Origin of the sequence: Kineococcus esterisolvens (assembly GCF_050871405.1) — a bacterium.
In the GTDB taxonomy this organism is placed as follows: domain Bacteria; phylum Actinomycetota; class Actinomycetes; order Actinomycetales; family Kineococcaceae; genus Kineococcus.
This window is the reverse complement of the sequence record NZ_JBJLRI010000018.1, coordinates 1-56,722: the sequence shown is the minus strand read 5'-3', so window position 1 is coordinate 56,722 and position 56,722 is coordinate 1. Positions and strand designations below refer to the sequence as shown.

Here is a 56,722-nt window from a genome sequence, read left to right as displayed (position 1 = left end):
CACCGAGGATGCTCTTGACGACCTCGCCGCCGGAGTAGACGTTCATCAGCGGGATGGACGTCACGCCGTACTTGGCGGCGGTGCGCGGGTTCTCGTCGGTGTTGAGCTTCACGATGGTGATCTTGTCGCCGTGCTCGGCGGCGATCTCCTCCAGCACGGGGGCGACGCGGCGGCACGGGCCGCACCACGGCGCCCAGAAGTCCACCAGGACGGGCTTGTCGGAGTTCAGGACCTCGGCCTCGAAGGTGTCGTCGGTGACGGCGGTGGTGGCGCTCACGGGCGGTCTCCTGCTTCTCGCGGGTTCTCGGGGACGGGGGGTGGTCAGCGCTGGCGCGGCTGCGGGCGCTCGACGGTGCCGGCGGACGCGGCCACCGGCACCTCGGTCTCCTCGCGGGGCGGGTCGACGTGCTGCTCGACGTCGCCGCGGGCGGCGAGGTACCGCTCGGCGTCCAGGGCGGCGGAGCAGCCCATGCCGGCGGCGGTGATGGCCTGCATGTACGTGTGGTCCACGACGTCGCCGGCGGCGAACACGCCCGGCACGTTCGTCCGGGTGCTGCGGCCCTCCACGAGCACGAAACCGTTCTCGTCGACGTCGACCTGGCCCTTGACCAGGGCCGTTCGCGGTTCGTGGCCGATGGCGATGAACAGGCCGGTGGCCGCCAGCTCGCGCTTCTCACCGGTGACGGTGTCGCGCAGCGTCAGGCCGCTGACCTTGTCCTCGCCGTGGATGCCGACGACCTCGGAGTTCCACGCGAAGCGGATCTTGGGGTCCTCGTGGGCGCGGCGGGCCATGATCTTCGAGGCGCGCAGCTCGTCGCGGCGGTGCACGATGGTCACGCTGCGCGCGAAGCGGGTGAGGAAGGTGGCCTCCTCCACGGCGGAGTCACCGCCGCCGACGACCGCGATGTCCTGGTCGCGGAAGAAGAAGCCGTCGCAGGTGGCGCACCAGCTCACGCCGCGCCCGGACAGGCGCTTCTCGTCGGGGAGGCCCAGCTCCCGGTACGCGGAACCCAGGGCGAGGACCACGGCGTGGGCGCGGAACGTCTGCCCGCCGCCGGTGACGACCTCCTTGACCTCACCGGACAGGCGCACGTCCACGACGTCGTCGGTGACGAGCTCGGCGCCGAAGCGCTCGGCCTGGGCGCGCATGTTGTCCATGAGGTCCGGACCCATGACCCCCTGCGGGAACCCGGGGAAGTTGTCGACCTCGGTGGTGTTCATGAGCGCGCCGCCGGCCGTGACGGACCCCTCGAACACGAGGGGCTTGAGCTCCGCGCGCGCCGCGTAGAGGGCCGCGGTGTACCCGGCAGGGCCGGAACCGATGACGATGACGTTGCGGACGTCGTCCACCGAGGGGCTCACCGAGGGGACCTGCTTCCTTGGATCCGGGGGCGCGACCGGGTCGCCGGTCGCGTGCTGGCTGCAACGGATCGTAGGGCGGGGCTGTTCCCCGGCGCCCGCACGGGCGCCGGGGGAGCAGCCGGACGGGTGGGCCGAGGGGTCAGGGCGTGCCGGGCACCGGCGACGCGGGGAGCTCCACCCGGTCGAGGGGCTCGTCGCCGGGGGTGCAGCCGAGGGCGACGACGACGACCTCGCCGGCGGCGCCGTCCGCGGGTGCCTGCACGACGAGGGCGGCCGGCTGCGAGCGCCAGGCGGCGATCTGCACGGCGGCGACGGAAGCGGCGTCCACGCCGGCGGCCCGGGCGCAGGCCAGGGCCCGCTCGGCGGTGGGGCGCTGGGACTCGTCGGGGGTGCCGGCGGACACCTCGGCGGAGGGGACGGCCGAGCTCTTGAGGTCCCGCTCGGCGTCCACGCCGGGCAGCGCGTCGGGGGCGGGCCGACCGCCCCCGGTCCCGCCGCCCCCGTCCGGGTCGCCGGTGGTTGCGGGGGCCTGCAGCAGGAGGGCCCCGGCGGCCGCGACGGCCGCGGTGTCGGCGTAGTCGGTGCCGCTGCGCAGCACGGGCGCCGCGAGGCCCGCGGCGCCCGCCGCCTCAGCGGCGGAGTCGCCCGCCCCGCCGGCGGTGCTGCCGCTGTCCGCGGCACCGCCGCCGAGCACGCCGTCGTCCACGAGGGCCCCCGCACCGGCCGCGACCACGCCGGCGGCGGCGACCGCGACGAGGGCGCTCCGCCAGCGCGCCGGGCGGGTGCGGCGGTGCTCCGCCAGCGAGGCGACGCGGGCGCCCGCCCCGGTGCTCGCGGGGGCGCCCCGCTCCGCGTCCCCCGCGTCCCCCGAGTGCTCCGAGTGCTCCGAGTGCTCCGAGTCCTCGGCGCGGGCGCGGGCCAGCGCGGCGTCCACGCGGGCGGCCACGTCGGCGGGCAGCGGGCCGACGGTGCCCGCGGCGGCACGCAGCAGCTCCCGGACGCGCGCCTCCTCGGGGGGCAGCACCTCGCCGCCCACCGGGTCCCCGGACCCCGTCACCCCGCACCTCCCGGCCGTCCCGGCCCGTCCACCGGGCCCCTGCTGTGACGCTCGGCGGCGCTCACCGGTTCCCCTCCGGCGCCTCGCCGCGCAGCAGCGCCGCCAGCGCGGTGCGCCCCCGCGAGCAGCGCGACTTCACCGTGCCGACGGCCACGTCGAGGATCTGCGCGGCCTCGGCCACGGGCACGTCGTACATGTCGACCAGCACCAGCGCCGCGCGCTGGGCCTCCGGCAGCAGCGCCAGGGCGCGCGTCACGTCGAGGCGGGCCTCCACGGCGGGGACCTCGTCGCGGGAGACGGCCGGGGCCGCGCCGGTGCGGGGGGCGTCGCCGTCGGGGCCGGTCCCCTCCTCCAGGGGCCGTGCGGGGCGGGCGGCACGGCGGCGGGCGCGGTCCAGGCAGGCGTTGACGACGATGCGGTGCAGCCACGTGGTGACGGCCGAGTCGCCGCGGAAGCGGCCGGCCGCGCGCAGCGCGGACACCAGCGCGTCCTGGAGGGCGTCGGCGGCCTCCTCCCGGTCGCCCGCGGTGCGCAGAGCCACCGCCCACAACCGGTCGCGGTGCCGGCGCACGACCTCACCGAACGCATCGGGGTCGCCGGCGGCGTGGGCGGCGAGCAGCTCGGCGTCCGTGCGCGGGTCGGGCAGCGCCTCGTTCACGGCGCCGCGGGCGTCCCCAGCACCTGGACGTCGCCGACGGAGACGCGGAACTCCCCGTCGGTGGTGGGTGCCTGCGTGAACCACAGCAGCAGCTGCCCGGTGCGCACCGGCTCGGGCGGGGTGAGGGTCTGCGCGCCGCCGGCGGGGGCCTGCGCGACGACGGCGGACCCGGTCAGGGGGTCCTCGCCGCCCGCGGTGGTGCGCAGCTCCACGGTGCCGCCCTCGCCGCCCGAGGTCAGCTGCACGGAGGTCACGTCCACCTCGGCGCCCAGGTCCAGCACGAGGCCCACGCCGTCCTTCAGGCCGCCGAAGGCCGCGGACTCGTAGCGCTCGCTGTCCCACGTGGTGGCGGGGTCGCCGTCGGTGACCCGCTCGGGGGCGGTGCCCTCCTCGCCGTCGCCCAGGGGGTCCACCGCGGTGACCGACGCCACCGGCAGGGGCGCCGGCGCGGGCGGCGGCGCGGGTGTGGGCGTCGGGGTGGGCACGGCGGCGGGTGCGCTCGCCGTGGCGGCGGGGGAGGTGGCCACCGGTCGGGTACCGGGGTCGTCGCCGTCCGGGCTCAGGCCCCGCAGCTGCCACAGCGCCAGGACGAGGCCGACGAGCACCACGGCACCCACGAGCGTGAGCACGAGGCGGGAGTCCTCCCGCTGGGGGCGCCCCGTGGAGCGGGGACGGGTGAACGGGACGGGCGGTTCCTCCTCGGGCACCACCTCGTCGCGGTTGCGCAGCCGGCTGCGGAACTCCGCCGTCGCCAGCTCCCCGCGCATCCGGCGCAGCGCGTCGCCGAGGTCGTCCAGCGACCACGGCGCCAGCTGCAGGGCCAGCTCGGCCGGCTCGCGCGGGCCGTCCTCGTGCGGGCCGAACGTCACCGAGCACAGGGTGTCGAGGTCGTTGGGCGCGTCGGGGCGCAGGTCCTTCAGGGGAACCGGCGGGTCCCAGCGGCCGCCCGTGGTGGGCGCCGCGGGCAGGCCGGGGGCGTCGGGCAGGTCGTCCACGCGCGGCCAGTGCCCGCTGAGCCCGGCGTAGGCGAGCGCGACGAGGCCCACGGCGTCGGCGCGGTTGGCGAGCGCTGCCGCGCGGGCGGGCGAGACCGCCGGCGGGTCCTCCTGCAGGGCGGCCTCCATCCCGATGCCCAGGACCCGCACCACCGCGTCCGGTCCCAGGACGACGGACTCGGGCGTCAGGCGGGTGTGGTGCAGGCCGCGGCGGGCCGCGGCGTCCAGGGCGCTGGCGGCCTCGCCGACGAGCCCGCGCACCGCGGCGGGCGTGAGGGTCCCCTCGCGCAGCAGGTCGCCCACGGACCAGCCCTGCACGGACTCCTCCACGACGAACGCCACGGCCCGCCGCTCGCCGGGCGCCGTCTCGTGCAGGTCGGTGCCGGCGTCCAGGACGCGGGGCACGCGCGGGTCGGTGAGGGTGGCGGCGCGCCGGCCGGCGTCGAGGAACTCCGCGGCGCGGGGGTCGGCGGCGTCGATCGTGCGCACCCGCACCCAGCGGTCGAGGGTGGTGTCCCAGCCGAGGTGGTCGGTGCTGGCGGAGGTGGGGGGCAGTTCGCGGTGCAGCACGTAGCGGTCCGCGATGGTGCTGCGGGCAGCCGCGTCCAGTGGTCCCTCCCCGTCCGGGGCGCACTGCGCGTGCGCCGGCGGGCCCGCGTCCGCGGGCCGGGGACCATGCTAGGGGGGCCCGGGCCGCGGGCGGGCGGACCGCGCCGTGGAAGCCGGTCACGGCGGTTCGGGCCCGTCCGTCCGCACCCGCCGCACCGGTGCCCGGGCGGCCGGACCACCCCGGACGGGTGGTGCGTCCCCGCCGGGCGCCCGCATCGGCGACCATCGGGGCGTGAGCACGACACGCCGCCCGGCGCCCGCCGCCCCCTCCGACCCCCCGGCGCACGACGCGTCGACGGAGTCGCTGGCCCGTTCCAGCGCCCTCATGGCGTCCGGGACGCTGGTGTCGCGGCTGCTGGGGTTCGTGCGCACCGCGGTGCAGGGCGCGGTCCTGGGCGTCAGCACGCAGGTCGGCGCGCAGACGTTCGACGTCGCCAACAAGGCGCCCAACGTCTTCTACATGCTGCTGGCCGGCGGGGTGCTCAACGCGGTGCTCGTGCCGCAGATCGTGCGGGCGCTCAAGCGCCCCGACGGCGGCGAGGACTACGTCAACCGGCTCGTCACCCTGGCCCTGGCCGTCATGGCGGGCGCCACGGTGCTGCTGACGCTCGCCGCGCCGCTGGTGGTGCGCCTCTACGCGCCGTCCTGGTCGGGGGGGTGGACGGCGCTGGCCACGCTCATGGCGTTCTGGTGCCTGCCGCAGGTCTTCTTCTACGGCCTGTACACGGTGCTGGGGCAGGTGCTCAACGCCAAGGGCAGCTTCGGGCCGTACATGTGGGCCCCGGTCGTCAACAACGTCGTCGCGATCGCCTCGCTGCTGGTGTTCGCGCTCGTCGCCCCGGGCGCGAAGGAGTGGTCCGCCGGGGACTTCGACGCCACCGCGATCGCGGTGCTCGCCGGCGGCGCCACCCTGGGCATCGTGGCGCAGGCGCTGGTGCTGCTGTGGCCGCTGCACCGCTCCGGGTTCCGGTACCGGCCCCGCTGGGGCCTGCGCGGCTCCGGGCTCGGGACCGCCGGCCGCGTCGCCGGCTGGACGTTCGCGGGCGTCGTGGTCGGCCAGCTGGTGTTCGTGCTCACCACGCAGATCGCGACGGACGCCGGCGAGTACCTGACGGTGAACGACCTGGAGGGCGCCACCAACGCCACCTACACGCCCGCCTACCTGCTGTTCATGCTGCCGCACTCGCTGGTGGCGGTCTCGCTCGTGACGGCGCTGTTCACCCGCATCAGCTCCGCCGCCGCGCACGGCGACACCGCCGCGGTGCGGCGCGACTTCTCCTCCGGCGCGCGCACCGTCCTGGTGGCGGGCGTGCTCGCCACCGCGGCGCTGGTCGCCCTGGGGCCGTGGATCGGCATCGCCCTGTTCGGCGACGACGGTTTCTTCGTCGGCCGGGTGGCCGCCGCGATGGCCCTCGGCCTCGTGCCCTTCAGCGCCACCTACCTGGTGCAGCGCGTGTTCTACGCGTACGAGGACGCCCGCACCCCGTTCACCGTCTCCGCCGTCGTCGCGGCCGTCATGGCCGCCGGGGACCTCGCCTGCTGGCTGCTGCTGCCGCCGCGGTGGACGGTCCTGGGCATCGCCCTGGCGATGAGCCTGTCGAACGTGGTCGGCGTCGTGCTGGGCCTGGCGCTGCTGCGCCGCCGGCTGCGCTCCCTGGACGGCGGCGGCATCGACGGCCACCTCGTGCTGCGCACCCTCGTGCGTGCGATGATCATCGGCGTGCTCTCCGGCGGCGCCGCGCACGGGCTGGCGCTCCTGATCGCGCGGCTGGGCGACTCGCGCGCCGTCGCCCTCGCGGTCGTCGTGGTGGGCGGGCTGGTCCTCCTGGGCCTGTTCGTCGCGCTGTGCCGGGCCATGCGGGTGCGCGAGCTGACCGACCTGGCCGCCCCGCTGCTGCGGCGGCTACCCCTGCCCGGTCGGCGCTGAGGAGCGCTGCCCGTCCTGCTCGGCGGGGGGCTCGCCGTCGACGTCGGCGTGCGGGGCGGCGTCCACCCGCCGGCGCCCGCGCCGCACCGCGCGCGCCAGGCCCACCACGAGCAGCGCCCCGGCGCCGCCGCCCACGAGGCCGGTCAGCCAGCCCTCGAGGTCGGCGCGCACGTTGACGTCCAGCCCCACCGGTTCACCCAGCAGCAGCCCCGAGGGGGTGCGCAGCTGCGCCTCCACCACGACGCTGCCGTTGGCCAGCGCCCGCACGGGCACCCCGACGCGCAGCTGCCCGCGGGCCGGCACGGTCTGCACGGGCACCGCCTCCAGCTGCACGCGGGGGCTGCGGGGGCGCAGCACCAGCTCCACCTGCACCGGCACCGACAGCTCGTTGACGACGGTGACGGGCAGCTCGGTTCGGGTCGCGGCGAGGTTCAGGACGCTGCCGGGCAGCACGTGCACCGCGCGCAGCAGCGCGGCGACGTCCTCCTCCAGGCCCCTCCGGCTCGCGCGCGCCTCGGGCAGGTGCCCGCGCCAGGACGTGGCCAGCAGCATCAGCGCCGAGCGCTGCGCGGCGCCGGTGGCGGACGCGGTGCCGCCCAGGGCCTCGCGCAGCTCCGCGAGGGTGGCCAGGGCGGCGTCGACGGCGGCGACGTGCACGGCGGGCAGCGCGGCCCGCGCCGACGCGGCCTCCTGCACGGGCACCTCGTCGCGCTCGACGTCGGGCACGGGCGTGGCCAGCAGGTCGGTCAGCGGCTGCCAGGCCCCCCACCCGGAGCCCTCCACGGCCGCGAGGAGGCCCTGCAGGACGGTGGGGCGCGGGTCCAGGGTGCGCGGCGCGACCAGGAGCAGGCTGCGGGGGTCGCTGGGCCGCTGCAGGGTGATGGTGGCGATCTCGGCGAGGACCCGCTGCACGAGCGCGGCGGGGCTGTCGCCCCCCTCCCCGGAGGTCCCCCCGCCCGTCGCGTCGTCCCCGCCGGCGGCTCGCACCAGCAGCGCGGACAGGGTGGTGTCGGCGACGAGCGCGCTGAGGCTCGTGCCCGCGCCGGTGCGCACGAGCGCGCGGCCGGTGGGCGTGTACGTGAGGTCGTCGCCGGTGGCGAGGGTCTCGTCGTCCAGGACGACGGCGGTGGCGCCGGCGGCGGCGGCCAGGGACAGCGCCCGCCGGTCGGCGGTCTCGTCGGCGGGCCAGGCCACGCTCGTCAGGACGGTCGCCGCCCCGTCCAGGGCGGCGCCCACGTCGGCACCCGCCGAGCCGGCCGCCGTCAGCAGCTCCGCGCCGGCGGGGGCGCCGGTCAGCGAGGCCAGGTCGGGGTCGCCGTGCGGCAGGGCCACGACGCAGCGGCCGGCCGCGGCGGCGGACAGCCGCTCGCGCCAGGCCTGCAGGGCGTCGGCGACCGGCGCCGGGTCGTCCGTCCCGGCCGGCAGCGACGCCGGCGACGCGTCCTCGGCCGGGTCGGCGGGCGGGTCGGCGGGCGCCTCCACCGCCCCCTCCGTCGGGGTGGCGGTGCCGTCACCCGTGTCCACCGGGCCGGTGGTGAGCGCGGTGGCCAGCACCGCGGGGTCCACGGCCCAGGAGGTGCGGGGGTCGCTGGACGCCTCCACCAGCCGCCCCAGGCGCCCGGCGACCTCCCCGGCGAGGCCGGCCGCCTCGCGGGTGCGGCCCGCCACCAGCGGTAGCAGCAGCGAGAGCAGGGTGGTGCGCACCCCCTCGGGGGCGCTGGAGACGAGGAAGGTGCGGGCCAGCCCGGCGCGCTCGCCGTCGGCGTCGACGACCTCCACGGCGGCCGGGTGCGCCCCCGGCCCGTCGCCCAGCTCCGCGGCCGGCAGGGTGAGGACGACCTCGGTGCCCTCACCGGGGGCCAGGGACCCGCCGGCGACGTCGGCGGTCCCGGAGGCGGCGGTGCCGCGGCCCAGGGAGGCGTCGGTGTCGGCGGACTCCCAGCGCTCCAGGGAGTAGCGCCCCACGACGGGGGAGCGCTGCGCGACCAGCCGCGCCGCCGCGCCCCGCAGCGCCTCGTCGCCGTCGTTGACCACGCGGGCCCGCACCGTGACCAGGGAGCGCGCCGGGTCGTCCGCGGCGTACGTGGTGGGGGTGACCTCCAGCACGGTGACCCGCAGCGGCAGGGCGTCGTCCGGGGCCGAGGCGGTGGGGGAGCTCGTGGCCGCGCGCGCCGGGGCCGCACCCGTCAGGGCCGCCGCCCCGGCCAGCCCGGCGAGCACGTCGCGGCGGCGGGGGCGGGGCGGCGCGGGGGGAGCGTCGGGGCGCTTCACGCGAGTTCGCCGAGCCGCAGCACGGCCGCCTCCACGGCCCTGCGCTCGTTGGGGAACGCCAGCCGCTCGTCCAGCTCCCGGAACGGCACCCACGCCACGTCCACGGCCTCGGCGTCCGGGTCGTTCTCGACGGTGAGGTGCCCGCCGACGGCCTTGAGCAGGAACAGGTGCACGACCTTGTGGATGCGCCGCCCGTCGGCGGAGAACCAGTAGTCGATGCTGCCCAGGCCCTCCACGACGACGCCGCGGATTCCGGTCTCCTCCTCGATCTCGCGCACCGCGGCCTGCTCGAGCGTCTCGGTGCCCTCCGGGTGGCCCTTGGGCAGGCACCACTCCAGGCGACCGGCCCGGTTGAGGCGGCAGATCACCGCGGCGCGCGGCTCACCGGTGCTGACGTCGACGACGAGCCCGCCGGAGGAGGTCTCCTGCACGGTGGGCAGCCGGCGGCGCGGCTCCCGGGCAGGTCTGACCATCGGCTCACTGTAGCCAGGGCGGCCGCTCACCTCTGGCACCCTTGGACCCCGTGCAGCAGCCCCAGGCGAACGACGGAGCGGACGAGGCGCTGGAGCGCGCGCTGGAGCAGGCGCGGGCCCGCGCGGTGCGGGCCCTGGAGCCGGTGATGCCGGTGCTGGTGGACCTCGGCCGCCGCTTCGAGCAGGCCGGTCACGAGCTGTCCCTGGTGGGCGGGCCGGTGCGCGACGCGTTCCTGGGCCGGCGCTCGGCGGACCTGGACTTCACCACCGGCGCCCGCCCGGACGACACGGTCGCGATCCTCAAGCGCTGGGGCGACGCGTTCTGGGAGGTGGGCCGCGAGTTCGGCACGATCGGTGCGCGCAAGCGCTCCGGCGGCGTGGACGTCGTGGTGGAGGTGACGACGTACCGCTCGGAGAGCTACGACCCCGACTCCCGCAAGCCCGAGGTGTCCTACGGCGACGACCTGGTGGGTGACCTGTCGCGTCGCGACTTCACGGTCAACGCGATGGCGCTGCGGCTGCCGTCGCTGGACTTCGCCGACCCGCACGACGGGCTGACGGACCTGGCGGCGGGGGTGCTGCGCACGCCGGTGACGGCGGAGCAGTCGTTCTCCGACGACCCGCTGAGGATGATGCGGGCGGCCCGCTTCGCCGCGCAGCTGCGGCTGCGGGTGGCGCCGGACGTGCTGGCGGCGATGACGGCGATGTCGGGGCGCATCGGCATCGTGTCGGCGGAGCGGGTGCGCACGGAGCTGGAGAAGCTGCTGCTGGCGGCCGACCCGGTGGCGGGGCTGCGGCTGCTGGTGGACACCGGCCTGGCCGACCACGTGCTGCCGGAGCTGCCGGCGCTGCGCCTGGAGATCGACGAGCACCACCGCCACAAGGACGTCTACGAGCACTCCCTCACCGTGCTGCAGCAGGCCGTCGACCGCGAGGACGGCCCGGACGGGGAGGTGCCGGGCCCGGACCTGCTGCTGCGCCTGTCGGCGCTGCTGCACGACGTGGGCAAGCCCCGCACCCGCCGGTTCGAGGAGGGCGGCGGCGTGAGCTTCCACCACCACGAGGTCGTGGGGGCGAAGATGGTCGCCAAGCGGCTGAAGGCGCTGCGCTTCGACAACGACACGGTCAAGGCGGTGGCGCGGCTGACGGAGCTGCACCTGCGCTTCCACGGCTACGGCGACGGGGAGTGGACGGACTCGGCGGTGCGCCGCTACGTCACCGACGCCGGCCCGCTGCTGCCGCGCCTGCACAAGCTGACCCGCAGCGACTGCACGACCCGCAACCAGCGCAAGGCGAACCGGCTCGCGGCGGCCTACGACGACCTGGAGGCGCGCATCGCGCGCTTGCGCGAGCAGGAGGAGCTGGACTCGATCCGGCCGGACCTGGACGGCACGGCGATCATGGAGGTCCTGGGCATCGGGCCCTCGCGCACGGTGGGGCGGGCCTACCAGCACCTGCTGGCGCTGCGCATGGAGCGCGGCCCGCTGGGCGAGGAGGCGGCCCGCGCTGAGCTGCTGGCCTGGTGGGCCCAGCAGCCCGAGTCCCAGCAGCCGGGTTCCTGACCCCCACCCCCACCCGCGGTGGTCCAGGAAGCCGCCTCCCCCTCGATCACCGCGGGGGAGGGGGAGCGGGGTCCGGGTCAGGGGGTGAAGACGCGCACCCGGTTCTTGCCGGCGGCCTTCGCCGCGTACATGGCCACGTCGGCGTGCTGCACGACCTGCTCGGCGTCCTCACCGGGGCCGCGGTGGGCCACACCCACGCTGGCACCCACCCGCACCGGCCCGCCCGGCACCGGGACCGGCTCGCACAGCGCCTCCACGAGCCGCCCGGCCAGGTCGGTGACGGCGGCGCCGGCCAGGCCGCGCACCAGCACCGCGAACTCGTCGCCGCCCAGGCGCGCGCACAGGTCCCCCTCCCGCACGGCCAGGCGCAGGCGCTGCGCGACGCACCGCAGCAGCTCGTCGCCGGCGGCGTGCCCGTGACCGTCGTTGACGACCTTGAAGTCGTCCAGGTCCACGAACGCGACGCTGAAGCGGGCCGCCGGGTCGGCGGCCGCGCGCTCGAGCGCCTCGGTGAAGGCGGCGCGGTTGGCGAGACCGGTGAGGTCGTCGGTGCGGGCCCGTTCGGCGAGGGCGCGGTGGGCGTCGAGGTTGCGCAGCGCCAGCGAGGACTGCGTGAGGACCGAGTGCAGCGCGGGGACGCCCTCGGCGGCCACGCGGTCCGGCGCTCCCACCAGGAGCCAGCCGTGCTCGAGCGCGGGGTGCGTGACGGCGACCCACTCGCCGGGGCGGTCGGCCAGGGCGTCCAGCGGCCCGCCGTCCACCCGCACCGGTCGGTCGTCCACGGCCCCCCGCACCGGCAGGTGCACCCCGGTCAGCACCTCCGGCAGCGGCCCCCGCCAGGCCCCGGCGGTGTGCAGGGTCCGGGCGCCGCCGGGTTCGGCCACCACCAGCACGCTCGCCAGCCCGGGGGTGGCCCCGCACACGGCGACCGCCGCTCGCAGGGCCCGCTCGACGACCTCCTCGCGGTCCGCGGCGCTCAGCAGCCCCCGCCCCAGCTCGGTCAGCGCGGTGCTGCGCAGCTGCCCCTGCTCACGGGCGAGGAGGGCGCTCGCCAGGTGGCGCGCGCCGGCCATCGTCACGAACAGCAGCGGCACGCACCCCAGCAGCTCGGTGCCCCGGCTGGAGCCGTCGTGACCGGGGACGAGGTGCCACAGCGACAGCCCGCCCACCATGCCGGCGACCACGAGCGTGCAGTGCAGCAGCGCCCGGCGGGAGGTGCCGTAGACGGCGCGGAACCACAGCCCGGGGAAGGCGAGGCCGAGCACCATCGTGGGCGGTGCGGTCAGGGCGACCGCCGCGCCCACGAGCGCCGCCTCGGCGAGGTCCGCGGCGAGCACGGCGCGGCGGGTGACGTAGCGGTGCACCCACACGAGCAACAGGAGGGCGGTGGCCGCCGTGGCCAGCAGCGCGGTGACCGGCTCGGCGCCGCGCACGGCGGTGGGGACCAGCAGGGCCGCCGACAGCAGCGCGATCAGGCAGAACAGCCACCGCGTCCGCTCCACGAGCTCCACGGGGCGTGCCCACCGGCGCAGCCGGTCCGCTCCAGCCGCCATCGACCTCACCACCTCCGCGGCGGGCCCGGTCGGGTGCCGTCGCTCACGGGGCACCGGCCGCGCCGGTGGACGTCCCCGTGCTGTGTTGTCGGCCGGTCGCGGCGCCCGGAGCAGCGCCCGTCAGGGTGAGGGTTCAACCGGGGCCGGGCGGCCGCTCCGGTCCGCTGGTGCCGGTCCGCCCCCGGCGGGTACGGGACCGGCACGGCGACCACCGACGAAGTGCTGCACGTCGTCCGCGACGCCGACCGCCCGGCGGGCGGGGACCACCCGATCGCCGCCGAGCAGGCCCGGCTGAACTCCACCTCCTGAACTCCACCTCGCGCATCGCCGCCGGTGAGCGCGAGGTGCCGCCGGACCCGGGGGCCGCGGGTCAGCGCGCCGGCGCTCCCCCGGTCCGCAGGATCCGCTGCACCGCGTCCGGGTCGAGGACGAACAGCTCCTCGCCGTCACCGGGGGCCGCGACCGACAGCACCGTCACCCGCACCCCGGCCTCGTCGACGTCCACCAGGCACGCGCCGGAGCCGCGCAGCACCCGCTCGGACCCGTGCTCCACGAGCACGTCGGTGCGGTTGGCCACCCCCGGCGCCACGACCGCCGTCAGCCCGCCGGGCAGCGTCGCCACGTAGGGGTGGTGGTAGTGCCCGCTGAGCACGGCGCGCGCGTCCGTGCCGGCCAGGGCGTCCAGCAGCCGCTGCGGCTCCTGCAGCTTCAGCCCCTCGTGCAGCACCGTCGGCGCCGGCAGCGGGGAGTGGTGCACCACGACGAGCGAACCCAGCGGAGCAGGCTCGGCGAGCACCTCGCGCAGCCGGTCCAGCTGCTCGTCGCCCAGCACCCCGTGGCCGTGCCGGGGCACGGAGCTGTCCAGCACGACCAGCCGCAGGCCGCGCGCGTCGTGCACGGAGCGCACCGGGCCGAGGACCTGCGTGAACGGGCCGGGCAGGTCGTGGTTGCCCATCGCGTACGCGACGGCGGCGGCGCCGTGCTCGCGGGCGAAGCCGCCGACGAGTTCGCGCACCGTCTCGTAGGAGTGCACGGACCCGTCGTCGGAGACGTCGCCGGAGACGACCACGGCGTCGAGCGGGCCGAGGCCCTCCAGGGACGCCAGCACGTGCCGGAGCACGGCGGTGGTGTCGACCTTCCCGCCGCCGTGCAGCCCACCGGGGGCCATCAGGTGCGTGTCGGACAGGTGCAGCACCCGGCTCACCGCTCGTCCTCCTCGACCGGGGTGCCGGCGGCGGTGTCCTCCGCCTCGTCGCCGTCGCCGTCGCCGTCCCCGTCGCCGTCGCCGTTGCCGCCGCCGTTGCCGCCGCGGGTGGCGGCGCTGGACGGGTTGGCCGTGGAGCTGGAGCCCGGGCTGGCCGTGGCCGACGGCGAGCGCGTCCCGGTGGACGTCGACGTGGGCGTCGGCGTGGGCGTGGGCGTGGCGACCTGCTCGGGTGCCAGGACCAGGTCGACGGAGGTGTTCACGTCCACCGTGGACTCCGGCGTCGGGCTCTGGGAGACCACGGTGCCGGGCTCGCCCTCCGCGTCGGGGTCGGTGGAGGTGTTGACGTTGAGGTTCAACCCGTCGAGCTGGTCCTGCGCCTCCTCCAGGGTCAGCCCCGTCAGGTCCGGCACGGTGACCTGCCCGCTGGCGACGTACAGCGTCACCCGGGTGTCCGGCGCGACGCTGGCGCCCGCCGCCGGGTCGGTGCGCACCACGGTGCCGGGCTCCGCGGACGGGTCCTCGTCGGTGGGCTGCGCCGAGCCGGGGTTCAGCCCCGCGTCGCTCAGCTCGTCGCGGGCGTCGTCCTGGCTGGAGCCGGTCACGTCGGGCACCCTCACGGCCGCGGGGCCGGTGGACACCGTCAGCGTCACGGTGGAGCCGATGACCGCGGAGGTCCCGGGCGCCGGGTCGCTGCTGATGACGTCCCCCGCGTCCACGGTGTCGCTCGCCTCCTCCACGACGGCCGGCTCCAGCTGCGCCCCGGTCAGCAGGTCCTCCGCGTCCTCCTGCGGCAGGCCCACGACCTCCGGCACGTCCACGGCCGTCGGCGAGGACGTCGCCGACGGGTCGGTGCCGCCGCCGTCGCCGAGGTTCAGCAGCGCGTACCCGACCCCGCCGATGCCGCCCAGCAGCACCAGCACCAGGAGCACCCACGGCCAGCGCCGGCCGCGCCGCTCCTGCGGCGGCTGCCCGTCGCCCACCTGCGGCAGGGTGCCCGTGGACGTCCCCGTGGACGTGCCCGGCGGTGCGCCCGGCACGGCGGGCGCGACGCGGGTGGCCGCGGTGGGCGGGCCCGTCGGCGGCAGCGCCGTGGTGGTGGCCGCCGGCACCGCGGTCGTCGGCGCGAAGCTCGCCCCCCGCAGCGGGCGGCCCTCCACCGCGCGGCGCAGGTCGTCGGCGAAGTCGCCGGCGCTCTGGTAGCGGTGCTCGCGGTCCTTGCTCAGCGCCATGAGCACGACCTGGTCCAGGGCGGGCGGGATGCTCGGCGACAGGGTGCTCGGCGGCTTCGGCTGCTCCGAGACGTGCTGGTAGGCCACCGCGACGGGCGCGTCGCCGGTGAACGGGGGCCGGCCGGTGAGGATCTCGTACAGCAGGCAGCCGGTGGAGTACAGGTCGCTGCGCGTGTCGACGGTCTCCCCGCGCGCCTGCTCCGGCGACAGGTACTGCGCGGTGCCCATGACGGCCGACGTCTGGGTGAGGGTGGCGGAGGAGTCGCTGACGGCGCGGGCGATGCCGAAGTCCATCACCTTCACCTCGCCCGCCGGCGTGATCATCACGTTGGCGGGCTTGATGTCGCGGTGCACGATGCCCATGCGGTGGCTGTACTCCAGCGCCCCCAGCACGCCCTCGGTGATGGACAGCGCCTCGGTGGTGGACAGCGGGTGGTCCGTGCGCAGCATGTCGCGCAGCGTCCGGCCCTCGACGTACTCCATGACGATCCACGGCAGGTCCACGTGCGCGCCGCCGTGCTCGGTGACCCGGTCGGCGCCCGTGTCGTACACGGCGACGATCGAGGGGTGGTTCAGCCCCGCCGCGGCCTGCGCCTCGCGGCGGAACCGCGTCTGGAAGGACGGGTCGCGCGCCAGGTCCGAGCGCAGCAGCTTCACCGCCACCATCCGCCCGAGCCGGGTGTCGCGGGCGACGTGGACCTCCGCCATGCCGCCGCGGCCGAGCAGGGCGCCGACCTCGTAGCGCCCGCCGAGCAGGCGCGGCGATGCCTGCCCGCCGCTGCTGGTCGATGCGTCCGTCACTGCGTTCCCCGTCCCCGTCGTCCCCGTCGTCCCTCGTCCACGCCCGCGGCGCGCCCGTCACCCATCGAGCGCCGCCCGCATGACCTGCTGCGCCACCGGTGCCGACAGCCGGCCGCCGTAGGCGCTGTCCACCGAGCCGCCGTCCTCGATGACCACGGCGACGGCCACCTCCCGGTTCTCGCCCTCGTCGTCCTGCGCCCACGAGGTGAACCAGGCGTAGGGGACCTGCCCCGCACCGCGCTGCGCGGTGCCGGTCTTGCCGCCCACGACGGCGCCGTCGATCTGCGCGCGCGTGCCCGTGCCGGACTCCACGACGGCGCGCATCATCTCCTGCAGCGCGGCGGCGGTGTCCTCGCTCACCGCACGGCCGAGCTCCTTCGGGGCGGGCTCGGAGATGACGTCGAGGGAGTCCGCCTCCCGCACGGTCCGGACGAGGTTCGGCTCCATGACGACGCCGTCGTTCGCGATGGCCGCGGAGACCATCGCCACCTGCAGCGGGGTCACCCGCACGTCGCCCTGCCCGATGCCGGCGTACGCCAGCAGCGGCCCGGACGCGTCCTCGGGGAACTGGCTCCGCGTCACCGACATCGGGATCGACAGGGGTTGCTCGAAGCCGAACGCCTCCGCCTGCGCGTCGAGGGCCTCGGCGCCGAGGTCCAGGCCGAGCTGGCCGAAGGCCGTGTTGCAGGAGATGCGCAGCGCGTCGAGCAGGCTGACCTGGTCGTTCGGCCCGCAGGCGGTGCCCTCGTCGTTGCTCAGCGTGTTGTCGGTCTGCGGCAGGTCCAGCTCCCGCGGGCCGGCCACGAGGCTGTCGGTGGTGTACTCACCGCTCTCCAGCGCCGCCGCGGCGGTGACCAGCTTGAACGTGGACCCCGGCGGGTAGAGCGCGCCGATCGGCCGGTTCGTCAGCGGGTCGTCCTCGTCGGCGAGCAGCGACTGCCACGCCTGCTCGGCGGCCTGGCCGTCGTGGGTGGCCAGCACGTCGGGGTCGTAGCTGGGGCTGGAGACCATGGCCAGCACGTCACCGGTGGACGGGTCGAGGGCGACGACGGCGCCCTTGCGCCCGTCGAGGGCGTCCCACGCGGCCTGCTGCACCTCGGGGTCCAGGGTGAGGGTGACCGATGCCCCGGCCGGGTCCTCCCCGGTGAGCAGGTCCGCGAGCCGCCGGTAGAACAGCTCGTCGGCGGTGCCGGAGAGCACGTCGTTCATGGCGCGCTCGATCCCGGAGGCGCCGTAGCGGATGGAGTAGTAGCCGGTGACCGGGGCGTACAGCTCACCGGCGGCGTACTGGCGCAGGAACTCGTACGGGTCCTCCACCTCCACGCTGGTCGCGACGGCCTGGCCGGCGCCCACGAGGATCGCGCCGCGCTCGCGGCCGAACTCGGCGTACAGCTGACGGCTGTTGCCGGGCATCGCGTTGAGGTCGCCGGCGCGCACGAACTGGATCCACGTCGTGGAGGCGAACAGCGCGAAGAAGAGGAAGGCGACGACGGCCGACAGCCTGCGCAGGGGACGGTTCACGGGATCCGCACCGCCTGCGTCACGCCGGTGTCGCCACCGGGCTCGGGACCGTTGCGCACCTCCACCGCGGGGCGGCGGGCCAGGTCGGAGATCCGCAGCAGCAGTCCCACCACGATCCAGTTCGACACCAGCGACGAGCCGCCCGCGGCGAGGAAGGGCGTGGTCAGGCCGGTCAGCGGGATGACGCGGGTGACGCCGCCGACGACGACGAACACCTGCAGCGCCACGGAGAACGCCAGGCCCGCGGCCAGCAGCTTGCCGAAGCCGTCGCGCACCCCGATGGCGGTGCGCAGGCCCCGCTCCACGAGCACGCCGTACAGCAGCAGCAGGGCGAACAGCCCCACCAGGCCCAGCTCCTCGCCGAACGAGGCGTAGATGAAGTCGGAGTTGGCGTACGGGACGATGTCGGGCCGGCCCCGGTCCAGGCCGGTGCCCAGCAGCCCGCCGTTGGCCATGCCGTACAGGCCCTGCAGCAGCTGGTAGGCGCTGTCGGCGTTGTCCGCCTCGAAGGGGTGCAGCCAGATGTCCACGCGGCTGCGCACGTGGGACATCGTCGTGGCGGCGAACACGGCCCCGGCGGCGAACAGGCCCAGGCCGAGCAGGATCCAGCTGACCCGCTCGGTGGACACGTACAGCACGGCCACGAACAGCCCGAAGAACAGCAGCGAGGTGCCCAGGTCGCGCTGCAGCACCAGCACGCCGACGCTGACGGCCCACGCGAGGAGGATGGGCCCGAGGTCGCGGGCGCGCGGCAGGCGCAGGAACAGCACCTTGGGCCCGGTCAGGGACAGCGCGTCGCGGTGCACGACGAGGTAGCCGGCGAAGAACACCGCCAGCGCGATCTTGGCGATCTCGCCGGGCTGGAACGACAGCGGGCCGATCCCGATCCAGATGCGCGCGCCGTTGACGGTGCGGCCCAGGCCGGGCACCAGCGGCAGCAGCAGCAGCACGAGGCCGGCGACCATCGCGGTGAACGTGTAGCGGCGCAGGATGCGGTGGTCGCGCAGCACCACGACGACCGCCCCGGCGGCGGCGACACCCAGCGCGGACCACACGAACTGCCGGGACGCCGAGCCGGTGCCCTCGGCCAGGTCGAGGCGGTGGATCATCACCAGGCCCAGGCCGTTGAGCAGCGTCGTCACCGGCAGCAGGACGGGGTCGGCGTGCGGGGCGCGCCAGCGCAGCAGCAGGTGCAGGACCACGGCGAGCGCGCCCAGGCCCCCGCCGTGCACGAGCAGCCCGGCGGGCAGCGCCCCCTCGCCGGTGAGGCCCAGCACGGCCCAGGCGCCGCACGCGATGAGCACGGCCGCCACGACGAGCACGAGCTCGACGTTGCGGCGCGTGGTCGGGTAGACGGGCAGGACGGTGGCCATCAGCCGACCCCTCCGCAGTCCTCGGCGGGCGCGTCGCCCGGTGTGCCGGTGGTCGTGGGCGTCCCCGGTGCGCTCGCCGTCGCCTCCGCCGCCGTCAGCGCCGCCGCGGGGGCGGCGGTGGGCGAGGTCGTGGGCGAGGTCGTGGGCGAGGTCGTGGGCGAGTCGGTGGACGCAGCGGTGGGCGAGGGGTCCTGCGCCGCCGCCCGGCAGTCCGCCGCGAGCTCCTCGAGGTTCTCGATGGTCTGCCGCGCCTCGCTGAGCCCGGACGCGCTGATGCGGTCGGTGACCCGCGCGGCGTACGTGCTGGGCAGGTCGCTGAGGGCGATGCCGGTGCGCTCCACCACGCGCGAGGTGCTCAGCGGGCCGATGTCCTGCGTCAGGCCCTGGAACAGGGCCACGCGGGAGTCGTCGACCCCCACGAAGTACTGGTGCTGGCTCCACCGCCACCCGCCCCACGCTCCGGCGGCCAGCAGCACCAGCAGCAGCAGGGGGCCGGCGATCCAGCGGCGGCGCGCCCGCTGCCGGCGCGTGCGCTCCGTCCGGTCGCGGGGGCCGGGATCGTCGTCCTCCTGGTCGTCGTCGCCCTCGCGGGGCGCGCGCAGCGCCGCGGCCCGCGCCGCGGGGGTGCCGGCGGCGCTGGAGCGGCGGGGCCGGTGGAACGCGGCCGCGCCCACGACCTGGGGGGTCGTGGACGGCGGGGGCCCGCCGCCGAGCTCCACCACGTCGGCGACCACGCAGGAGACGTTGTCGGGGCCGCCGCCGCGCAGCGCCAGCTCCACGAGCCGCTCGCAGGTGGCGTCGGGCGCCTCGCCGGCGGCGAGGGTCTCGGCGAGGGTCTCGGCGCTGACCACGCCGGACAGGCCGTCCGAGCACAGCAGGTAGCGGTCGCCGGGGCGGGCCTCGCGCACCGACACGTCGGCGGTGTCGTCGTCGCGGCCCGTGAGCACCCGCATGATCACCGAGCGCTGGGGGTGCCGCTCGGCCTCCTCGGCGCTGATGCGGCCCTCGTCGATGAGCGACTGCACGTAGCTGTGGTCGCGGGTGAGCTGGGTCAGGACGCCGTCGCGCAGCAGGTAGCCGCGGGAGTCGCCGATGTGCGCCAGGACGAGGCGCGAGCCGGCGCGCAGCACCGCGGTGACGGTGGTGCCCATCCCCGCCAGCTCGGGCTCGTCGGCCACCCGGCGGCGCAGCTGGTCGTTGGCGGCCTCCAGGGCGTGGTGCAGGTGCTCGGCGGCGTCGTCGCTGCCGTGGGACTCGCCGTCCAGGCCGGCGAGCTCCCCGACGGCCAGGGAGGAGGCGACGTCGCCGCCGGCGTGCCCGCCCATGCCGTCGGCGACGACGAGCAGGTGGGGGCCGGCGTAGCCGGAGTCCTGGTTGGTGGAGCGCACCAGCCCGACGTCGGAGCGGGCGGCGTAGCGCAGGGCGATGGCCACGGTCCGCTCACCTCCGCAGTTCGAGGACGGTCCGCCCGATGCGCAGCGGCGTGCCGGGCTCGAAGGGCACCGGGGTGCTCAGGCGGTCGCGGCCCAGGTAGCTGCCGTTGGTGGACTGCAGGTCCTCCACGAGCCAGCCGGTGCCGCCCTCGGCGGGGGTGATGCGCACGTGGCGGGTGGAGGCGTACTCGTCGTCCAGGACCAGGGTGCAGTCGGCGCCGCGGCCGATGAGGACGGGTGCCGACCCCAGCGCGAGGGTGGTGCCGCGCAGCGACCCCTCCACGACCACCAGGGTGGCGCGCTCGCGCCGCGGGGCCTCGGGGGGCGCCTCGGTGCGGCGGCCGCGGCCGCGGTCGCGCTCGGTGCGCCGCGCGGTGACGCGGGTCCCGAGCAGGTCGGTGCGCAGCACGCCGACGACGGCGAGCACGAACAGCCACAGCAGGGCCAGCAGGCCGAGCCGCAGCGCGGTCAGGGTGAGCTCGCTCACGGGCTCCTCAGGTCCAGGCCTCGTCGCGGCGCGGTGCGCGGTAGACCGCGCGGGTGCGTCCGAGGGTGATGGTCGCGCCGTCGAACAGGTCCGTGGAGGACACCCGCTCGCCGTCGACGAACGTGCCGTTGGTGGAGCCGAGGTCGACCAGGCGCGCACCGGCGGGGCCGACGCGGACCTCGGCGTGCCGGCGGGAGACGCCGGGGTCGTCGACGACGACGTCGGCCTCGGAGCCGCGGCCGAGGACCGTGACGGCCTCGGTGAGCACGTACCCGCGCCCGTCGACCTCCAGCTGGGGCCTGCCGGCGGTGGAGGTGCGGGCGGTGGCGGGCGCCACCCGCCCCTTCACCGTGGAGCTGAGGACGCGGAAGACGCCGGTCTCCAGGTCGTCGGACTCGTGGAAGTCCACCCGCACGGGGCCGACGAAGGAGTAGCGCTGCTTCTCGGCGTGCTGGGTGACGGCCGCGACGAGCTCGTCGGCCAGCGTGTCCTGCCAGGAGGCGATCTTGTCGTGGTCGGCGCGACCGAGCTCCACGATGAAGCTGTTGGGCACGAGGGTGCGCCCGCGCGCCAGGACGGCGGCGCGGTCGTCGAGCTCGCGGCGCAGGGCGCTGGCGACCTCCACGGGCTGTACCTCGCTGCGGAAGGCGCGGGCGAAGACGCCGTTGACGGCTCGTTCGACCCCGCGCTCGAACCGGTCGAGCACTCCCACGCTCCGCCCCCCTCCTCGAGAACCCCGCTGCTCCGGCTCCCGCATCGTAGCCGCGGGAGCCCTGCCGGCCCCGTCGGGAGAGCGGGGGCGTCCGTGGAGGCCTCGTGGACCTGCTAAGGTCTTCATGTCTGCGCGAGTGGCGGAATAGGCAGACGCGCACGGTTCAGGTCCGTGTGCCCGAAAGGGCGTGGGGGTTCAACTCCCCCCTCGCGCACAGGGTGAAGGCCCCGGTCGATCTCGACCGGGGCCTTCGTCGTCCCCGGAGTGCTCCCCGGCGCGAGTCGCGCCAGGCTGGGCCCCGTGGGACTCATCGGGGTGACGGGTGCGACCGGGCACGTCGGCGGGCGCGTGGCGCGCGCCCTGGCGGCGGCGGCCGTGCCGCAGCGGCTGGTGGTCCGGAACCCCTCCCGGGCCCCCGACCTCGTCGGCGCCGACGTGCGGGCGGCCGCCTACGACGACGGCGAGGCGCTGCGCCACGCGCTCGACGGGGTGGACGTGCTGCTGCTGGTGTCCGCCTCGGAGGCCGCCGGCCGCGTGGCGCAGCACCGCGCGGCCGTGGAGGCCGCCGCCGCGGCGGGGGTGCGGCGCGTCGTCTACACCTCGTTCCTGGGGGCGGCGCCGGACTGCACCTTCACCTTCGGCCGCGACCACGCCGCCACCGAGGACCTGCTCGCCGCGGCCCGCCTGGAGACCACGGTGCTGCGCAACTCCTTCTACCTCGACGTGCTGCCGGAGTTCGTCACCGACGGGGCGCTGCGCGGCCCGGCGGGCGAGGGGCGGCTGGGGGCCGTGGCGCGCGCCGACGTCGCCGAGGTCGCCGTGGCCGCGCTGCTGGACGAGTCGCACGCCGGGCGCACCTACGACGTGACCGGGCCGCAGGCGCTGAGCATGGCGGAGGTCGCGCGGACGATCACCCGCGTCACCGGGGAACCGGTGCGCTACGTGCAGGAGACCGTGGAGGAGGCGTACGCCTCCCGCGCCGGGTTCGGGGCGCCGCGCTGGGAGGTGGACGGCTGGGTCAGCACGTACACCGCCGTCGCCGCGGGTGAGCTGGACGTCGTCAGCGACGTCGTGCAGCGCCTCACCGGCCACCCCGCCCGGACCCTGGAGGACGTCCTGCGCACCCGCTGACCCCTGGTGCGGGGACGTCCGCGCGCCTAGCGTCGCGCCGTGAGCACCGACCGCGAGCAGCAGTTGCTGGACCTCGTCGCCGCCACCCGCAACGGCGTCCTGGTGACGCTGAAGCGGGACGGGCGCCCGCAGCTGTCCAACGTCACCCACCACTACGACCCCGCCCGCCGGCTGGTGCGGGTGTCGATCACCGCCGGGCGCGCCAAGTCGCGCAACCTCGAGCGGGACCCGCGCGCCTCGCTGCACGTCAGCGCCGACGACTTCGGGTCCTGGACGGTCGTGGAGGGCGACGCGGAGCTGACCCCCGTCGCGCAGCGCGAGGACGACGCGACGGTGGGGGAGCTGGTGGACCTGTACCGGTCGCTGGCCGGTGAGCACCCCGACTGGGACGACTACCGGGCGGCGATGGTGCGCGACGGCCGCCGCGTGGTGCGGCTGCCCGTCGGGCGGGTGTACGGGCAGCTGCCCGGCTGAGCCCGGCCCGGCGACACCTCCCCGCTGGCACGGGCCGCGCCGCCGTGGTGGCGTGGGGCGTCGACGCGGACGAACCCAGGGAGGACCCCGATGCTCTCCGAACGGTCCCGACCGGTGCTGGAGGCGACCCTGCCCGTGGTCGCCGACAACGTGCAGCTGATCGCGAAGCGCTTCTACGGGCACATGTTCGCCGCCCACCCCGAGCTGTTCGACGGCACCTTCAACCGCGGCAACCAGGCCCGGGGCGGCCAGCAGGTGGCGCTGGCCGGGTCGGTGGCCGTCTTCGCCAGCGCCCTGCTCAAGACCCCCGAGCAGCTGCCCGAGCAGCTGCTGTCGCGCATCGCGCACAAGCACGCCTCGCTGGGCATCCGGCCCGAGCAGTACGACGTCGTGCACGAGCACCTCTTCTGGGCCGTCGGCGACGTCCTCGGCGACGCGGTCACGCCGGAGGTGGCCGCCGCGTGGGACGAGGTGTACTGGCTGATGGCGTACGCGCTGATCCACCAGGAGAGGGGCCTGTACAGCGCCCGCGGGGTGCGCCCGGACACGGTGTGGCGCCCGTGGCGGGTCGCGCGGAAGGTCCGCGAGACCGACGACGTGGTGACGTTCGTGGTGGAGCGCACCGACGACCGCCTGGTGAAGACGTCCCTGCCCGGGCAGTACGTCACCGTGCAGGTGCCGCTGCCGGACGGCGTGCGACAGCCGCGCCAGTACAGCCTGACCCGCGCCGACGACGGCCGGCACCGGCAGTTCTCCGTCAAGCGCGTGCACGGCGGCGGGGAGCCGGACGGCGAGGTGTCCACGGCCCTGTGCGAGTCGGTGGGGGTGGGCGACGAGCTGACGCTGTCGCTGCCCTTCGGCGACGTGGTCCTGGACGACTCCGGCCGCCCGGTGGTGTTCGCCAGCGCCGGCATCGGCGTCGCGCCGATGGCGGGGATGCTCTCGCACCTGGCCGCCGCCGGTTCGGGCCTGCGGGTGCTGCTGCTGCACGCCGACGCGCGGGAGGACTCCTTCGCGCTGCGCGAGCAGGTGCTCGCCGACGTGGCGGCCCTGCCGAACGCCTCCGCGCACGTGTGGCTGGAGCGGGGCGGCGGCGAGGGCCTGCCGGTCGGCGGGGTGTCCCGCGGGTTCATGGACCTCGCGGACGTGGACCTGCCCGAGGACGCCCTGTACTACCTGTGCGGGCCGATCCCCTTCATGCGGGCGGTGCGCACCGCGCTGCTGGACCGGGGGGTCTCGCCGCGCGACGTGCAGTACGAGGTGTTCGGCCCGGACCTGTGGGCGGCGGACCTGGCCGCCGAGCCGGCCCCCGGCGCGCTCGCCGCCGGGTAGGCCGCCGCTCGTAGGGTCGCGGTGTGCCCCGACCTCGCGACCACGCCCCCTCCCGCGACCGCGACCGCGAGCACGCCGGCGCCGACCTGGCGGGTGCGCTGCACCGGCTGCACGACGGCCCGTACGCGCGCTACCGCTCGCTGACGGGCCGGCGCTGGCCGCTGCTGCCGGGGGCGACGTTCTCCCTCGTGCGCGGGCAGGCCGACCCGTTCGCCCCGCCGAGCCGGTGCGAGGTGCGGGTGGACGCGGCCACCGCGGGGTTCGCGCCGCTGGGGCTGGACGCCCCGGCGCGCCGCCGCGCGCTCGCCGGGTACCTGGCCCGCCGGGCCCGCGCCGCGGCCGGCGGCACGTTCCGCGTGGACGCGGGCGGGCAGGAGGTGCTGCAGCGCAGCAGCTGCGAGGTCGGTGCGGACGGGTCGGTGGTGCTGCGGTTCGGCTACCACCTGCCCGGCCCGCGCCGGCGGATCGACGGCCGCACCGCGGCGCGGGACCTCACCGGGGCGTTGCCGGAGCTGGTGCGCTCGGCGCTGCTGGCGCCCGCGCTGGACGCGGCCGAGGTGCGCGCCTTCGTCGACGCGGTGGAGGACGCCGCGGTGCTGCGGTCCCGGCTGCCGGAGCTCGGCCTGGTGGCCTTCGTCGCCGACGGCGCGGTGCTGCCGCGGCGCAGCGGCGTGGACCCGCGCCCGGCGCTGGACGCGGTGCCGTTCACGAGCCCGCCGTCGCTGCGCGTGGAGGTGGACCTGCCGCACCGCGGCCGGGTGAGCGGGATGGGGGTGCACGAGGGCGTCACGGTCGTCGTGGGCGGCGGTTTCCACGGCAAGTCGACGCTGCTGGCCGCGCTGCGGGCGGGCGTGCACGACCACGTGCCCGGTGACGGGCGCGAGCTGGTCGTCGCGGTCGCGGACGCGGCGGCGATCCGCGCCGAGGACGGGCGGGCGGTGACGCGGGTGGACGTCGGCGCGTTCGTCACCGGCCTGCCCGGCGGGCTGGACCCGCGCGACTTCAGCACCGCCGACGCCTCCGGCTCCACGTCGCAGGCCGCCGCGGTCGTGGAGGCGCTGGAGGCGGGCAGCCGCCTGCTGCTGGTGGACGAGGACACGGCGGCGACGAACCTCATGGTGCGCGACGCGCGCATGCAGGCGCTGGTGGCGAAGGGCGCCGAGCCGCTGAACCCGTTCGTGGACCTGGTGCGCTCCCTGCACACCGACCACGGGGTCTCGACGGTGCTGGTGGTGGGCGCCTCCGGCGACTTCCTCGACGTGGCCGACCGGGTGCTGCTGATGCGGGAGTTCCGCTGCGAGGACGTCACCGAGCGCGCCCGCGAGGTGGCGGCGACCCCGACGGGCCGGGCGGTGGAGGTGGAGGGCTTCCCGCCGGTGCGGCACCGGGTGGTGGACCCGCGCTCGCTGGACCCGCGGGTGCGCGATCGGCGCAAGGTGTCCGCGCGCGGCACCGACGCGCTGCTGTTCGGTGAGCACGACGTGGACGTGCGGGCGGTTCGGCAGTTCACCGACCCCTCGCAGGTCGCCGGTGCGGGGTACGCGCTGGACCACCTCGTCGCGGCCGGTCACCTGGACGGGCGGCGCGCGCTGGCGGCGGCGCTGGAGCTGCTGGTGGCGGACCTGGCCGGGCCGGTGGACGGGTGGACGGGCGGGGCGAGCGCCGACGTGGCGGTGCCGCGCCCGCACGAGGTGGCGGCGGCCCTGAACCGCCTGCGCGGTCTGCGCGTCCTCGGGCTGCGCGACACCCCCGGGGGCTGAGCCGTCCGCCGGGGTTCCGGTGGCGGGGGAGGGGCGGCGCCGTCAGGGTGGTGAGCCGTGAGCACTCCCAGCGACGAGACCGGCAAGAGCACCCGGCCGACCGACCGGGTCGACCCCACGGACAACGCCGAGGTGCGCGCCGTGGAGGAGGGTGGCAGCCGTCAGGTGGCCCGCGGGTCGGACGGCGGCATCCAGCCCTCGCCCGCGCGCAGCCCCGAGGACCCGCTCGGCACCGAGGAGGGGATCCCGGCGGGCACCGGTGCGGGCGACCCGCTGGCCGGCGTCCTCATCGACGAGCGCGACGCCGAGCAGGCGGTCTCCGGGGACACCGGCCCGGAGAGCTCCTCCGGGCGCTAGGCCCCGGCCCGGGGGCCGCGGTCCCCGGCGGGGGTACCGCCCTGCTGCTGCGCGAGGAGGTCGCGGATCTCCGTGAGCAGCCGGACGTCCTCGCTGGGGGCCGCCGGCTCGGGCGCCTGGTTCTCCTTGCGCAGGGCCAGCAGGCGGTTCAGCGGCGTGACGACGAGGAAGTACACGACGGCCGCGACGATGAGGAAGTTCAGCACCGCGCCGACGACCGTGCCGAACTGCAGCCCCACCTCCTGCGCCTCCCCGTCGACGGTGATCGTGCGCAGGGGCACCACCCACGTCCCGGCCAGGTCCGGGCCGCCGCCGATCGCGGCGACGAGCGGGTTGATGAGCCCCTGGACGACGGACGTCACCACGGCCGTGAAGGCGGTGCCGATGACCACGGCCACCGCCAGGTCGATGACGTTCCCGCGCAGGACGAAGTCGCGGAAACCGGTGACGAGTTTCACGGGTGCCTCCCGGGGCGGCGGTGTTCGGGCACTGGGACCCTAGGGGCGTGGACGGTCCGGGGGCGAGCGGTGCGGGTGGTGCCCCGGCGGGGGTCGTCGTGGTGGGTCTGGGGGCGGCGGGCGCGAGCCTGGCGTGGCGGCTGGCGGGTTCCGGGGTACCGCTGCGGGTCGTGGAGGCGCCGGTGTCCTCGGGCCGTCGGACCCGGTCGCGGACCTGGTGCACGTGGGGACCGGCCGGGCCGGGGCCGTTCGGCCACCTGGTGTCGGCGTCGTGGCCGAGGGTCCGGCTCGTGCCGGTCGCCGGCGACGACGTCGTCGCGCACCTGGGCGGCTGGCGCTACCGGATGCTGCGCTCGCAGGACCTGGACGCCGCGGTGCGCGAGCGCCTGGCCGGTGCGGGCGTGGAGGTGGAGGAGTTCGCCGTCGACGACGTGGCGGAACTGCGGGAACCCGGGTGGACGGTGGTGGACACCCGCCCGGTCCCGGTGCCCCGCACGGGGCGGACCCTGCTGCTGCAGCACTTCCTCGGCCGGCGGGTGCGCGCCGAGCGCCCGGTGTTCGACCCCTCGACGGTGACGCTGATGGACTTCCGCCTCCCGCAGCCTGCCGGTGGGGTGGCGTTCGGGTACGTGCTCCCGACGTCGCCGCACGAGGCGCTGGTGGAGTACACGGAGTTCTCGGGCGGCGTCCTGGACGCCGAGCGGTACGAGGAGCTCCTGGCGGAGTACCTGCTGCGCAGCGGGATCGGCGAGGTGGAGGTGCTGGGCACCGAGCGCGGCGTCATCCCGATGACGGACGCGGACTTCGCGCCGTCCGGTGTTCCCGGGGTGCTGCGCTGGGGGGCGGCGTCGGGGTCGGTGCGCCCCTCGACGGGCTACGCGTTCAGCGCGCTGCAGCGCCAGGCGGACGTCCTGGCGGCGCGGGCGCGGGAGGGTTCACCGCTGGTGCTGCCGCCGGCGCACCGGCGCCGGCACCTGCTCATGGACTCGCTGGTGCTGGAGGCGCTGGCGTCCGGCCGCGTGGACGGGGCGGGGTTCTTCACGGGCCTGTTCGCGCGGAACCCGGTGCACCGTGTGCTGGGTTTCCTGGACGGCGGCACCGGCCCCGCGGACGACCTGCGCCTGATGGCGTCGTCGCCGCGGGGGCCGATGCTGCGGACCGTCCTGGGGAGGGTGGTCCCGAGGGTTCCCCTCAGGCGTTGAGCACGGCCTCGACGTCGAGCTCGAGGTCCACCTTGTCGGCGACGACGAGGCCGCCGTTGTCGAGCTTGGCGTCGAAGGAGATGCCGAACTCGCGGCGGTCGATGCGGCCCTTGGCGGAGAAACCGGCGCGGGTGCCGCCGTAGGCGTCGGGCCCGAACCCGGAGACCTCCATCGTCAGGGTGACGGGGCGGGTGACGCCCTTGAGGGTGAGGTCGCCGGTGAGCAGGAAGTCGTCGCCGTCGTGGGTGAGGGCGGTGGAGACGAACGTCGCCGACGGGTGGGTGGCGACGTCGAAGAAGTCGCCGCTGTGGACGTGGGCGTCGCGCTGCTCGTTGAAGGTGGTGAGCGAGGTGACGTCGACGGTGGCGTGGACCGAGGAGCCGGTGAGGTCGTCGGTGGTGACGATCTCGCCGGACACGGCGCCGAGCCGGCCGCGGACCTTGCTGACGGCCATGTGCCGCACGGTGAAGGACACCTCGGAGTGCGAGGCGTCGATGGTCCACGTGCCGGGCAGGTAGCCGGGCACCTGCGGCGGGGCCGCGGGGGCGGGCAGCGTCGCGGTGGCGGTGCCGTTCGCGGTGGTGCTCGCCGCGCTCTTCTCGTCGTTCTTCTTGCCGAACCAGCCCATCGTGGTCTCCCCAGGTCGTTGAGTCTTCAACTTCTGGGTCGACAGTAACCCCTTCTCCCTTGAAAGTGCAACTACTTCCCCGGCTCCCCACCGCGGGGTGGGGAGCCGGGGAGGGGGGCGGGTCAGACGACCGTGCCGCGCTCGAAGAACCAGGCCACCGTCAGCGCCACCGGGTCCACGGACCCCTCGTGCACGGTGCCGCGGGCCCCGTCCGCAGCCGCTCGGTACGCGGCCGTCAGCGCCGTCACCGCCGGGACCCCCGCCGCGTCGGCGCCCGCCAGGGCCCGCGCCGCCGGAGCCATCGCCCGCAGCACGGGCTCCCCGCCGTCCTCGCCCGCGACGCCGACGTGCCCGGCGGCCAGCGCCAGCTCGTGCGTGCCCACGTCCCCGCTGCACACCCGCGCCAGGTCCTCGAACCAGGCGCTCAGCGGCTGCAGCGGCCCCCGGGTGCGCGAGACGCCGCGCGCCACCGCCTCGAACACCTGGGCGGGGGAGGCGCCCGGCGGCTGCCCGGCCACCTCGGCGTCGGCCGCCAGCACCGTCTCCACGAGGGCGCCCGCCACCCCGTCGAGCTCCACCCGTCTGGCCAGCACCTGGTCGCGGAACCCCGTCCACCAGGCCAGCACCCGTCGTCCGTCCAGGTCGGCCGAGCGGTTCCCCCGCACCGGCCGCACCGGCCGTCCCTCGTGCAGGACCTGCAGCAGGTCCTGCGCCGTCGTCGCCCGAGCGTCCACGTCGTCCTCCTCCTCGAGGTGGCTCGAGCGTCGCACCGGGGGCGGCGGGTCGCCACTCGGCGGGACGGCCGTGCCGGGCACACCCGGGTGGTGACGCACCGTAGTCAGATTTTCCGGAAGTGCGTCCTCAAGCGTGCGGGGAGGGGGACCGATGGCACTGGTGTCGGTGACGCTCAGTCCCGATCACGACTGGAGGAGAGTCACCGTGTCCGCTTCCCGCGCCTTCGCCGCCCTGCTCGTCGCCGGCTCCGTGCTCGCCGGTTCCGCCGCCCTGGCCCCCGCCGCCACGGCCGCGCCGAAGAGCACCGTGAAGGTCTCCGTCGCCAAGGACTCCGGGAAGACCGGCCACCTGCGCGACGCCTCCACCGGCCACCTGCGCAGCGTCGTCACCGGCCACCTGCGCTGACGCCCCCGGCGCCCCCGCCGCTGCGTCGCGGTGGGCGCGCTCAGGACGCCGGCACCTGCCGGTCGGGACCGACCAGGGCCGCGTAGTCCCCGGCGGTGACGGGACCGGCGGTCCGCTCCCCACCGGGCAGCGGGACCTCCAGGACCTCCCCGTCGCGCAGCAGCAGCACGCTCAGCACGCCCGGCGCCGTGGTGGCGGTCAGGACCACCTGCCCCACCGCCAGCGGCAGGCGGTCGGCGGCGATGTTCTGCGCCAGACCCTCCACCGACACCCGCGCCGTGCCGTCGGCGACGTCCACCGCGCTCAGCCGCACGTCCGGGCCGAGGGCGCTGCTGAGCCCGTCGGCGCGCTCCTGCTGCCCCGGCCCGGCCGACAGCCGGTCCAGCAGGTCCCCGAGCCGCGCGGGCGTGCCGGTCCCGGCCGTGCCGCCGCGGCCCAGCGGCACCGCCAGCAGCCGGTCGTCCTGGAGGAAGTACACCCGCGGCCCGTCGCTCGGGGCTGCGGTGGTGGAGCTGTCCGCCGACGGCACGGGCGCCGGCTCCATGAGCCCGTACGGCACGTCGGTCGGGCCGATCTCGCGCACCTGCCCGTCGGACGGCGCGCCGCAGGCGGCCAGCACCGCCGCCGCGGCCAGCGCCACCAGCGGCCCGCGGGCCCTCATGCCCGCTCCCCGGAGACGCGCGCCGCCGGAGCCGCCGTCCCCGCCGCCCCGGCGGGAGCGGGCGCCACCGGCAGTTCCACGACGAAGCGGGCCCCGCCGAGGGGGGACGCCGCGCAGCGCACCGTGCCGCCGTGGGCGCGCACCGTCTCCGCGACCAGGCTCAGCCCCAGACCCGAACCCGGCAGGGACCCGCGCGAACCGGCGCGCGCGAACCGCTCGAACACCCGCTGCCGCTCCCCGGGCGGCACGCCCGGGCCCGCGTCGTCTACGAGGAACCGCACCCGGTCCCCGGTGCACTGCACCCCGACCTCCACCAGCCCCTCGCCGTGCCGGTCGGCGTTGTCGAACAGGTTCACCAGCGCCCGGGCGAGCTGCTGGGTGTCCACGTCCACCAGCGCGCCGGGGCCGTCGGCGCGCACCGGGACGTCCGGGCGGCCGCTGGCGTCCAGCGCCTGCCGGGCCAGGCTCGTGGCACCCGTGCGCACGCGGGGGCGCCCGGCCGCGCCGGACTCCAGGCGCGCCAGCTCCAGCAGGTCGTCCAGGGTCTGCTGGAAGCGGTCCAGCTCGCGCGCCACCAGGTCCAGGGCCTGCTGCGAGCGCGGCGGCAGCTCGTCGCGGCGGCGCTGCAGCAGCGCGACGCTGGTCACGAGGGTGGTCAGCGGTGAGCGCAGCTCGTGGCTGACGTCGGCGCTGAAGCGCACCTCCCGCTGGATCTGCTCCTCCAGCGCGTCGACCATGCTGTTGAAGGAGCCGACGATCGTGGCCAGGTCCGGGTCCGAGGTGGGCGGCAGGCGGATCCCCAGCTCCCCGCCGGCGATGCTGGCCGCGGTGCGGGCCACCGCGTGCAGCGGCGCGACCGCCCGCCGCGAGGCCCACACCCCCAGCAGGGCGCCGCCGACGGCGGTGGACAGCGCGAACGCCGCCAGGGCGTTGCGCACGGCGACGAGGGTGCGCTCCAGCTCCGTCGTGACGGCGACCTCGTAGAACTCCGCGCCCACCCCGGGCAGCGGCACGCCCACCGCGAGCGCGGCCTGCCCGTCCACGCGCGTCCACGTCACCCCGGCCGTGCCGGAGGCCACCGCGTCCCCCAGGGCGGCGGGCACGTCGTCGCCGCCGACCTGCAGGGACCCGGAGTACCAGCGCCCGTCGCGGCGCACCAGCAGCTCCGAGCCGCTGGGCGGCGCCACCGCCCCCAGGACGTCGGTGACGCTGACCCCGGAGGTGCGCAGCCCGTCGCGCACGGAGGAGGCGTCGACGAACGCCTGCCGCACGGCGGTGTCCTCCCGCTGGGTCAGCAGGTACTCGCGGGTCACCGCGTGGGTGCCGATCGCCGCGAGCGTGGCCAGGACGGTGGCGCCCAGGGTGAAGGAGACGGTGATGCCGGCGCGCAGGCCCGGCGACCGCGGTCGCCTCACCGGCGGTCCAGCCGGTACCCCAGGCCGCGCACCGTGGTCACCAGCCGCGGGGCGGACGGGTCGGGCTCGATCTTGGTGCGCAGCCTGCGCACGTGGACGTCGACGATCCGCTCGTCGCCGAAGAAGCCCCGGTCCCACACCCGCTCCAGCAGCGTGCGCCGGCTGAGCACCCGCCCCGGCGCCTCGGCCAGCTCCCGCAGCAGCCGGAACTCGGTGACGGTCAGGTGGACCTGCTCGCCGCCGCGGCGCACGGTGCCGGCGGCGGCGTCGAGCACGAGCGGGCCGTCCACGGAGTCCAGGACCAGCGCCTCCTCCGCGGCAGCGGCCCCCTCGGCGCGCCGGCGCAGCGCCCGCAGCCGCGCGAACAGCTCCCCGAGGTCGAACGGCTTGGTGACGTAGTCGTCGGCGCCGGCCTCCAGGGCGGCGACGATGTCGCTCTTGTCGTGCCGGGCGGACAGGACGATCACCGGCGACTCGCACACCGGCCGCACCCGCCGGATGAACGTGAACCCGTCGATGCCGCCGAGCATGAGGTCGACCACCAGGACGTCGGGCTGCGGGCCCCGCACGACGGCGGCCAGGGCGTCCTCGGCGGCGCCGCAGGCGGTGACCAGGTAGCCCTCGTCCTCCAGCGCCAGCGCCAGGGACGTCCTGATCCCGTCGTCGTCGTCGAGGACCAGGACGTGCGTGGACACGTCGGCATGCTGCCAGCGCCGCACCGCCCCGCGCCGACCGGGGGGTGGCCCGATCACGGATCGTCACGCAACCGCAAAGGAGACGACCGGGGAAACGCAACACGCCTCGGTCAGAGTTCTGCTCACGCCCCGCACGGCAGCGGCGGGGCGGCCAACGTCCCGCACCTCCCGGTGCGGGCCGCACCGGGAGGGAGCGTGGGCGTGGTGCAGGTCCTCGACCGCGACAGGACCGCCGGGGCGACGACGGCGGCGACCGAGGAGGGCGTCACCGTGGTGGCGCTCCACGAGGGCTGCCTGCGCCAGGGCGTCGGCGCTCTCCGCCGCAGCCTGGGCGAGGCGCTGGACTCCGGGACCTCCACCCTCGTGGTGGACGTCTCCGGCGTGGAGCACCTGTCCTCGGTGGTCGTGGCCCTGCTGCTGCGCGCCAAGCGGTGCTGCCGCGTGCGGGGCGGCCGGGTCGTCCTGCGCGGGCTGGGCCGCGACGACCTGGACGTGCTGCACCGCACCGGCCTGGCGCCCCTGTTCGACATCGAGCCGGCCACCCGATGACCCGCACCGACGGAGCGACCCGAGGAGCCACCGTGACCCCCACCATCCCGACCTTCACCGCCGAGCTCACCGCCCAGGTGGAGCTGGCCCTGTCCGAGCAGCGCGCGGCCGAGGTCCGCGGCGACACCGAGGCCGCCGAGGTCGCGGCCGGGCGCGTCGCCGACCTGCGGGAGCTGCACGCGCGCTCCGCCGAACCCCTCGTCGCGCCGGTCTGAGCACCGGTGCGGTGAGGCCCCGGTCGGGGGGTCGACCGGGAGCACCGGGACGGGAGCGGGTCGACGGAGCCCCGCCCCCGCCCCGGTGACGACCCCGCGCGCCACCGGCCGCGGGCGCCCCCGCCCGGACGTGCCGACGGCAGCCCGGATGGACAGCCCGCCGCGGCGCCGTTAGCAAGGCTGCCGTGAGCACAGCGACCACCGATCCGCGCGACGCCCGGGCCGACGCCCGGTACCGCGCCTACGCGCACCGCAGCGAACGGCTGGCGACGGTCGTGGCCGTGCTGTGGCTGGTGGCGTACTCGCTGCCGATCCTGCAGCCCGCGCTGCCGGAGCAGGTGCGGACCGCGTGCCACGTCGTGCGGACCCTCACGTGGGCGGCGTTCGGCGTGGACTACCTGCTCCGGCTGGCCCTGAGCCGGAACCGCGCGCGCTTCGTCGCGACCCACCCGCTGGACCTGCTGCTGCTGGTGCTGCCGATGCTGCAGCCGTTGCGTCTGCTGCGCCTGGTGACGGTGCTGCGCCTGCTGAACCAGCGCGCCGGCACGCGGCTGCGCGGCCGCGTCGGCCTGTTCGTGACCTCCGCGACGATCCTCATCGGTTTCAGCGCCGCCTGCGCGGTCCTGGACGCCGAGCGGGACGCCCCGGGGGCGACCATCACGACCTTCGGCGAGGCCGTGTGGTGGGTGGCGACCACCATCACCACGGTCGGGTACGGCGACTACTCCCCGGTCACCGCGACCGGCCGCGCCGTCGCGGTGGGGCTGATGCTCTCGGGCATCGCCCTGGTCGGCGTGGTCACCGGGTCGCTGGCGTCGTGGTTCCTCGACGAGGTCCGCGACACCTCCGGGGCCGACGCCGAGGCCACCCGGGCCGACGTGCAGCGGCTCGCCGAGGAGGTCGGCCGGCTGCGGGAGGAGCTCGCCGCCCGTCCCCGCCCCGGCACCCCCTGAGCCCCGGCGCCCGGGGGCACCGGGGCTCAGGCGGCGGGCAGCGGCTCCGGCAGGCGGCGCAGCAGCTCGGCGGTCGCCGCGGCCGGGTCGTCGGCGCCGGTGATCGCCCGCACGACCACGACCCGGCGCGCACCCGCCGCCACGACCTCCTCCACCGTGGAGAGGTCGATCCCGCCGATCGCGAACCACGGCGTCCCGGCCGCGCTCACCGCGGCGTGCCGCACGAGGTCCAGGCCGGTCGCGGCGCGTCCCGGTTTCGTGGGCGTCGCCCACGTCGGGCCCACGCACGCGTAGTCCACCTCGGGGTCGGCGACCGCCGCGTCGAACTGCTCGGGGGAGTGGGTGGAGCGGCCGACCAGGGTGCCGGCGCCCACGAGCCGGCGGGCCGCCGCGGGCGGCAGGTCCCGCTGCCCCAGGTGCAGGACGTGCGAACCGGCGACGGCCGCGACGTCCGCGCGGTCGTTGACGGCCAGCAGGCGGCCGTGCCGGCGGGCCGCGTCCGCGAACACCTCCAGCAGCTCCAGCTCCTCGGCGGCCTCCAGGCCCTTCTCGCGCAGCTGCACGACGTCCACCCCGGCGCCCAGCGCGGCGTCGAGGAACTGCTCCAGGTCGCCCTCGCGCCGGCGGGAGCCGGTGCACAGGTACAGGCGGGCGGCGCGCAGCGCCTCGCGCGGGTTCAGGGGTTCTCGCGTCTGCTGGGGTTCCCCGGTGTTCGGCACCTGGACGAGTGTGCCAGCGGCGGGGGTATGGTGACCGCACCACGGGAGCCCGGGATCGCGGGCTGAGAGGGCGAGCGCACTCGCCGACCGTCGAACCTGCTCCGGGTAGTGCCGGCGAAGGGAGAGTGCTGGTGGTTCCCCCCTGGGGTTCCCCGGCCGCGCACGGCGCGGTCCCGGGCCGCGTCGTCGTGCTCGGCGGCGGGGTGGTGGGGGCCGCGTGCGCGTGGCGCCTGGCCGGGCGCGGCCACCGGGTCGTGCTGGTCGACCCCGTGCCCGGCGGCGGCGCCTCGCGCGCGGCGGCCGGGATGCTCGCCCCCGTCAGCGAACTGCACCACGGCGAGCGGGAACTGCTGGAACTGGGCCTGCTCGCAGCGGCGGGTTTCCCCCGGTACGTCGCGGACGTGGAGCGCGCCGCCGGCGGTGCACCCACCGGGTACCGGGCCTGCGGGACGCTGGTGGTCGCGCTGGACGCCGGTGACCGCGCCCGCCTCGCCGACGTGCGCCGCGCCCAGGAGCGCCTCGGCCTGGACGTCCGCGCCCTCACCGGCCGGGAGTGCCGGCGCCTGGAACCCCTGCTCGACCCCGGGGTCAGCGGCGGAACCCTGGTGCGCGGCGACCACCAGGTCGACCCCCGGGAACTGCTGCGGGCGCTGCGCGCGGCAGCCCGGGACCGCGGCGTCGAGCACGTCGCCGAGACCGGTGAGGTCCTCGTCGAGGACGGGCGCGCCTCGGGGGTCCGGCTCGCCGGCGGTGCGGTGCTGCGCGCGGACCTGGTCGTCCTGGCGACCGGTGCGCGCGCCCACCCGCACGCCCCGGTGCGCCCGGTGAAGGGGCAGGTGCTGCGCCTGCGGATGCCCCCCGCCGGCCACCTGCTGACGCGCACCGTCCGCGGCGTGGTGCGCGACCGCGACGTGTACCTGGTGCCCCGCCGCAGCGGGGAGCTCGTCGTCGGGGCCACCACGGAGGAACGGGGTTTCGACGAGGCGGTGACCGCCGGCGCGGTGCACGACCTGCTGCGCGACGCGCAGGCGCTCGTGCCGGGCGTGGCGGAACTGGAACTCGTGGAGGTCCTGGCGCGCTCGCGGCCGGGTTCCCCCGACAACCTGCCGCTCATCGGGTTCGGCGAGGTGCCCGGCCTGCTGCTGGCGACCGGGCACCACCGCAACGGAGTGCTGCTGTCGGGGATCACGGCCGACGCCGTGGCGGCGCTGGCCGCCGGCGAGGACGTCCCGCCCGAGGTCGCGGCCTGCGACCCGGGGAGGTTCGGGTCGCGCACCGCGGCCCGCGAGGAGGTGAGGGCCCGGTGACCGGGAGTTCGAGCGGGGAGGTCGAGGTGCTCGTCAACGGGGAACCGCTGCGCGTGCCGGAGGGGTCCAGCGTGGCGGAGGTGGTGGCGCGGTTCGCCCCGTCGCTGGAACCCGGCCGCGGCGTCGCGGTCGCGCTGTCGGAGGAGGTCGTGCCCTCGGGCCGCTGGGCACGCACGCCCGTCGCCGCGGGAGACCGCCTCGAGGTGCTCCAGGCGGTGGCGGGAGGGTGAGCGCGCCGACGACGGAGGGCACCGGGACGCTGCACGACGACCCGTTCGTGCTCGCCGGCCGGGAGTTCCGCTCCCGCCTCGTCACCGGGACGGGCGGGGCGGCGAACCACGACGTGCTGGAACGCGCCCTGCGCGCGTCCGGCACGGAACTGACGACGGTGGCGCTGCGGCGCGTCGACCCGGCCGCCCGCGGTTCCCTGCTGGACGTTCTCGAGCGCGCCGGCGTCCAGGTGCTGCCGAACACCGCCGGCTGCCGCACCGCGCGCGAGGCGCTGCTGACGGCGCGACTGGGCCGCGAGGCGCTCGGCACGGACTGGGTGAAGCTGGAGGTCGTCGCCGACGAGGACACCCTGCTGCCGGACGCCGTGGAACTCCTCGACGCCGCCGAGCAGCTCGTCGACGACGGTTTCACCGTGCTGGCCTACACCAACGACGACCCGGCGCTGGCGCTGCGGCTGGAACGCGCGGGGTGCGCCGCCGTGATGCCGCTGGGCGCGCCGATCGGCACGGGGCTGGGGATCCTCAACCCCCACAACATCGCCCTCATCGCCGAGCGCGCCGGGGTCCCCGTCGTCCTGGACGCCGGCATCGGCACCGCGTCCGACGCGGCGCGGGCGATGGAGCTGGGCTGCGACGCGGTGCTGCTGGCCACGGCCGTCACGCGCGCGCAGGACCCCGAGCTGATGGGGTCGGCGATGCGGCACGCCGTGCTGGCCGGCCGCGCCGCGCGGCTGGCCGGCCGCATCCCGCGGCGCTCCCTCGCGCTGGCGTCCTCCCCGTGGGAGGGCCTGGCGGACCTGGAGCCGAACCCGTGAGCGCCCGGCTGCCGCCGCTGGTGCGGCCGGCGCCGGACCTGACGGACCAGGAGCGCCGCCGCTACGCGCGCCAGCTCCTGCTGCCGCAGATCGGCGAGGAGGGCCAGCGCCGGCTGAAGGCGGCCCGCGTCCTCGTCGTCGGCGCCGGTGGGCTCGGTTCCCCGGCGCTGCTGTACCTGGCGGCCGCGGGCGTCGGCACGATCGGCGTCGTCGACGACGACGTGGTGGACGAGTCGAACCTGCAGCGGCAGGTGCTGCACGGCACCGACGACGTGGGCCGCCCCAAGGTGGACAGCGCCGCCGACGCGGTGGCCCGCGCGAACCCGCTCGTGCGGGTGGTCCGCCACCGCGAGCGGCTGACCGCGGGCAACGCGCTGGACGTCGTGTCCGGGTACGACCTCGTGCTCGACGGCTCCGACAACTTCGCCACCCGGTACCTCGTCAACGACGCGTGCGTCCTGGCGGGCAGGCCCTGGGTGTGGGGGGCGGTGCTGCGGTTCGACGGGCAGGTCGCGGTGTTCTGGCAGGGGCGCGGGCCGACCTACCGCGACCTGTTCCCCGAGCCCCCCGCGCCGGGGACGGTGCCCTCGTGCGGGGAAGCCGGTGTCGTGGGCGGGGTGTGCGCGGCGGTGGGGTCGACGATGGTCACCGAGGCCGTCAAGCTCATCACCGGTGCCGGTTCGAGCCTGCTGGGGCGCGTGCTGGTGCACGACGCGCTCGCGATGACGTGGCGGACCCTGCGCCTGGCCCCCGACCCGCGCCGCGCCCCCGTCACGCGGGTCGCCCCCGTGGACGAGGTGTGCGCGGTGGACGACGCGGACGTGCCCGGGCTGGACGCGGCGGAACTGGCGCGGCGCCTGCGCGAGCGGGACGCGGGCCGCGACCGGTTCGTCCTCGTGGACGTGCGCGAACCCGCCGAGCACGCCGCGCACGCCGTCCCCGGGTCCGTCCTCGTCCCGCTGGCGGACCTGCTCGCCGACCCCGGCGCCGTCGCACCCGGTGAACCGCTGGTGCTGCACTGCGCCGGGGGGACCCGCTCGGCGCAGGCCCTGCGCGCGCTGCGCGAGCACGGCCGGGCCGACGTCGTGCACCTGCGCGGCGGCATCGCCGCCTGGGACGCCCTCGGCGCCTGACCCCACCCGCTACAGGAGGTTCCCCGTGAAGGCCGCTCGTTTCACCGGACCCGGTCGCCCGATCGAGGTGCAGGAGGTCCCGCGCCCCGAACCCGGCCCCGGTGAGGTCCTCGTCCGCGTGCGCGCCGCTGGCGTGTGCGCCACCGAGCTGCACTTCACCGAGGGCCTGCTGACCCCCGCCCGCACGCCGATCACCCTGGGGCACGAGGTCGCCGGGACCGTCGAGGGGGCCGGCGCCGGCGTCACCGGGTGGGCCCCGGGCGACCGGGTCGCCGTGCACTACCTGCACTCCTGCGGCGACTGCCGGCAGTGCCGGCGCGGCCGGGAGAACCTGTGCGCGTCCCCGCGCGGGATGCTCGCGTTCGCCTCCGACGGGGGTTTCGCGGAGTTCCTCGCCGTACCCGCGCGCAGCCTCGCCCGCGTCCCGGACGCGCTGACGTTCGAGCAGGCGGCACCGGTGGCGTGCAGCGTCACCACCGCCCTGCACGCCGCCGCGGTCGCCGACGTGCGCGCCGACGACGTCACCGTCGTCTACGGGGCGGGCGGGGTGGGTTCGGCGCTGGTGCAGGTGCTGCGCCACCGCGGGGCCCGCGTCGCAGCCGTCGCCCGCTCGCAGCGACGTCGCGACCTGGCGCGGTCCCTCGGTGCCGAGTGGGTCCTCGACCCCGCCGACGGGGACGTCGGCGCACAGGTGCAGCGCCTCACCGGGGGCGCGGACGCGGTGTTCGAGCTCGTCGGCACCGCCGCCACCGGGCGGCAGGCCCTCGCCGCGCTCGGTCCCGGCGGGGCGCTCGTCTACGTCGGCTACTCCGCCGAGCGCGTCGAGCTGAACCCCGTGGAGCTGGTGGTGCCCGAGCAGCGGATCCTCACGTCCGTCTCGAACACCCTGGCGGAGCTGGAGCTCGGCCTGGACCTCGTCGCGCGCGGCGTGGTGCGCAGCGTCGTCGACCGCGTCGAGCCGCTGGACGCGGTGGACGAGGTGCTGGGCGCGCTCGCGCGCGGCGAGGTCACCGGCCGCGCCGTGCTGGTGCCGTGAACCCCGCGGGACGGCAGCTGCACCTCGGCGCGTTCCTGTACGGGACGGGCCACCACGCCGCCGCCTGGCGCCACCCGTCCTCCGACGTCGAGCGCCTCGGGGACGTGCACTGGTACGAGGACCTCGCCCGCACCGCCGAGCGCGGCCTGTTCGACGCGGTGTTCTTCGCCGACGGGCAGTCCACCGGTGACGTCTCGCTGGGCCCGGGCTGGTTCCTGGAACCGCTGACCACCCTGGCGGCGATGGCCCGCGCCACCGAGCGCGTCGGCCTGGTCTCCACGGTGTCCACGACGTTCTGGCAGCCGTTCCACGCCGCGCGCACGCTCGCCTCCCTGGACCACCTGTCCGGTGGGCGCGCCGGGTGGAACGTCGTCACCTCCATGCACGACGCGGAGGCCCGCAACTTCGGTCTGGACGCGATGCCGCCGTCGGAACGGCGGTACGAGCGCGCCGCGGAGTTCGTCGAGGCCGCCCTGGCGCTGTGGGACTCCTGGGACGCCGACGCCCTGGTGCTGGACCGCGCCGGCCGCTACGCAGAACCCTCCCGCGTGCACCGGGTCGAGCACCGGGGCGCGCACTTCTCCGTGGACGGCCCCCTGACGGTCCCGCGATCCCCGCAGGGCCGCCCGGTGCTGTTCCAGGCGGGCGCGTCCGACGCCGGCCGCGACCTCGCCGCCGGCCGTGCGGAGGGCGTCTACGCCGTGGCGCACGACCTGCCCAGCGCGCGGGCGTACCGCGAGGACGTGCGCCGCCGCGCCGCCGCCGCGGGCCGCGACCCCGACGCGCTGGTCGTCATGCCCGGTCTGGTGGCGTTCGTGGGGTCGACCGAGGAGGAGGCGCACCGGTTGCGGGCGGAACTGGACGTGCTGCTGCCGGTGGAGCACTCCCTGGCGCAGCTGTCGACGTTCGTGCGGCAGGACTGCACGGCGTGGGACCTGGACGCGCCCGTGCCGCCGCTGCCGCCCGCGGAGGGTTTCCCCGGCCCGCGCGGGCGCTACGAGACGGTCCTGCGGATCGTGCAGGTGGAGCGCCCCACCGTGCGGGAGCTGCTCGGTCGCCTGGCCGCCGGTGGTGGGCACTGCACGGTCGTCGGTGCTCCCGAGCAGGTCGCCGACCGGGTCGAGGAGTGGTTCCGCGGGGGAGGGGCGGACGGGTTCAACCTGATGCCGCCGGCACTGCCCGCCTCGCTGGACGCGTTCGTCGACCACGTCGTGCCCGAGCTCCAGCGGCGCGGCCTGTTCCGCCGCGAGTACGCCGGCACGACCCTGCGCCAGCACCTGACCGGGTGAGGGACGCGCGGGACGGGTTGGTCCCGGCACCCCGCCCGGCTTACCATCGGTGGAGAAGTCCAGGGTCCGGGCGCCTCAGTGGCTGGGGGTGGCGCCGCCGCACTGGAGGCTACCCGTGGACCGCCACGACGTCCTGACCCCGCCACCCGCCCGCCCCGCCGGGGCCCTCGCCGCCTACCGCCGTCTGCCCGCCGTGGCCGGCTGGCCGTACCTCGCCGTGTCCGCGCTGGCGCGGCTGCCCGTGTCGATGGTGCCGATCGCCGTGCTCGCGGCCGTCACCTCCACCAGCGGCTCGGTCGCCGTGGGCGGTGCCGCCAGCGCCGCCACCGCCGTGGGGGAGGCGCTGGGAGCGGCGGGCGCCGGCGTGCTGTGCGACCGGCACGGCCAGCGCCGCGTGCTGCTGCCGCTGGTCGCCGCGCACCTGGTGGCCCTGACCGCGTTCGTGGCCGTGCTGGGCGGGCCGGCCGCGCCGCTGCTGGTCGCGGCGTTCGTCACCGGCCTGACGCTGCCGCAGGTGGGGCCGCTGTCGCGGGTGCGGTGGATGCGGCTGTCGCCCGCGGACGTGCGCACCGCGCTGGCCTACGAGGGCGTCGTGGACGAGCTCTCGTTCGTGGCGGGCCCGACGGCCGTCGGGCTGATCGCGCTGGTCGCCGGTGCCGGCACCCCGCTGCTGGCGGCCGGTGCGGTGACGGCGGTGTTCGCGACGGCGTTCGCGCTGCACCACACCCACCGGGCGACGACCCCCCTGCGCGCGGCGGGCCCGCGCGGCGTCCCGGCGCAGCGCGCCGCGGGTCCGCGGTCGTCCGTGCTGCTGCCGGTGCTGGGGATGGTGGCGATGGGCGCGGTGTTCGGCGGGACCCAGGCGGCGCTGACGGCCGCCGCCACCGACTCCGGCCGCGCCTCGGACGGCTCCCTCGTGTACGCGGCCCTGGCCGTCGGCTCCACGATCACCGCGCTGGGCACGGTGCTCGTGCCCGCTTCCGTCTCCCTGCGCAAGCGCTGGTTCCTCAGCGCGGCCGGGCTGCTCGCCGGCGCCGTCGCGATGGCCGCCACGGCGGGCAGCACCCCGCCCCTGGTGGTGGCGACGTTCCTCACCGGCCTGTTCGTCGGCCCGGCCATGGTGACCCTCAACACCGTCACCGCGGAATCCGGCGGCAACCGCTCCGGCGGTGCGGCCATGGCGCTGCTGACCAGCGGGACCGTCCTCGGCATCGCCGTGGGGTCCCCCGCGGCCGGTGCGCTGGCCGACGGGGTCGGCACCCGGTGGGCGTTCGCGGTGGCCGTGGCCGCCGCCGCCGTGCTGGCGGCCCTGTCGGTCCCGCGCACCGCGACGCCCGCCCGGGAGCGCTGACCCTCACTCCTCCGGCTGCGCCCGCTCCGGCAGGTGCTTGGCGCTGTCGTACAGCAGGTGCAGCACGTCGGAGCCGAACACGGCCGTGAGCATCGCCATGGCGCTGCGGGTCAGCCGGGGGGCCAGCACGCCACCGGCGACGAAACCCGTCGCCACCCACACGCCCGCGCAGAACGGGCACGTCAGCAGCTCGCCGATCGAGTGCTTCAGCCCCTCGCCGCGCACCTCCTCCATGGTCTCGCCCTCGCCGGCGGAACCCGCGAAGCGGGTGAAGGGGGCGCGGAACGGCGCGGTCACGGCGTCCTTGGTGAGCAGCCGGCTCGCCTGGTGGGTGGCGAGCGTCAGCAGCGCGAGGTCACCGGCGGTGAAGCGGTCGGGCAGCGAGCGCCCCCGCGCGCGGGCCAGCAGCCCGGCGCCACCCACGGCGCTCGCGTAGACGCCCATGAGGGTCAGGAAACCGCCCAGGGGGCGTTCCCCGTCGCCCTCGTAGGCGGACTGCACGGCGTGCATCCGGTCGTGCAGGCGCTGGTGCAGCTCGGAGACGGTCGACGTGTCGGGTGCCATGCCGGTCCCCTACCCCGCGCGGGCCGGTCCCACCCGTCGGACCGGGACGCCGGCTCCGCCTCAGCGCTCCACGCCGAGGCGGGACAGCTCCCCGGCGCCGGGGTCCTCGACGACGCTGGCGAACAGGGCCAGACCGTCGGTGACGGTCTCGCGGGCGGCGGGGTCGAGCCGTTCGAGGGCCAGGGCGACCTCGCGGCGGCGGTGGGCCATCACCTGCTGCACGAGCTCACGGCCGGCGGGGGTGGCCTCCACGAGCACCTCCCGGCGGTTGGCCGGGTTGCCGGTGCGCTGCACCCAGCCGCCTCCGACGAGGCGGTCGACGGTGCGCGTCAGCGTGGAGGCGTGCACGCCCAGCTCGAGGGCGAGGTCGCCGCTGCGCATCGCCCCGCGCGTGCTCACCAGGACGAGCACCCGGTACTGCGGGAGGGTCATCACCTCGAGCGCCTGGGCGAGGGAGCGCACGGCGATCCCGACGAGCGCGCGCGAGGCGCGCACCGCACCGTCGACGGGGTCGGCCGGATCGTTCACCCCGCACAACTTACCGGCGCGGCGCGGCGCTGCGTCACGTCACGGACCGCTGCGGCCCTCCGGGGTCGCCGGCCCTCGGAGGACGGAGAAGCCCGCCGGCAGCGCCGACCGCCCGGTGGCGGCGAGCAGGAGGGCGCCGGCGCGGCCGTCCCCGACGGCGAGCTCGGCCACCAGCCGCAGGGCGTGCGCCGCAGCGGTCCCCGGGGGCTCGGCGGGCACGCCGAGCGCCACCGCGAGGTCCGCGGTGTGCACGGTCAGCTCGAACACCCGCGTCGGCAGGTAGTCCGCCAGGCGCATCCCGCCGGCGAGCGTCGTGAGCGGTTCGGTGCCGTCGCGGGCCGCCACGAGAGCGAGCACCCGGTCGGTGATCGCGGTGACCGCGGCGGCCGGGTCGTCGCCCAGCGCGGCGCCGGCCTCGCGCCCGCGCTGGGCGACACCCGGCCCGGCGGCGATCGAGCGGGTGGCGCGGTAGTAGTCCGCGGCGGTGGCGACGTCCACGTGCGCGGCGGGCCGGGCGAGGTACTCCTCCACCGTCAGCAGGGAGCGGCTCGTGTGCCCGGTGAGGGCGCGCACGTCCCACTCGCCCAGCCCGGGCGACTCCCAGCGGCCGTCGGCGAGGGCGGTGGTGGCGGTGAACCACCGGGCCGCGTCGGTGAACGCGCGCCGCGACTCCTCCCAGGCGGTCACGACGGGTCCCCCCCGCCCGCCCGGCGCCGCCTCACGGCCGGGACGCGGCGGCCGGCCGCGTCGGGCCGAAGGCGTCCTCGAGCAGCTGCCGGGTGGTGATGACGCGGTCGGTGGACTCCCACAGGCCGTCGGCGCGGGGAGCCCACACCCGGTCGGTGCTGTCCAGCAGCGCGGTCCGGGTGTCGGTGTCGGTCTCGGTGTCGTGCACGGTGCCCTCCTGAACGGCGGACCCCCGCAGGGGTCGTCGAGCGGTCCGGTGATCACGCTAGGTCGGCGGCGGTGCCGATCGCGGGAACCACGCCGTGCGGGCCGTGCGGGCCGTGCGGTTCGGGCCTGGGGAGCGGGAGCGGGGTCGGGCCTCGCGCCGGCGACTCCGCTCCCGCCCGTGCCCACCGCATCGGCACCGCGGCGGCGGAGCTTGAGCCGGGCCCCCGCCGCGCCGCGCGCCCCGACCCGCCGCGCCGGGTGCGGCCGGCACCCGGCGCGGGGACACTGCCCGCATGTGCGGTCGCTACGCCCTGTCCCGCTCCGACGGGGAGCTGGTGGAGCTGCTCGACGTCGGCGAGGTCGTGGGTGCCCCCCTCGCCCCCTCGTACAACGTCGCCCCCACCCAGCGCTCCCGCGTCGTGCTGGAGCGCGCTCCCCGCGACGAGCCCGGTGCGGCGGCCGTGCGGCAGTTGCGCACCCTGCGCTGGGGGCTGGTGCCGGCGTGGGCGAAGGACGTCGCGATCGGCAACCGCATGATCAACGCGCGCGCCGAGACGGTGACGGAGAAACCCGCCTTCAAGCGCGCCGCCGCGAAGCGCCGCCTGCTCGTGCCCGCCGACGGGTACTACGAGTGGCAGCAGCGCGAGGGCCGCACCAAGGTGCCGCACTTCCTGCACGACCCCGACGGGCAGCCGCTCACGTTCGCGGGCCTGTACGAGCTGTGGCCGGACCCGGCCAAGGGCGAGGACGACCCGGACCGCTGGCTGTGGACGTTCACCGTCGTCACCACGCGGGCCTCCGACGCCCTCGGCCACATCCACGACCGCACCCCGCTGGTCGTGCCGCCCGGGATGCGCGACGACTGGCTCGACCCCGAGCTGACCGACCTGGAGCTGGTGCGGCAGGTCGTCGACGCGGTCCCCGAGCCCCGGCTGGTGCCGCGGGAGGTGTCCACCGCCGTGAACAGCCCCCGCAACGACGGGCCGGAACTGCTCCGGGAGGTCCCCGCGGCGGACTGACCCCGCGCGGGGGCGGACCCGGGGCCGCGCCGATCGGTTCAGCCGGGGGACGCCTGCCGCGCGGCGGCGACGGCCCGCGCGAAGGCGTCGGCGGCGGCCCGGTCCGCCCGGGTGGTGAACCGCAGCGGACGAGCGCTCACGACCACCTCCACGCGCAGGCCGCCGGCGGTGCCCGGCAGCGCCCGCTGAGCGCGCACGGTCACCGCGCCGACGGCCCCCAGCGGCACCGCGGCGACGGACGGCCCGCCGAGCAGCCGCGGCTGGGCGAGCCACAACTGCCGGGCGCTGACCGCGAGCACCCCGGACCCGGACAGGCCCGCGAGAGCCCCTGAGGCGACCGGGAGCACCGCGAGCGGCGTCTCGCCCTCCTGGGCCATCCGGCCGAGCAGCAGGGCGTGGGCGGGGTCGTCGCTGAGCACGCGTCCGTCCTACCGCAGTGCGCGCCCCGCCCGCCGGTCCGGGCGGTTCAGTCGGTGCCCGACTCCATCGCGGCGCGGTCCAGCAGCGACTCGTCGGCGGAGACCTCGCCGCGCGAGGCGATGGCCTCGGCGCCGCCCTCGTCCATCGCGCCGATGAGGCCGGTGGAGGCGGCCTGCGCCGCACCGACGAGCGTCGCCTGCTGGGACCGACCCACCAGGCCGATGCGCGCGTACTGCTCCAGCCGGGCGCGGGAGTCGGCGATGTCGAGGTTGCGCATGGTCAGCTGGCCGATGCGGTCCACCGGGCCGAACGCGGAGTCCTCGGTGCGCTCCATCGACAGCTTGTCGGGGTGGTAGCTGAACGAGGGGCCGGTGGTGTCGAGGATCGAGTAGTCCTCGCCGCGGCGCAGCCGCAGCGTCACCTCACCGGTGACGGCCATGCCGACCCAGCGCTGCAGCGACTCGCGCAGCATCAGGGCCTGCGGGTCCAGCCAGCGGCCCTCGTACATCAGGCGGCCCAGGCGGCGGCCCTCGTTGTGGTAGCTGGCGACGGTGTCCTCGTTGTGGACGGCGTTGACGAGGCGCTCGTACGCGGCGTGCAGCAGCGCCATGCCGGGGGCCTCGTAGATGCCGCGGCTCTTGGCCTCGATGATGCGGTTCTCGATCTGGTCGGACATGCCCAGGCCGTGCCGGCCGCCGATGGCGTTGGCCTCCAGCACCAGGTCCACGGCGGTGTCGAACTCCCGGCCGTTGATCGTGACGGGCCGGCCCTGCTCGAAGCCGATCGTGACGTCCTCGGGAGCGATCTCCACCTCGGGGTCCCAGAACCGCACGCCCATGATGGGCTCGACGAGCTCGACGCCGACGTCGAGGTGCTCCAGGCGCTTCGCCTCGTGGGTGGCGCCCCAGATGTTCGCGTCGGTGGAGTACGCCTTCTCGGTGCTGGCCCGGTAGGGCAGGTCGCGCGCCTGCAGCCACTCGGACATCTCCTTGCGGCCGCCGAGCTCGGTGACGAAGTCGGCGTCCAGCCACGGCTTGTAGATGCGCAGGGAGGGGTTGGCGAGCAGGCCGTAGCGGTAGAACCGCTCGATGTCGTTGCCCTTGAAGGTGGAGCCGTCGCCCCAGATCTGCACGTCGTCGGCGAGCATCGCGCGCACCAGCAGGGTGCCGGTGACGGCGCGGCCCAGCGGGGTGGTGTTGAAGTAGGCGCGGCCGCCGGAGCGGATGTGGAACGCCCCGCAGGTCAGGGCGGCCAGGCCCTCCTCCACGAGCGCCGCCTTGCCGTCGACCAGGCGGGCGAGCTCGGCGCCGTAGGCCTCGGCGCGGCCGGGGACGGAGTCGATGTCCGGCTCGTCGTACTGGCCGATGTCGGCGGTGTAGGTGCACGGCACCGCGCCCTTCTCGCGCATCCACGCGACCGCCACCGAGGTGTCCAGACCACCGGAGAAGGCGATCCCGACGCGTTCGCCGGTGGGCAGGGAGGTCAGGACCTTCGACATGCGCAAGATTATGCACGGTGCTGGATGCTCATGCAATGCAGGGAGGGGTCAGGCCTCCGGGCGCAGCACCGCGACGAGGAAGTCGGACCCCGGGGTGTGCGGGCGCAGGTCCCACGTGGACAGCAGCAGGTCCGGCTCCAGGCCCGCGGCGCGGGCGTCGGCGAGGAACTCCGCCACTTCGTACCCGCGCCCCGCGCCGAACCCGCACACCACGCGCCCGCCCCCGCGCAGGTGCGCACCGAGGCGGCGCAGCACCTCCACGCGCGTGGCGGGGGCCAGGAACGCCACGACGTTGCCCGCGCACACCACCAGGTCGAAACCCTCCACGACCCCGCGGGCGGGCAGGTCCAGCTCCGCCAGGTCGCCGACCAGCCAGGTCGGGCCCGGGTGGTCCTGCTCCGCCGCCGCGACGAGCACCGGGTCGGCGTCCACGCCGACCACCTCGTGCCCGGCGCGCGCCAGCGCCCCGCCCACCCGCCCGGGCCCGCAGCCGGCGTCGAGCACGCGCGCCCCGCGCGGGACCATCGCGTCGACCAGCCGAGCCTCGCCGTCCAGGTCCGCCCCGGCGGCGGCCATGGAGCGGAAGCGCTCCACGTACCGCGCGGAGTGCTCCGGGTCCTCGCGGGTGATGCGCGTCCACAGGCTGTCCTCGACCACGCGCCCATCCTCGCCCACGGCGACCTCACCGCGACGCCGGCACGACCCCCCGCTCGGCCAGGCGGTCCAGCAGCTCGCAGAACCGGTCGACGCTGTCCAGGCACTCGCCGAAGCCCGCCCGGCGGATCTTCACGGTGCTGGAGACGTTGTCGAAGCCGGAGTGGAACAGGAAGTCGCCGAACGCCCAGCCCACCAGCCGCTCGTAGGGCGTGGGCACCAGCCCGTGCCGCTCGACCAGGCGGTCCCACAGCCCGGCGTGCATCGGCATCACCGAGGCCAGGGAGAAGTCCTGCGGCTCGTCGTGCTCCATCCCCAGGTGCCGGGCGATCGCGGCGTAGGCGTGCACCCAGCGGAACTGGTCGCCGTTGGTGACGTTGAAGACCTCCCCGTCGGCGGCCGGTGAGGATCCCGCCCAGACGGTGGCGCGCGCCAGCAGTTCCGCGTCCGTCACCTGGTACAGCGCCTCGCCGGCCGCGCGGGAGCCGGGGAAGCGCAGCGGCAGCCCCAGCTCGCGGCTGATCGCCGCGTGCACCGCGACCACCGTGAGGATGTTCATGGGGTTGCCGGTGGCGTACCCGACGACGCCCTCCGGGCGCAGCAGCGTCACACCGAACCCGCGCCGGGCGGCCTCGGCGCGCAGCAGGTCCTCCTGGGCGTAGTAGAAGTTCGGCACGAGCAGCCGCGGGTCGCTCTCGCGCGCGGGCGTCCTGAACCCCGGCAGGTGCGCGCCGTACGCCTTGCCGCCCTGGTACAGCGTGACGTGCTGCAGCGGGGCGTCGCCCAGCGCGTCGAGGGTGTGGCGAAGCAGCGCGGTGTTGTCCTCGATCTGCCGGCGCTCGTCGCCGCGCTCGACGTACGCGGCGAACACCAGGTGGGTGGTGTCGCGCGCGGTGGCCAGACCCTCGCGGGCACCCTCGGCGGTGGACAGGTCCGCCGCCAGCGCCTCCCAGGGCACCTCCGGCTGTTCCCGGCGCGCGGCGCCGCGCACCGTCCAGCCGGGTACGCGCGCGTACTCCGCGGCGGCGTGCGCGCCGATCACACCGGCCGAGCCGGCGACGAGGGCGACGCCGGGGCGCTGCGCGGCACCGGCGATCGGGTCCAGGCCGCCCAGCGGGCCGGCGGCAGGGGTTTCGGGCATCCGGGAGGGCTCCTCGGGTGGTCGCGGCGGGTGCGCGCTCAGGCGCCGGGCTCGTGGAACCGCGGGTCGAGGGGGTCGGGCCCCGCGTCCGGCGCCGGCAGCGCGGAGGCCTCCAGCGGGGCGTCGTCCTGGGCGGCCAGCTGCGCCTCGGCCGTCTCCTCCACGGCCGCACCCGCGCCGTCCCGAGCGGCCAGCGGGGACGACGGGGGCCCCGGCTCGCCCTCGTCGTTGCCGGTGGCCATCGCGCTGTCCAGCTCCGGCGCGCCCGCTTCGCGCGCCCGGCCGGTCTCCTCGGGTCCGTTCGTCACGGGAACCTCCTCCGTCGTCCTGATCGGCCCCTACCCGCCGCGCGCGCCGGGAAACCACCCGGGACCCCGGGCGCGGCGGGGCACCTCACTGGTAGGAGACGAACACCGGCGAGGGGTCCACCGCGACGGTCTCGGCCGGGGTGAACGTCGGGCGGTCCTCGTCGAGGAAGTTCTTCCACCCCCACTCCAGCCCGGGCGGCCCGCCGGCCGTCAGGACCCCGTACGTGGTCTTCTTCATCCCCGGCGTCCCGTGCCCGTCGGCGTGGACCACGGTGACCAGCTCGTCGCGGGTGGTGTCCACCAGGTCGCGGTCGCGCACCATCGAGCTGCGGAACTGGTGCAGCAGGAACACCTTCTGCGGCAGGGACTCCTCCCGCACGAGCCCCGCCAGCCAGTCGCCGACCGCGTTCACCTCCTGCGCGCCCACCGACCCGATCTGGCGCAGGTGCACCTGGTCCGGCGCCAGCCGCCACTCCGGGTCCAGGGCGAGACCCACGTGCGGGCGCCGCAGCAGCGACTCGTAGAGCTTCGCCTGGGTCAGGAAGTCCGACCGGCCGGGCTGCAGGTCGAGGACGACGGCGACGCCGGCCTCCCCGGCGGCGTCCACCCACGGCTCCAGCTCGGCCGGGTCGGCCTCGTTGGAGTAGTCGCCGTCCGGACCCGGCGACCCCGACGCCACCGTCGTGATGATCTCCAGCGTGGGCACCGCCGGCCGCTCGTCGAGGCCGTCGTAGCGCGAGGCCAGCTCACGGGCCCGCTCCAGCGTGGCCTCCAGCGGCTGCTCGCCCAGCAGTCCCAGGCTCGCCGCCCCCGGGTGCCCGTACAGGGCGACGAGCCGACGGCCCGCCAGCGGCAGCTGCCCGCCGCCGGGCAGCTGCACCCCGGTCACGGCGACCTCGACGCGGGAGGCGAAGACGTCCTGCGCGGCGAAGGCGGGCCCCAGCCCCACCACGTGCTGCGGTGCGGCGGTGTGCAGGGCCTCGACGACGGCGCCGTCGGCGCGCGGGTCGCCCGACGGGACGGTGAGCACCTGCGCCCCCGCGGCGCGGGCCGTGGCAGCGGCGGCGGCCTCCCACGGGGCGCCCGTGACCAGCACGACCGTGCCGGCGCCGCCCTCCGCGGGGGCGGGGCGGGGGTCGCCGGCCTCCTCCACGTCCGGGTCGCCGCGCTCGGTGAGCGCCTGCTCCGCCCACGTCGCGGCCGCCGGGCCGACCGTCAGGACCTCCTCGGCACCGAGCCGGCGCACCTCCTGGGCCGTCGCGGCCCCCGGCAGCAGCAGCGGGACCCCGAGGCCCACCGCCACCGCGGCGCCCCGTCCCAGCGCAGCGGGCTCGTCGGCGGCCACGACCACCGACGGGCTGCTGCTCAGCAGGTGCGCGCTGACCGCGACGGCGGCCTCCGGGGCGGTGGCCGCCTCCAGCACCGCGCTGCGCTGCGCGGGCCGGGCGAGCTGGGCCCCGGACGGCGAGGTCCTGCCGGAGGACGAGACGGCGGCCGGCGCCCCGCTCCCCCCGGGGGCGTCGCCGTCGCCGGCCGCCGTGGAGGTGCAGGCCGACAGGGTGAGCGCGAGGACGAGCAGGCCACTGGCCGGTCGAGCGGGGATGAGGTGCTCCAGGGGGCGCGAGGCGGGTGGGTCGGGGCCAGCCTGCCAGTGACCACGGCGCGCTGTCAGCGACCGCGCAGGCGCTCCATCTCCCGCCGCTCCCGCTTGGTGGGGCGCCCGGCGCCGCGGTCGCGGCTGCCGAACGCCCCGAAGAACTCGTCCTTCGGTGGCGGGGGCGGGGAGTTGTCGACGTACGCCTGCGCGGCCACCGGCGCACCCACCCGCTTGCTCAGCGGCTGCACCACCTCGAAGACCTTCTCGTAGCCCTCCGCGCGCACCCGCACCTCGTCGCCGGGCACCACCTTCGTGGCGGGTTTCGCGCGCTCGCCGTTCACGCGCACGTGCCCCGCCTTGACCGCGGCCGCGGCGACCGAGCGGGTCTTGTAGAGCCGCACGGCCCAGACCCACTGGTCGATCCTCGTCACCCCTGGACCACCTGCCTCACGAGCCCGACAGGACCCCGTCGACGAGCTCCTGCGCCTCGGACTGCACCTGGCGCAGGTGGTCGCCGCCCTTGAAGGACTCCGCGTAGATCTTGTAGACGTCCTCGGTGCCGGAGGGCCGCGCCGCGAACCACGCGTTCTCCGTGACGACCTTCAGCCCCCCGATCTTCGCGCCGTTGCCGGGCGCCTCGGTGAGCTTGGCGACGATCGGCTCGCCGGCGAAGGTGTCCGCCGCGACCTGGTCGGCCGACAGCTTCGACAGGGTCGCCTTCTGCTCGCGCGTGGCGGCGGCGTCGCTGCGCACGTACTGCGGTCGGCCGTGCTTCGCGGTGAGGTCGCCGTAGTGCTCGCTGGGGGTGCGGCCGGTGGTGGCGATGATCTCCGCGGCCAGCAGCGCCAGCAGGATGCCGTCCTTGTCGGTGCTCCACACCGACCCGTCGCGGCGCAGGAACGAGGCGCCGGCGCTCTCCTCGCCGCCGAAGCCGACGGAGGAGTCCAGCAGGCCCGGCACGAACCACTTGAACCCGACCGGGACCTCCAGCAGCGTGCGTCCCAGGTCCTCGGCCACCCGGTCGATCATCGAGCTGGACACCAGCGTCTTGCCGATCGCCGCTCCGGCCGGCCAGCCGTCGCGGGTGGAGAACAGGTACTGGATCGCCACGGCGAGGTAGTGGTTGGGGTTCATCAGCCCGAAGTCGGGGGTGACGATGCCGTGCCGGTCGGCGTCGGCGTCGTTGCCGGTGGCGACCTGGAACTCCGAGCGGCGGTCGATGAGGGAGTGCATCGCCGACGGGGAGGAGCAGTCCATGCGGATCTTGCCGTCCCAGTCCAGCGTCATGAACCGCCAGGTGGGGTCCACCAGCGGGTTGACGACCGTCAGGTCGAGGCGGTGCCGCTCGGCGATGGCCGCCCAGAACTCCACGCTCGCCCCGCCCAGGGGGTCGGCGCCGATGCGCACCCCGGCGGAGCGGATCGCGTCGATGTCGAGGACGTCGGGCAGGTCGTCGACGTAGGTGCCGAGGAAGTCGTAGCCCTGCGCGGCGGCGCGGGCCCTCGCGAACGGGATCCGCCGCACACCCTCCAGGCCCGCCTCGAGGTAGGCGTTGGCCTTCTTCGCGATCCAGCCGGTGGCATCGGTGTCGGCCGGGCCGCCGTTCGGCGGGTTGTACTTGAACCCGCCGTCGCGCGGCGGGTTGTGCGAGGGGGTGACGACGATGCCGTCGGCGAGGCCGGGGCCGGTGGTGCGGATCGCTGCGCCGTCCCGGTTGGCGCGCAGGATCGCGTGCGAGACCGCCGGCGTGGGCGTCCAGCTGTCGCGGTCGTCGACGAGGACGGTGACGTCGTTGGCGGCGAGCACCTCCAGGGCGGACGTCCATGCCGGCTCCGACAGTGCGTGGGTGTCCCGGCCGAGGAAGAGCGGGCCGTCGTAGCCCTGCTCGCGGCGGAAGTCCACGATCGCCTGGGTGGTGGCGAGGATGTGCTGCTCGTTGAAGGCGCCGTCCAGGCTCGAACCGCGGTGCCCGGAGGTGCCGAAGGTGACGCGCTGGGAGACGTCGGAGGGGTCCGGGGCCAGCGCGTAGTAGGCCGTGACGACGTGCGCGACGTCGATGAGGTCGGAGGCTTCGGCGTGCTGGCCCGCGCGCGGGTTCGTCATGGTCCCTCTTCCGTGCCGGTGGCGTGCTGACGTGCGGGTCGATGCTGCACCCACGGCCGTCACCCTGCCAGCTCTCCGCCCCTGCCCACCTCGCGGTGATCGGGGAAGTCGCGACCCCCCTGATCACCGCGAGGTGGGGAGGGGGTTGACCGGGCGGTCGCTGCTACGTAGCGTCACTGACGGTAAACGCATTCCAACGGAGGAGGCACCGTGGGACGACGTCGTTCCACCCCCGGGTCGACCCGCAGGGCGACCCGCAGCGCTGCGGCCCTGTTCACCGCGTCCGGCCTGGCCGCGGCGCTGCTCGCCGCCCCCGGCGCGGCCAGCGCCGGCCCCCCGGACCGGCTCCTGGAGGACCTCGACCGCGGCGTCGTCGCCGTGCCCACCGACGGCGGGTACCTCGTCAGCTGGCGGCTGCTCGCCGGCGACCGGCCCGGCACCGGGTTCCGCGTCCTGCGCGACGGCGAGGTCGTCGCCACGCTCGACGGGGACGACGCCACCAACGTCGTCGACCCCGCCGGCCGCGCCGGCGCCCGCTACGAGGTGGTCCCGCTGCGCGACGGCCACCGCGCCGGGGAACCCGCAGCGGCCACCGCGTGGGGCTCCACGTCGCTGGACGTCCCCCTCGACCGGCCCGAGGGCGGCACCACCCCCGCCGGGGAGGCCTACACCTACAGCGCCAACGACGTCTCCGTCGGCGACCTCGACGGCGACGGAGACTACGAGTTCGTCCTGAAGTGGTACCCCTCCAACGCCAAGGACAACGCCCACGACGGCTACACCGGCAACGTCCTCGTCGACGCGTACACGTCGGAGGGGGAGAAGCTGTGGCGCATCGACCTCGGCCGCAACGTCCGCGCCGGGGCGCACTACACGCAGGTCGCCGTGCAGGACTTCGACGGCGACGGGCGCTCCGAGGTCGCGCTGAAGACCGCCGACGGCACCGTCGACGGGCGCGGGCGCGTCATCGGCGACGCCGGTGCCGACCACCGCAACGCCGCCGGCCGCGTCCTGTCCGGGCCGGAGTTCCTCTCCGTGTTCGACGGCCGCAGCGGCAGGGAGATCGACACCGTCCAGTACGTGCCCGCCCGCCACCCCGACACCGACGACCCCACGCCGCAGCAGATGAAGGAACTGTGGGGCGACGACTACGGCAACCGCATCGACCGCTTCCTCGGCGGCACCGCCTCCTTCGACGGCCGCCGGCACAGCATCGTCATGGCCCGCGGCTACTACACCCGCGCCGTCGTCGCCGCCTGGGACCTGCGCGGCGGCCAGCTGCGCCAGCGCTGGGTGTTCGACACCGAGGACCCCTCGCTCGGCGCCGAGTGGGAGGGGCAGGGCAACCACCAGTTCTCCGTCGCCGACGTCGACGCCGACGGGCGCGACGAGGTCGTCCACGGCTCCATCGCGATCGACGACGACGGCACCGGGTTGTGGAACGCCGGCCTGGGGCACGGCGACGCCCTGCACGTCGGCGACCTCGACCCGGCCCGCCCCGGGCTGGAGCGGTTCGGCGTGCACGAGTGCATGACGTGCAGCGGTGGCGTGGGCGCCTCCATGCTCGACGCCGCCACCGGCGAGGTCCTGTGGACCACGCCGGCCGACAGGGACAACGGACGCGGTCTGTCCGCCGACGTCGACCCGTCCTCGCCCGGGTCGGAGTCGTGGTCCCAGCGCTCGCCGGGGCTGTACGCCGCCGACGGCCGGGAGCTGACCGACGCGAAGCCCGGTTCCATCAACTTCGCGGTCTGGTGGGACGGCGACCGGCAGCGCGAACTCCTCGACGGCACCACGATCTCGAAGTGGGACCCCGCCACCGGGACCACGGTCCCGCTGCTGGCCGCCGAGGGCGTCGTCTCGAACAACGGCACCAAGGCGACCCCGGCGATCTCCGGGGACCTGCTCGGCGACTGGCGCGAGGAGGTCGTGCTGCCCACCACCGACAGCTCCGCGCTGCGGGTGTTCACCACGACGTTCCCGACCGGGGAGCGGATCACCACGCTCGTGCACGACCGCACGTACCGGGCGCAGCTGGCCGCGCAGAACAGCGGCTACAACCAGCCCCCGCACACCGGGACGTCCCTGGGGTAGGGGTTCCGGTGACGACGGGGCCGGGCGGGGAACCCCCGCCCGGCCCCGTCGCGCTCCGGGAGGGCCCGGCAGCCCGGCCGGGGATGCGCTCGCCGCGTGCAGGCGACCCGACCCGGCTCCCGGTCGACGGGAGCGGTGGCCACGCGCGCCCTCGCCGGTTCCGCGGCCCTCGTGCTCGGCGTCGGCGACGCGATCGGTTTCGCGAGCGCCCGCGCCGAAACGCTGTCGTCGCCGTGGTCTGCGCCCACCCCCCGTGGGGGAGCGGTTCGGGTCAGGGGTAGCGGCCGCGCTCGGGCTCCCGCCATCCGCAGGGCGGCCTGAGCGGCTGTGCGGTCCGTGGTGTCGACGACCCCCGGCCTCAGGTGGGCAGGTGCGCGTCCAGCGCCTGCTCCTGAGCGCTCAACTCGGCGATGCGCGCCCGGACCTCGCTGCGTCGCGCCGACAGCGCGGCGTGCAGCTGCGGGCACATCTGCAAGCTCAACTCCTCGTCGGCCCCCCGCGCGCACGGCAGGAAGCGGCGCACCGCCGCGGAGTTCAGCCCGAAGGCGTACATGGCCTGGATCGCGGCCACCAGCTCGGGGGCGTCGTCCGGGAAGTCGCGGTAGCCGCTGGCATCGCGGGCCGGGGTGAGCAGGCCCTGCTCCTCGTAGTAGCGCAGCGCCCGCCGGCTGACCCCGCTCAGCTGCGCCAGCCGCCCGATCCGCACCCCGCTGCGTCCCTCCTGCTCGCGCCCGCTGCCCACGTGCGGACTTGACCTTCACGTTAGCGACACCCCCTAGCGTCCCGGCGCGTGAGCGGCTCGCACCCCCACCTCGTCCCGGCGGACCCCACCCCGCAGACCACCACGGCCGGCGCCGTGTGCGGCGCACCGGCCGGTGCCCCGACGCGCGCCGCCCCGCGGCGGAGCGCCGGTGACGGCGTGGGACCTGCCGCACGCCGGACGGCGCCCCGGGTGCGCCGGGTGCGCCGGGTGGTCGTCGTGCACGGCTACGCCGCCACCCCCACCGACCACTGGTTCACCTGGCTGGCCGACCAGCTGACCGCCGCCGGCGTCGAGGTCGCCGTGCCCGCGCTGCCCGATCCGCAGGAGCCGGACGCGGCGGCGTGGCTGGCCACCACCGCCGCCGCCGTCGAGGCCGCCGGCGGCGTCGACGAGCACACGCACCTGGTGGCGCACTCCCTGGGCTGCGTGACGGTGCTGCGCCACCTGGCCACGCTGCTGCCCGCACCGGGCGACTCCACCGCGTCGGGGTCGTGGCGACTGGGTGGGCTGACCCTGGTGGCCGGTTTCACCGGGCCGCTACCGGCACTGCCGCAACTGGACGGCTACCTCGCCGAGCCCGCCACCGGTGGTGTCCCCACCCTCGACGAGGGCGTCCTGCAGCGCATCGCCGACCGCACCCGCCGGCTGAACGTCCTGCGCTCGGAGCGCGACGTCTACGTGCCCACCACCGCCACCGACGACCTCGCCGCCCGGCTGGGCACCCGTGCGCAGGTCGTGCACGGCGCTGGGCACTTCACGGCCGACGACGGCATCACCGCCCTGCCGCCCGTCCTGAACACCGTCACCAGCTGACGAGCGGTCACGTCGCCCCCCCGGACGGCGCGGAGGCCCCTCGGGTGAGCTCGCGGAGGTCGCCGGGGGCAGGAAGCGGGGTGCCCCTGACCCGGCGGGGGCCGGTGGGCGTCAGCGCTCCCGGGGCCGTGCGCGCCGCCGGTGTTCCTTCAGCAGTCGGCGAGCCCGCAGCAGCGACCACACCAGTGCTGGGGGGGGGGGCGCGGGGGGGGGCCGCCCCCCCGGCCCCCCCCGCGGGCGGGGGGC

General features: G+C 76.5%; 57 protein-coding genes, 1 tRNA gene and 1 riboswitch (1 of these 59 cut by a window edge). Of the genes, 23 read left to right on the top strand and 35 right to left on the bottom strand.

Annotated features, from left to right (window positions below):
* From trxA to ACRYR8_RS08445, 5 genes are all read right to left on the bottom strand, one after another.
* Nucleotides 1–277: the 5' portion of a thioredoxin gene (gene trxA, locus ACRYR8_RS08465; RefSeq protein ID WP_242129965.1), read on the bottom strand. It extends 50 nt beyond the left edge of the window; the window shows 277 of its 327 coding nt (coding positions 1–277); it begins with the start codon at nt 275–277; the stop codon falls past the left edge of the window.
* Nucleotides 278–321: 44 nt separating this feature from the next.
* Complete coding sequence (gene trxB / locus ACRYR8_RS08460) at nt 322–1,350, bottom strand: thioredoxin-disulfide reductase (RefSeq protein ID WP_432483973.1); 1,029 nt, start codon at nt 1,348–1,350, stop codon at nt 322–324.
* A gap of 151 nt (nt 1,351–1,501) precedes the next feature.
* On the bottom strand, nt 1,502–2,419 hold the full coding sequence (locus ACRYR8_RS08455; protein ID WP_432483957.1) for a hypothetical protein: 918 nt from the start codon (nt 2,417–2,419) through the stop codon (nt 1,502–1,504).
* A 61-nt stretch (nt 2,420–2,480) separates the two neighbouring features.
* On the bottom strand, nt 2,481–3,077 hold the full coding sequence (gene sigM / locus ACRYR8_RS08450; protein ID WP_432483956.1) for an RNA polymerase sigma factor SigM: 597 nt from the start codon (nt 3,075–3,077) through the stop codon (nt 2,481–2,483).
* Nucleotides 3,074–4,642 carry a protein kinase family protein gene (locus tag ACRYR8_RS08445; protein ID WP_432483955.1) on the bottom strand — a complete coding sequence of 523 codons (1,569 nt, stop codon included), beginning with the start codon at nt 4,640–4,642 and terminating at the stop codon, nt 3,074–3,076. Before ACRYR8_RS08445 ends, sigM begins: the two co-directional genes overlap by 4 nt.
* A 271-nt stretch (nt 4,643–4,913) precedes the next feature.
* Between ACRYR8_RS08445 and murJ the strand changes: the two genes are divergently transcribed.
* The gene (murJ, locus tag ACRYR8_RS08440) at nt 4,914–6,608 is read left to right on the top strand and encodes a murein biosynthesis integral membrane protein MurJ (RefSeq protein ID WP_432483954.1); all 1,695 of its coding nucleotides are present in this window, start codon (nt 4,914–4,916) and stop codon (nt 6,606–6,608) included.
* Here the strand turns inward: murJ and ACRYR8_RS08435 are convergent.
* Together ACRYR8_RS08435 and ACRYR8_RS08430 are read right to left on the bottom strand one after the other, a co-directional pair.
* Nucleotides 6,585–8,879 (bottom strand): DUF6049 family protein, encoded by a 2,295-nt coding sequence (locus ACRYR8_RS08435; RefSeq protein WP_432483953.1) that lies wholly within the window; start codon nt 8,877–8,879, stop codon nt 6,585–6,587. The two genes, murJ and ACRYR8_RS08435, sit on opposite strands and share 24 nt — an antisense overlap.
* Nucleotides 8,876–9,352: an NUDIX hydrolase gene (locus tag ACRYR8_RS08430; protein WP_432483952.1), complete on the bottom strand. Its 477-nt coding sequence runs from the start codon at nt 9,350–9,352 to the stop codon at nt 8,876–8,878. The genes ACRYR8_RS08435 and ACRYR8_RS08430 overlap by 4 nt, the downstream gene beginning before the upstream one ends.
* 146 nt (nt 9,353–9,498) lie before the next feature.
* Between ACRYR8_RS08430 and ACRYR8_RS08425 the strand changes: the two genes are divergently transcribed.
* On the top strand, nt 9,499–10,914 hold the full coding sequence (locus tag ACRYR8_RS08425; protein ID WP_432483971.1) for a CCA tRNA nucleotidyltransferase: 1,416 nt from the start codon (nt 9,499–9,501) through the stop codon (nt 10,912–10,914).
* 77 nt (nt 10,915–10,991) lie between these two features.
* On the opposite strand, the gene ACRYR8_RS08420 is transcribed toward ACRYR8_RS08425, so the two are convergent.
* The 8 genes from ACRYR8_RS08420 to ACRYR8_RS08385 form a co-directional block, all read right to left on the bottom strand.
* Nucleotides 10,992–12,467 (bottom strand): diguanylate cyclase domain-containing protein, encoded by a 1,476-nt coding sequence (locus ACRYR8_RS08420; RefSeq protein WP_432483951.1) that lies wholly within the window; start codon nt 12,465–12,467, stop codon nt 10,992–10,994.
* Between the two features lie 370 nt (nt 12,468–12,837).
* Nucleotides 12,838–13,671, bottom strand: coding sequence for a metallophosphoesterase family protein (locus tag ACRYR8_RS08415; protein ID WP_432483950.1), 834 nt, complete (start codon nt 13,669–13,671; stop codon nt 12,838–12,840).
* Complete coding sequence (gene pknB / locus ACRYR8_RS08410; protein ID WP_432483949.1) at nt 13,668–15,704, bottom strand: Stk1 family PASTA domain-containing Ser/Thr kinase; 2,037 nt, start codon at nt 15,702–15,704, stop codon at nt 13,668–13,670. The genes ACRYR8_RS08415 and pknB overlap by 4 nt, the downstream gene beginning before the upstream one ends.
* A 57-nt stretch (nt 15,705–15,761) precedes the next feature.
* Nucleotides 15,762–17,225: a peptidoglycan D,D-transpeptidase FtsI family protein gene (locus ACRYR8_RS08405; RefSeq protein WP_432483948.1), complete on the bottom strand. Its 1,464-nt coding sequence runs from the start codon at nt 17,223–17,225 to the stop codon at nt 15,762–15,764.
* On the bottom strand, nt 17,222–18,598 hold the full coding sequence (locus ACRYR8_RS08400) for an FtsW/RodA/SpoVE family cell cycle protein (protein ID WP_432483947.1): 1,377 nt from the start codon (nt 18,596–18,598) through the stop codon (nt 17,222–17,224). Before ACRYR8_RS08400 ends, ACRYR8_RS08405 begins: the two co-directional genes overlap by 4 nt.
* A complete protein-coding gene (locus ACRYR8_RS08395) occupies nt 18,598–20,031 on the bottom strand; it encodes a PP2C family protein-serine/threonine phosphatase (RefSeq protein WP_432483946.1) in 1,434 nt (477 codons plus the stop codon). The genes ACRYR8_RS08400 and ACRYR8_RS08395 overlap by 1 nt, the downstream gene beginning before the upstream one ends.
* A 7-nt stretch (nt 20,032–20,038) precedes the next feature.
* Nucleotides 20,039–20,518, bottom strand: a complete 480-nt coding sequence (locus ACRYR8_RS08390; RefSeq protein WP_432483945.1) for an FHA domain-containing protein FhaB/FipA — start codon at nt 20,516–20,518, stop codon at nt 20,039–20,041.
* A 7-nt stretch (nt 20,519–20,525) separates the two neighbouring features.
* Nucleotides 20,526–21,230, bottom strand: a complete 705-nt coding sequence (locus ACRYR8_RS08385) for an FHA domain-containing protein (protein WP_432483944.1) — start codon at nt 21,228–21,230, stop codon at nt 20,526–20,528.
* Nucleotides 21,231–21,360: 130 nt separating this feature from the next.
* Between ACRYR8_RS08385 and ACRYR8_RS08380 the strand changes: the two genes are divergently transcribed.
* From ACRYR8_RS08380 to ACRYR8_RS08355, 6 genes are all read left to right on the top strand, one after another.
* Nucleotides 21,361–21,444, top strand: a tRNA-Leu gene (locus ACRYR8_RS08380).
* An 86-nt stretch (nt 21,445–21,530) separates the two neighbouring features.
* Nucleotides 21,531–22,361, top strand: coding sequence for an NAD(P)H-binding protein (locus tag ACRYR8_RS08375; RefSeq protein WP_432483943.1), 831 nt, complete (start codon nt 21,531–21,533; stop codon nt 22,359–22,361).
* Nucleotides 22,362–22,400: 39 nt separating this feature from the next.
* Complete coding sequence (locus ACRYR8_RS08370) at nt 22,401–22,835, top strand: PPOX class F420-dependent oxidoreductase (RefSeq protein WP_432483942.1); 435 nt, start codon at nt 22,401–22,403, stop codon at nt 22,833–22,835.
* 90 nt (nt 22,836–22,925) lie between these two features.
* Nucleotides 22,926–24,167, top strand: a complete 1,242-nt coding sequence (locus ACRYR8_RS08365) for a globin domain-containing protein (protein ID WP_432483941.1) — start codon at nt 22,926–22,928, stop codon at nt 24,165–24,167.
* 23 nt (nt 24,168–24,190) lie between these two features.
* Nucleotides 24,191–25,927, top strand: coding sequence for a P-loop domain-containing protein (locus tag ACRYR8_RS08360; RefSeq protein WP_432483940.1), 1,737 nt, complete (start codon nt 24,191–24,193; stop codon nt 25,925–25,927).
* Nucleotides 25,928–25,984: 57 nt separating this feature from the next.
* Nucleotides 25,985–26,284, top strand: a complete 300-nt coding sequence (locus ACRYR8_RS08355; protein WP_432483939.1) for a hypothetical protein — start codon at nt 25,985–25,987, stop codon at nt 26,282–26,284.
* Here the strand turns inward: ACRYR8_RS08355 and mscL are convergent.
* A complete protein-coding gene (gene mscL, locus ACRYR8_RS08350; protein WP_432483938.1) occupies nt 26,281–26,742 on the bottom strand; it encodes a large conductance mechanosensitive channel protein MscL in 462 nt (153 codons plus the stop codon). The two genes, ACRYR8_RS08355 and mscL, sit on opposite strands and share 4 nt — an antisense overlap.
* A 47-nt stretch (nt 26,743–26,789) precedes the next feature.
* Here mscL and ACRYR8_RS08345 point away from each other — a divergent pair, with 47 nt between their 5' ends.
* Nucleotides 26,790–27,944: a lycopene cyclase family protein gene (locus ACRYR8_RS08345; protein ID WP_432483937.1), complete on the top strand. Its 1,155-nt coding sequence runs from the start codon at nt 26,790–26,792 to the stop codon at nt 27,942–27,944.
* Here ACRYR8_RS08345 and ACRYR8_RS08340 read toward each other — a convergent pair.
* Nucleotides 27,934–28,572 (bottom strand): YceI family protein, encoded by a 639-nt coding sequence (locus ACRYR8_RS08340; RefSeq protein ID WP_432483936.1) that lies wholly within the window; start codon nt 28,570–28,572, stop codon nt 27,934–27,936. The genes ACRYR8_RS08345 and ACRYR8_RS08340 overlap by 11 nt on opposite strands.
* Nucleotides 28,573–28,694: 122 nt before the next feature.
* Complete coding sequence (locus tag ACRYR8_RS08335) at nt 28,695–29,306, bottom strand: hypothetical protein (RefSeq protein ID WP_432483935.1); 612 nt, start codon at nt 29,304–29,306, stop codon at nt 28,695–28,697.
* A 205-nt stretch (nt 29,307–29,511) separates the two neighbouring features.
* On the opposite strand from ACRYR8_RS08335, the gene ACRYR8_RS08330 reads away from it, so the two are divergent.
* A complete protein-coding gene (locus tag ACRYR8_RS08330) occupies nt 29,512–29,712 on the top strand; it encodes a hypothetical protein (protein ID WP_432483934.1) in 201 nt (66 codons plus the stop codon).
* 40 nt (nt 29,713–29,752) lie between these two features.
* Here ACRYR8_RS08330 and ACRYR8_RS08325 read toward each other — a convergent pair whose 3' ends face one another.
* From ACRYR8_RS08325 to ACRYR8_RS08315, 3 genes are read right to left on the bottom strand one after another with little or no spacing between them, the layout of a single operon-like run.
* On the bottom strand, nt 29,753–30,373 hold the full coding sequence (locus ACRYR8_RS08325; RefSeq protein ID WP_432483933.1) for a GerMN domain-containing protein: 621 nt from the start codon (nt 30,371–30,373) through the stop codon (nt 29,753–29,755).
* Entirely contained in the window at nt 30,370–31,788 is a 1,419-nt protein-coding gene (locus tag ACRYR8_RS08320) for a sensor histidine kinase (RefSeq protein ID WP_432483932.1), read from the bottom strand. Before ACRYR8_RS08320 ends, ACRYR8_RS08325 begins: the two co-directional genes overlap by 4 nt.
* Nucleotides 31,785–32,483: a winged helix-turn-helix domain-containing protein gene (locus ACRYR8_RS08315; RefSeq protein WP_432483931.1), complete on the bottom strand. Its 699-nt coding sequence runs from the start codon at nt 32,481–32,483 to the stop codon at nt 31,785–31,787. Before ACRYR8_RS08315 ends, ACRYR8_RS08320 begins: the two co-directional genes overlap by 4 nt.
* 201 nt (nt 32,484–32,684) lie before the next feature.
* Here ACRYR8_RS08315 and ACRYR8_RS08310 point away from each other — a divergent pair, with 201 nt between their 5' ends.
* The 3 genes from ACRYR8_RS08310 (at nt 32,685) to ACRYR8_RS08300 (ending at nt 34,200) form a co-directional block, all read left to right on the top strand.
* Entirely contained in the window at nt 32,685–33,032 is a 348-nt protein-coding gene (locus tag ACRYR8_RS08310; RefSeq protein ID WP_432483929.1) for an STAS domain-containing protein, read from the top strand.
* Between the two features lie 32 nt (nt 33,033–33,064).
* On the top strand, nt 33,065–33,247 hold the full coding sequence (locus ACRYR8_RS08305; RefSeq protein ID WP_432483928.1) for a hypothetical protein: 183 nt from the start codon (nt 33,065–33,067) through the stop codon (nt 33,245–33,247).
* A 185-nt stretch (nt 33,248–33,432) separates the two neighbouring features.
* A complete protein-coding gene (locus tag ACRYR8_RS08300; protein WP_432483927.1) occupies nt 33,433–34,200 on the top strand; it encodes a potassium channel family protein in 768 nt (255 codons plus the stop codon).
* 26 nt (nt 34,201–34,226) lie between these two features.
* On the opposite strand, the gene thiE is transcribed toward ACRYR8_RS08300, so the two are convergent.
* Nucleotides 34,227–34,919 (bottom strand): thiamine phosphate synthase, encoded by a 693-nt coding sequence (gene thiE, locus ACRYR8_RS08295; protein WP_432483926.1) that lies wholly within the window; start codon nt 34,917–34,919, stop codon nt 34,227–34,229.
* Nucleotides 34,920–34,950: 31 nt separating this feature from the next.
* Nucleotides 34,951–35,060, top strand: a riboswitch (TPP riboswitch).
* Here thiE and thiO point away from each other — a divergent pair.
* The 7 genes from thiO to ACRYR8_RS08260 all read left to right on the top strand — a co-directional run bounded on the left by thiO (nt 35,051) and on the right by ACRYR8_RS08260 (nt 42,080).
* Nucleotides 35,051–36,226 (top strand): glycine oxidase ThiO, encoded by a 1,176-nt coding sequence (thiO, locus tag ACRYR8_RS08290; RefSeq protein WP_432483925.1) that lies wholly within the window; start codon nt 35,051–35,053, stop codon nt 36,224–36,226. It overlaps the preceding riboswitch by 10 nt.
* Complete coding sequence (gene thiS / locus ACRYR8_RS08285; RefSeq protein ID WP_432483924.1) at nt 36,223–36,456, top strand: sulfur carrier protein ThiS; 234 nt, start codon at nt 36,223–36,225, stop codon at nt 36,454–36,456. Before thiO ends, thiS begins: the two co-directional genes overlap by 4 nt.
* A gap of 29 nt (nt 36,457–36,485) precedes the next feature.
* Nucleotides 36,486–37,271, top strand: a complete 786-nt coding sequence (locus tag ACRYR8_RS08280) for a thiazole synthase (RefSeq protein WP_432483969.1) — start codon at nt 36,486–36,488, stop codon at nt 37,269–37,271.
* Nucleotides 37,268–38,404, top strand: coding sequence for a molybdopterin-synthase adenylyltransferase MoeB (gene moeB, locus ACRYR8_RS08275; protein ID WP_432483923.1), 1,137 nt, complete (start codon nt 37,268–37,270; stop codon nt 38,402–38,404). Before ACRYR8_RS08280 ends, moeB begins: the two co-directional genes overlap by 4 nt.
* 25 nt (nt 38,405–38,429) lie before the next feature.
* Nucleotides 38,430–39,440: an alcohol dehydrogenase catalytic domain-containing protein gene (locus tag ACRYR8_RS08270; RefSeq protein ID WP_432483922.1), complete on the top strand. Its 1,011-nt coding sequence runs from the start codon at nt 38,430–38,432 to the stop codon at nt 39,438–39,440.
* Nucleotides 39,437–40,729 carry an LLM class flavin-dependent oxidoreductase gene (locus ACRYR8_RS08265; RefSeq protein ID WP_432483921.1) on the top strand — a complete coding sequence of 431 codons (1,293 nt, stop codon included), beginning with the start codon at nt 39,437–39,439 and terminating at the stop codon, nt 40,727–40,729. The genes ACRYR8_RS08270 and ACRYR8_RS08265 overlap by 4 nt, the downstream gene beginning before the upstream one ends.
* A gap of 115 nt (nt 40,730–40,844) precedes the next feature.
* Nucleotides 40,845–42,080, top strand: coding sequence for an MFS transporter (locus tag ACRYR8_RS08260; protein ID WP_432483920.1), 1,236 nt, complete (start codon nt 40,845–40,847; stop codon nt 42,078–42,080).
* Nucleotides 42,081–42,083: 3 nt separating this feature from the next.
* Here ACRYR8_RS08260 and ACRYR8_RS08255 read toward each other — a convergent pair whose 3' ends face one another.
* The 4 genes from ACRYR8_RS08255 to ACRYR8_RS08240 all read right to left on the bottom strand — a co-directional run bounded on the left by ACRYR8_RS08255 (nt 42,084) and on the right by ACRYR8_RS08240 (nt 44,067).
* Complete coding sequence (locus tag ACRYR8_RS08255; protein ID WP_432483967.1) at nt 42,084–42,590, bottom strand: DUF1360 domain-containing protein; 507 nt, start codon at nt 42,588–42,590, stop codon at nt 42,084–42,086.
* A 114-nt stretch (nt 42,591–42,704) separates the two neighbouring features.
* The gene (locus tag ACRYR8_RS08250; RefSeq protein ID WP_432483919.1) at nt 42,705–43,172 is read right to left on the bottom strand and encodes a MarR family winged helix-turn-helix transcriptional regulator; all 468 of its coding nucleotides are present in this window, start codon (nt 43,170–43,172) and stop codon (nt 42,705–42,707) included.
* Between the two features lie 39 nt (nt 43,173–43,211).
* The gene (locus ACRYR8_RS08245) at nt 43,212–43,859 is read right to left on the bottom strand and encodes a maleylpyruvate isomerase N-terminal domain-containing protein (RefSeq protein ID WP_432483918.1); all 648 of its coding nucleotides are present in this window, start codon (nt 43,857–43,859) and stop codon (nt 43,212–43,214) included.
* A 31-nt stretch (nt 43,860–43,890) separates the two neighbouring features.
* Nucleotides 43,891–44,067 carry a hypothetical protein gene (locus ACRYR8_RS08240; protein WP_432483916.1) on the bottom strand — a complete coding sequence of 59 codons (177 nt, stop codon included), beginning with the start codon at nt 44,065–44,067 and terminating at the stop codon, nt 43,891–43,893.
* 292 nt (nt 44,068–44,359) lie between these two features.
* On the opposite strand from ACRYR8_RS08240, the gene ACRYR8_RS08235 reads away from it, so the two are divergent.
* Nucleotides 44,360–45,085, top strand: coding sequence for an SOS response-associated peptidase (locus ACRYR8_RS08235; protein WP_432483915.1), 726 nt, complete (start codon nt 44,360–44,362; stop codon nt 45,083–45,085).
* 38 nt (nt 45,086–45,123) lie between these two features.
* Here the strand turns inward: ACRYR8_RS08235 and ACRYR8_RS08230 are convergent, their stop codons facing one another.
* The 8 genes from ACRYR8_RS08230 to pgm form a co-directional block, all read right to left on the bottom strand.
* Nucleotides 45,124–45,504, bottom strand: coding sequence for a hypothetical protein (locus ACRYR8_RS08230; RefSeq protein WP_432483914.1), 381 nt, complete (start codon nt 45,502–45,504; stop codon nt 45,124–45,126).
* Between the two features lie 47 nt (nt 45,505–45,551).
* Nucleotides 45,552–47,003 (bottom strand): argininosuccinate synthase, encoded by a 1,452-nt coding sequence (gene argG / locus ACRYR8_RS08225; RefSeq protein WP_432483912.1) that lies wholly within the window; start codon nt 47,001–47,003, stop codon nt 45,552–45,554.
* A gap of 48 nt (nt 47,004–47,051) precedes the next feature.
* Nucleotides 47,052–47,660, bottom strand: a complete 609-nt coding sequence (locus ACRYR8_RS08220) for a class I SAM-dependent methyltransferase (RefSeq protein WP_432483911.1) — start codon at nt 47,658–47,660, stop codon at nt 47,052–47,054.
* 25 nt (nt 47,661–47,685) lie between these two features.
* Nucleotides 47,686–48,798, bottom strand: coding sequence for an SDR family oxidoreductase (locus ACRYR8_RS08215; RefSeq protein ID WP_432483910.1), 1,113 nt, complete (start codon nt 48,796–48,798; stop codon nt 47,686–47,688).
* 38 nt (nt 48,799–48,836) lie between these two features.
* A complete protein-coding gene (locus ACRYR8_RS08210) occupies nt 48,837–49,106 on the bottom strand; it encodes a hypothetical protein (protein WP_432483909.1) in 270 nt (89 codons plus the stop codon).
* Between the two features lie 85 nt (nt 49,107–49,191).
* Nucleotides 49,192–50,529: a hypothetical protein gene (locus ACRYR8_RS08205; protein WP_432483907.1), complete on the bottom strand. Its 1,338-nt coding sequence runs from the start codon at nt 50,527–50,529 to the stop codon at nt 49,192–49,194.
* A gap of 245 nt (nt 50,530–50,774) precedes the next feature.
* A complete protein-coding gene (locus ACRYR8_RS08200; RefSeq protein WP_432483906.1) occupies nt 50,775–51,134 on the bottom strand; it encodes an Hsp15 family ribosome-associated heat shock protein in 360 nt (119 codons plus the stop codon).
* 16 nt (nt 51,135–51,150) lie between these two features.
* Nucleotides 51,151–52,806 carry a phosphoglucomutase (alpha-D-glucose-1,6-bisphosphate-dependent) gene (gene pgm / locus ACRYR8_RS08195; RefSeq protein WP_432483905.1) on the bottom strand — a complete coding sequence of 552 codons (1,656 nt, stop codon included), beginning with the start codon at nt 52,804–52,806 and terminating at the stop codon, nt 51,151–51,153.
* 210 nt (nt 52,807–53,016) lie between these two features.
* On the opposite strand from pgm, the gene ACRYR8_RS08190 reads away from it, so the two are divergent.
* Nucleotides 53,017–54,900, top strand: coding sequence for a rhamnogalacturonan lyase (locus tag ACRYR8_RS08190; protein ID WP_432483903.1), 1,884 nt, complete (start codon nt 53,017–53,019; stop codon nt 54,898–54,900).
* A 358-nt stretch (nt 54,901–55,258) separates the two neighbouring features.
* On the opposite strand, the gene ACRYR8_RS08185 is transcribed toward ACRYR8_RS08190, so the two are convergent.
* The gene (locus ACRYR8_RS08185) at nt 55,259–55,642 is read right to left on the bottom strand and encodes a MerR family DNA-binding transcriptional regulator (RefSeq protein ID WP_432483902.1); all 384 of its coding nucleotides are present in this window, start codon (nt 55,640–55,642) and stop codon (nt 55,259–55,261) included.
* A 48-nt stretch (nt 55,643–55,690) separates the two neighbouring features.
* On the opposite strand from ACRYR8_RS08185, the gene ACRYR8_RS08180 reads away from it, so the two are divergent.
* The gene (locus tag ACRYR8_RS08180) at nt 55,691–56,476 is read left to right on the top strand and encodes an RBBP9/YdeN family alpha/beta hydrolase (protein WP_432483901.1); all 786 of its coding nucleotides are present in this window, start codon (nt 55,691–55,693) and stop codon (nt 56,474–56,476) included.
* Nucleotides 56,477–56,722: the final 246 nt, after the last annotated feature.

Coding starts and splice junctions, on each gene's coding strand:
- ACRYR8_RS08340 (WP_432483936.1), bottom strand. CDS start 28,572: ATGGGCTGGTTCGGCAAGAAGAACGACGAGAAGAGCGCGGCGAGCACC.
- ACRYR8_RS08425 (WP_432483971.1), top strand. CDS start 9,499: ATGCCGGTGCTGGTGGACCTCGGCCGCCGCTTCGAGCAGGCCGGTCAC.
- ACRYR8_RS08430 (WP_432483952.1), bottom strand. CDS start 9,352: ATGGTCAGACCTGCCCGGGAGCCGCGCCGCCGGCTGCCCACCGTGCAG.
- ACRYR8_RS08235 (WP_432483915.1), top strand. CDS start 44,360: ATGTGCGGTCGCTACGCCCTGTCCCGCTCCGACGGGGAGCTGGTGGAG.
- pgm (WP_432483905.1), bottom strand. CDS start 52,806: ATGACGAACCCGCGCGCGGGCCAGCACGCCGAAGCCTCCGACCTCATC.
- ACRYR8_RS08215 (WP_432483910.1), bottom strand. CDS start 48,798: ATGCCCGAAACCCCTGCCGCCGGCCCGCTGGGCGGCCTGGACCCGATC.
- ACRYR8_RS08255 (WP_432483967.1), bottom strand. CDS start 42,590: ATGCACGCCGTGCAGTCCGCCTACGAGGGCGACGGGGAACGCCCCCTG.
- argG (WP_432483912.1), bottom strand. CDS start 47,003: ATGTCGAAGGTCCTGACCTCCCTGCCCACCGGCGAACGCGTCGGGATC.
- ACRYR8_RS08365 (WP_432483941.1), top strand. CDS start 22,926: ATGCTCTCCGAACGGTCCCGACCGGTGCTGGAGGCGACCCTGCCCGTG.
- ACRYR8_RS08420 (WP_432483951.1), bottom strand. CDS start 12,467: ATGGCGGCTGGAGCGGACCGGCTGCGCCGGTGGGCACGCCCCGTGGAG.
- ACRYR8_RS08400 (WP_432483947.1), bottom strand. CDS start 18,598: ATGGCCACCGTCCTGCCCGTCTACCCGACCACGCGCCGCAACGTCGAG.
- ACRYR8_RS08325 (WP_432483933.1), bottom strand. CDS start 30,373: ATGAGGGCCCGCGGGCCGCTGGTGGCGCTGGCCGCGGCGGCGGTGCTG.